Annotated in this window: 55 protein-coding genes and 1 pseudogene (1 of these 56 cut by a window edge); 34 read left to right on the top strand and 22 right to left on the bottom strand. The window is 32.4% G+C overall.

Annotation, left to right across the window (positions count from 1 at the left end; genetic code table 11):
• From pdhA to M9Q43_RS10760, 8 genes are all read left to right on the top strand, one after another.
• Positions 1 to 327, top strand: partial view of a pyruvate dehydrogenase (acetyl-transferring) E1 component subunit alpha gene (pdhA, locus tag M9Q43_RS10795; RefSeq protein WP_262318915.1) — the 3' portion only. 672 nt of this gene lie to the left of the window's left edge; only the last 327 of its 999 coding nucleotides appear in the window; its start codon lies beyond the left edge, outside the window; the stop codon is at positions 325 to 327.
• 5 nt (positions 328 to 332) lie between these two features.
• Positions 333 to 1,937: a 2-oxo acid dehydrogenase subunit E2 gene (locus M9Q43_RS10790; protein WP_262318914.1), complete on the top strand. Its 1,605-nt coding sequence runs from the start codon at positions 333 to 335 to the stop codon at positions 1,935 to 1,937.
• 71 nt (positions 1,938 to 2,008) lie between these two features.
• Positions 2,009 to 2,974 (top strand): M28 family metallopeptidase, encoded by a 966-nt coding sequence (locus M9Q43_RS10785; RefSeq protein ID WP_262318913.1) that lies wholly within the window; start codon positions 2,009 to 2,011, stop codon positions 2,972 to 2,974.
• Positions 2,964 to 3,647, top strand: coding sequence for an SDR family NAD(P)-dependent oxidoreductase (locus M9Q43_RS10780; RefSeq protein ID WP_262318912.1), 684 nt, complete (start codon positions 2,964 to 2,966; stop codon positions 3,645 to 3,647). The genes M9Q43_RS10785 and M9Q43_RS10780 overlap by 11 nt, the downstream gene beginning before the upstream one ends.
• A gap of 38 nt (positions 3,648 to 3,685) precedes the next feature.
• The gene (locus tag M9Q43_RS10775; protein ID WP_262318911.1) at positions 3,686 to 4,522 is read left to right on the top strand and encodes a BRO-N domain-containing protein; all 837 of its coding nucleotides are present in this window, start codon (positions 3,686 to 3,688) and stop codon (positions 4,520 to 4,522) included.
• On the top strand, positions 4,523 to 5,125 hold the full coding sequence (locus tag M9Q43_RS10770) for a SprT-like domain-containing protein (protein WP_262318910.1): 603 nt from the start codon (positions 4,523 to 4,525) through the stop codon (positions 5,123 to 5,125). It abuts the gene before it with no gap.
• 9 nt (positions 5,126 to 5,134) lie between these two features.
• Positions 5,135 to 5,593: a hypothetical protein gene (locus M9Q43_RS10765; protein WP_262318909.1), complete on the top strand. Its 459-nt coding sequence runs from the start codon at positions 5,135 to 5,137 to the stop codon at positions 5,591 to 5,593.
• A gap of 8 nt (positions 5,594 to 5,601) precedes the next feature.
• Complete coding sequence (locus M9Q43_RS10760) at positions 5,602 to 6,657, top strand: mannose-1-phosphate guanylyltransferase (protein ID WP_262318908.1); 1,056 nt, start codon at positions 5,602 to 5,604, stop codon at positions 6,655 to 6,657.
• 2 nt (positions 6,658 to 6,659) lie between these two features.
• Here the strand turns inward: M9Q43_RS10760 and M9Q43_RS10755 are convergent, their stop codons facing one another.
• The 7 genes from M9Q43_RS10755 to gcvP form a co-directional block, all read right to left on the bottom strand.
• Positions 6,660 to 7,430 carry an ABC transporter ATP-binding protein gene (locus tag M9Q43_RS10755; protein WP_262318907.1) on the bottom strand — a complete coding sequence of 257 codons (771 nt, stop codon included), beginning with the start codon at positions 7,428 to 7,430 and terminating at the stop codon, positions 6,660 to 6,662.
• Positions 7,430 to 8,176 carry an MlaE family ABC transporter permease gene (locus M9Q43_RS10750; RefSeq protein ID WP_262318906.1) on the bottom strand — a complete coding sequence of 249 codons (747 nt, stop codon included), beginning with the start codon at positions 8,174 to 8,176 and terminating at the stop codon, positions 7,430 to 7,432. Before M9Q43_RS10750 ends, M9Q43_RS10755 begins: the two co-directional genes overlap by 1 nt.
• Positions 8,177 to 8,232: 56 nt before the next feature.
• Entirely contained in the window at positions 8,233 to 9,081 is an 849-nt protein-coding gene (locus M9Q43_RS10745) for a glycosyltransferase (protein WP_262318905.1), read from the bottom strand.
• 15 nt (positions 9,082 to 9,096) lie between these two features.
• Positions 9,097 to 9,630, bottom strand: coding sequence for a class I SAM-dependent methyltransferase (locus M9Q43_RS10740; protein WP_262318904.1), 534 nt, complete (start codon positions 9,628 to 9,630; stop codon positions 9,097 to 9,099).
• 129 nt (positions 9,631 to 9,759) lie between these two features.
• Complete coding sequence (locus M9Q43_RS10735) at positions 9,760 to 10,818, bottom strand: 3-oxoacyl-ACP synthase III family protein (RefSeq protein WP_262318903.1); 1,059 nt, start codon at positions 10,816 to 10,818, stop codon at positions 9,760 to 9,762.
• A 134-nt stretch (positions 10,819 to 10,952) separates the two neighbouring features.
• Entirely contained in the window at positions 10,953 to 11,324 is a 372-nt protein-coding gene (locus M9Q43_RS10730; protein WP_262318902.1) for a group III truncated hemoglobin, read from the bottom strand.
• 127 nt (positions 11,325 to 11,451) lie between these two features.
• The gene (gene gcvP / locus M9Q43_RS10725; RefSeq protein ID WP_262318901.1) at positions 11,452 to 14,295 is read right to left on the bottom strand and encodes an aminomethyl-transferring glycine dehydrogenase; all 2,844 of its coding nucleotides are present in this window, start codon (positions 14,293 to 14,295) and stop codon (positions 11,452 to 11,454) included.
• Between the two features lie 150 nt (positions 14,296 to 14,445).
• On the opposite strand from gcvP, the gene M9Q43_RS10720 reads away from it, so the two are divergent.
• On the top strand, positions 14,446 to 15,285 hold the full coding sequence (locus tag M9Q43_RS10720; RefSeq protein ID WP_262318900.1) for a UbiA prenyltransferase family protein: 840 nt from the start codon (positions 14,446 to 14,448) through the stop codon (positions 15,283 to 15,285).
• 2 nt (positions 15,286 to 15,287) lie between these two features.
• On the opposite strand, the gene M9Q43_RS10715 is transcribed toward M9Q43_RS10720, so the two are convergent.
• The 4 genes from M9Q43_RS10715 to M9Q43_RS10700 all read right to left on the bottom strand — a co-directional run bounded on the left by M9Q43_RS10715 (position 15,288) and on the right by M9Q43_RS10700 (position 17,839).
• Positions 15,288 to 15,674 carry a hypothetical protein gene (locus M9Q43_RS10715; protein ID WP_262318899.1) on the bottom strand — a complete coding sequence of 129 codons (387 nt, stop codon included), beginning with the start codon at positions 15,672 to 15,674 and terminating at the stop codon, positions 15,288 to 15,290.
• An 11-nt stretch (positions 15,675 to 15,685) separates the two neighbouring features.
• A complete protein-coding gene (locus tag M9Q43_RS10710; RefSeq protein ID WP_262318898.1) occupies positions 15,686 to 16,030 on the bottom strand; it encodes a hypothetical protein in 345 nt (114 codons plus the stop codon).
• Positions 16,027 to 16,938, bottom strand: a complete 912-nt coding sequence (locus M9Q43_RS10705) for a TIGR01777 family oxidoreductase (protein WP_262318897.1) — start codon at positions 16,936 to 16,938, stop codon at positions 16,027 to 16,029. The genes M9Q43_RS10710 and M9Q43_RS10705 overlap by 4 nt, the downstream gene beginning before the upstream one ends.
• Positions 16,939 to 17,335: 397 nt before the next feature.
• Positions 17,336 to 17,839 carry a GbsR/MarR family transcriptional regulator gene (locus M9Q43_RS10700; RefSeq protein WP_008254547.1) on the bottom strand — a complete coding sequence of 168 codons (504 nt, stop codon included), beginning with the start codon at positions 17,837 to 17,839 and terminating at the stop codon, positions 17,336 to 17,338.
• A gap of 73 nt (positions 17,840 to 17,912) precedes the next feature.
• On the opposite strand from M9Q43_RS10700, the gene M9Q43_RS10695 reads away from it, so the two are divergent.
• On the top strand, positions 17,913 to 18,560 hold the full coding sequence (locus tag M9Q43_RS10695) for a hypothetical protein (protein WP_262318896.1): 648 nt from the start codon (positions 17,913 to 17,915) through the stop codon (positions 18,558 to 18,560).
• Between the two features lie 51 nt (positions 18,561 to 18,611).
• Here the strand turns inward: M9Q43_RS10695 and M9Q43_RS10690 are convergent, their stop codons facing one another.
• From M9Q43_RS10690 to M9Q43_RS10675, 4 genes are all read right to left on the bottom strand, one after another.
• Complete coding sequence (locus M9Q43_RS10690) at positions 18,612 to 20,636, bottom strand: M3 family metallopeptidase (RefSeq protein WP_262318895.1); 2,025 nt, start codon at positions 20,634 to 20,636, stop codon at positions 18,612 to 18,614.
• Between the two features lie 159 nt (positions 20,637 to 20,795).
• Positions 20,796 to 21,278: a 5-(carboxyamino)imidazole ribonucleotide mutase gene (purE, locus tag M9Q43_RS10685; protein ID WP_262318894.1), complete on the bottom strand. Its 483-nt coding sequence runs from the start codon at positions 21,276 to 21,278 to the stop codon at positions 20,796 to 20,798.
• Between the two features lie 79 nt (positions 21,279 to 21,357).
• On the bottom strand, positions 21,358 to 22,521 hold the full coding sequence (locus tag M9Q43_RS10680) for a 5-(carboxyamino)imidazole ribonucleotide synthase (RefSeq protein WP_262318893.1): 1,164 nt from the start codon (positions 22,519 to 22,521) through the stop codon (positions 21,358 to 21,360).
• 73 nt (positions 22,522 to 22,594) lie between these two features.
• Positions 22,595 to 23,143: a hypothetical protein gene (locus tag M9Q43_RS10675; RefSeq protein ID WP_262318892.1), complete on the bottom strand. Its 549-nt coding sequence runs from the start codon at positions 23,141 to 23,143 to the stop codon at positions 22,595 to 22,597.
• Positions 23,144 to 23,239: 96 nt separating this feature from the next.
• Between M9Q43_RS10675 and hpt the strand changes: the two genes are divergently transcribed.
• The 5 genes from hpt (at position 23,240) to M9Q43_RS10650 (ending at position 29,178) form a co-directional block, all read left to right on the top strand.
• Positions 23,240 to 23,770, top strand: a complete 531-nt coding sequence (hpt, locus tag M9Q43_RS10670; RefSeq protein ID WP_262318891.1) for a hypoxanthine phosphoribosyltransferase — start codon at positions 23,240 to 23,242, stop codon at positions 23,768 to 23,770.
• A 30-nt stretch (positions 23,771 to 23,800) separates the two neighbouring features.
• Positions 23,801 to 24,373 (top strand): adenylate kinase, encoded by a 573-nt coding sequence (locus M9Q43_RS10665; protein WP_262318890.1) that lies wholly within the window; start codon positions 23,801 to 23,803, stop codon positions 24,371 to 24,373.
• Positions 24,374 to 24,493: 120 nt separating this feature from the next.
• A complete protein-coding gene (locus M9Q43_RS10660) occupies positions 24,494 to 25,768 on the top strand; it encodes a hemolysin family protein (RefSeq protein WP_262318889.1) in 1,275 nt (424 codons plus the stop codon).
• A 71-nt stretch (positions 25,769 to 25,839) separates the two neighbouring features.
• Positions 25,840 to 26,850, top strand: coding sequence for a GTPase ObgE (gene obgE, locus M9Q43_RS10655; RefSeq protein WP_262318888.1), 1,011 nt, complete (start codon positions 25,840 to 25,842; stop codon positions 26,848 to 26,850).
• A gap of 180 nt (positions 26,851 to 27,030) precedes the next feature.
• Positions 27,031 to 29,178 carry a S46 family peptidase gene (locus tag M9Q43_RS10650; protein ID WP_262318887.1) on the top strand — a complete coding sequence of 716 codons (2,148 nt, stop codon included), beginning with the start codon at positions 27,031 to 27,033 and terminating at the stop codon, positions 29,176 to 29,178.
• A 49-nt stretch (positions 29,179 to 29,227) separates the two neighbouring features.
• Here M9Q43_RS10650 and M9Q43_RS10645 read toward each other — a convergent pair whose 3' ends face one another.
• On the bottom strand, positions 29,228 to 30,394 hold the full coding sequence (locus tag M9Q43_RS10645; RefSeq protein WP_262318886.1) for a carboxypeptidase-like regulatory domain-containing protein: 1,167 nt from the start codon (positions 30,392 to 30,394) through the stop codon (positions 29,228 to 29,230).
• A gap of 3 nt (positions 30,395 to 30,397) precedes the next feature.
• Entirely contained in the window at positions 30,398 to 36,901 is a 6,504-nt protein-coding gene (locus M9Q43_RS10640) for an alpha-2-macroglobulin family protein (RefSeq protein WP_262318885.1), read from the bottom strand.
• A 109-nt stretch (positions 36,902 to 37,010) separates the two neighbouring features.
• Here M9Q43_RS10640 and M9Q43_RS10635 point away from each other — a divergent pair, with 109 nt between their 5' ends.
• Together M9Q43_RS10635 and M9Q43_RS10630 are read left to right on the top strand one after the other, a co-directional pair.
• Entirely contained in the window at positions 37,011 to 37,697 is a 687-nt protein-coding gene (locus M9Q43_RS10635) for a tetratricopeptide repeat protein (RefSeq protein WP_262318884.1), read from the top strand.
• Between the two features lie 87 nt (positions 37,698 to 37,784).
• Entirely contained in the window at positions 37,785 to 39,140 is a 1,356-nt protein-coding gene (locus M9Q43_RS10630) for a UDP-N-acetylmuramate--L-alanine ligase (RefSeq protein ID WP_262318883.1), read from the top strand.
• 66 nt (positions 39,141 to 39,206) lie between these two features.
• On the opposite strand, the gene M9Q43_RS10625 is transcribed toward M9Q43_RS10630, so the two are convergent.
• Complete coding sequence (locus M9Q43_RS10625; RefSeq protein WP_262318882.1) at positions 39,207 to 39,854, bottom strand: DUF1287 domain-containing protein; 648 nt, start codon at positions 39,852 to 39,854, stop codon at positions 39,207 to 39,209.
• Positions 39,855 to 40,010: 156 nt separating this feature from the next.
• Between M9Q43_RS10625 and radC the strand changes: the two genes are divergently transcribed.
• The 7 genes and pseudogenes from radC (at position 40,011) to M9Q43_RS10590 (ending at position 45,928) form a co-directional block, all read left to right on the top strand.
• Entirely contained in the window at positions 40,011 to 40,694 is a 684-nt protein-coding gene (gene radC / locus M9Q43_RS10620) for a RadC family protein (RefSeq protein WP_262318881.1), read from the top strand.
• Positions 40,695 to 40,974: 280 nt separating this feature from the next.
• A pseudogene (locus tag M9Q43_RS10615) lies at positions 40,975 to 41,634 on the top strand (superoxide dismutase); the annotation flags it as partial.
• Positions 41,635 to 42,098: 464 nt separating this feature from the next.
• Positions 42,099 to 42,728, top strand: coding sequence for an ABC transporter ATP-binding protein (locus M9Q43_RS10610; RefSeq protein ID WP_262318880.1), 630 nt, complete (start codon positions 42,099 to 42,101; stop codon positions 42,726 to 42,728).
• Positions 42,725 to 43,984, top strand: a complete 1,260-nt coding sequence (locus M9Q43_RS10605) for an ABC transporter permease (RefSeq protein WP_262318879.1) — start codon at positions 42,725 to 42,727, stop codon at positions 43,982 to 43,984. The genes M9Q43_RS10610 and M9Q43_RS10605 overlap by 4 nt, the downstream gene beginning before the upstream one ends.
• Entirely contained in the window at positions 43,977 to 44,468 is a 492-nt protein-coding gene (locus tag M9Q43_RS10600) for a hypothetical protein (protein ID WP_262318878.1), read from the top strand. Before M9Q43_RS10605 ends, M9Q43_RS10600 begins: the two co-directional genes overlap by 8 nt.
• A gap of 50 nt (positions 44,469 to 44,518) precedes the next feature.
• A complete protein-coding gene (locus tag M9Q43_RS10595) occupies positions 44,519 to 45,211 on the top strand; it encodes a YjjG family noncanonical pyrimidine nucleotidase (RefSeq protein ID WP_262318877.1) in 693 nt (230 codons plus the stop codon).
• A gap of 3 nt (positions 45,212 to 45,214) precedes the next feature.
• A complete protein-coding gene (locus M9Q43_RS10590; protein ID WP_262318876.1) occupies positions 45,215 to 45,928 on the top strand; it encodes a hypothetical protein in 714 nt (237 codons plus the stop codon).
• A gap of 3 nt (positions 45,929 to 45,931) precedes the next feature.
• On the opposite strand, the gene M9Q43_RS10585 is transcribed toward M9Q43_RS10590, so the two are convergent.
• Positions 45,932 to 47,209 (bottom strand): replication-associated recombination protein A, encoded by a 1,278-nt coding sequence (locus M9Q43_RS10585; protein WP_262318875.1) that lies wholly within the window; start codon positions 47,207 to 47,209, stop codon positions 45,932 to 45,934.
• A 72-nt stretch (positions 47,210 to 47,281) separates the two neighbouring features.
• Here M9Q43_RS10585 and M9Q43_RS10580 point away from each other — a divergent pair, with 72 nt between their 5' ends.
• On the top strand, positions 47,282 to 48,034 hold the full coding sequence (locus M9Q43_RS10580; RefSeq protein ID WP_262318874.1) for a rhomboid family intramembrane serine protease: 753 nt from the start codon (positions 47,282 to 47,284) through the stop codon (positions 48,032 to 48,034).
• Between the two features lies 1 nt (position 48,035).
• Here M9Q43_RS10580 and M9Q43_RS10575 read toward each other — a convergent pair whose 3' ends face one another.
• The 3 genes from M9Q43_RS10575 to M9Q43_RS10565 all read right to left on the bottom strand — a co-directional run bounded on the left by M9Q43_RS10575 (position 48,036) and on the right by M9Q43_RS10565 (position 51,046).
• Positions 48,036 to 48,305, bottom strand: coding sequence for a hypothetical protein (locus M9Q43_RS10575; protein ID WP_262318873.1), 270 nt, complete (start codon positions 48,303 to 48,305; stop codon positions 48,036 to 48,038).
• Positions 48,306 to 48,601: 296 nt separating this feature from the next.
• On the bottom strand, positions 48,602 to 49,336 hold the full coding sequence (gene rlmB, locus M9Q43_RS10570; RefSeq protein ID WP_262318872.1) for a 23S rRNA (guanosine(2251)-2'-O)-methyltransferase RlmB: 735 nt from the start codon (positions 49,334 to 49,336) through the stop codon (positions 48,602 to 48,604).
• Between the two features lie 120 nt (positions 49,337 to 49,456).
• Complete coding sequence (locus M9Q43_RS10565) at positions 49,457 to 51,046, bottom strand: BamA/TamA family outer membrane protein (protein WP_262318871.1); 1,590 nt, start codon at positions 51,044 to 51,046, stop codon at positions 49,457 to 49,459.
• Between the two features lie 330 nt (positions 51,047 to 51,376).
• On the opposite strand from M9Q43_RS10565, the gene rpsL reads away from it, so the two are divergent.
• The 9 genes from rpsL (at position 51,377) to rpsS (ending at position 57,669) form a co-directional block, all read left to right on the top strand.
• Positions 51,377 to 51,784: a 30S ribosomal protein S12 gene (gene rpsL / locus M9Q43_RS10560; RefSeq protein ID WP_026725646.1), complete on the top strand. Its 408-nt coding sequence runs from the start codon at positions 51,377 to 51,379 to the stop codon at positions 51,782 to 51,784.
• Positions 51,785 to 51,808: 24 nt separating this feature from the next.
• On the top strand, positions 51,809 to 52,285 hold the full coding sequence (gene rpsG / locus M9Q43_RS10555) for a 30S ribosomal protein S7 (protein WP_073583337.1): 477 nt from the start codon (positions 51,809 to 51,811) through the stop codon (positions 52,283 to 52,285).
• 11 nt (positions 52,286 to 52,296) lie between these two features.
• Positions 52,297 to 54,453, top strand: a complete 2,157-nt coding sequence (gene fusA / locus M9Q43_RS10550) for an elongation factor G (RefSeq protein ID WP_262318870.1) — start codon at positions 52,297 to 52,299, stop codon at positions 54,451 to 54,453.
• A gap of 11 nt (positions 54,454 to 54,464) precedes the next feature.
• Positions 54,465 to 54,770 carry a 30S ribosomal protein S10 gene (gene rpsJ, locus M9Q43_RS10545; RefSeq protein ID WP_008254495.1) on the top strand — a complete coding sequence of 102 codons (306 nt, stop codon included), beginning with the start codon at positions 54,465 to 54,467 and terminating at the stop codon, positions 54,768 to 54,770.
• Positions 54,771 to 55,004: 234 nt separating this feature from the next.
• Positions 55,005 to 55,622: a 50S ribosomal protein L3 gene (rplC, locus tag M9Q43_RS10540; protein WP_133609591.1), complete on the top strand. Its 618-nt coding sequence runs from the start codon at positions 55,005 to 55,007 to the stop codon at positions 55,620 to 55,622.
• Positions 55,622 to 56,251: a 50S ribosomal protein L4 gene (rplD, locus tag M9Q43_RS10535; protein WP_008254492.1), complete on the top strand. Its 630-nt coding sequence runs from the start codon at positions 55,622 to 55,624 to the stop codon at positions 56,249 to 56,251. Before rplC ends, rplD begins: the two co-directional genes overlap by 1 nt.
• A gap of 7 nt (positions 56,252 to 56,258) precedes the next feature.
• Complete coding sequence (gene rplW, locus M9Q43_RS10530; RefSeq protein ID WP_133609593.1) at positions 56,259 to 56,549, top strand: 50S ribosomal protein L23; 291 nt, start codon at positions 56,259 to 56,261, stop codon at positions 56,547 to 56,549.
• 6 nt (positions 56,550 to 56,555) lie between these two features.
• Complete coding sequence (gene rplB / locus M9Q43_RS10525) at positions 56,556 to 57,380, top strand: 50S ribosomal protein L2 (protein ID WP_133609595.1); 825 nt, start codon at positions 56,556 to 56,558, stop codon at positions 57,378 to 57,380.
• 10 nt (positions 57,381 to 57,390) lie between these two features.
• On the top strand, positions 57,391 to 57,669 hold the full coding sequence (rpsS, locus tag M9Q43_RS10520) for a 30S ribosomal protein S19 (RefSeq protein WP_008254487.1): 279 nt from the start codon (positions 57,391 to 57,393) through the stop codon (positions 57,667 to 57,669).
• Positions 57,670 to 57,671: the final 2 nt, after the last annotated feature.

Here is a 57,671-nt window from a genome sequence, read left to right as displayed (position 1 = left end):
AGAGCACGTCGTGGTGATGGACCAACTTTCTTAGAAATGAAAACATACCGTTACAGAGGACACTCAATGTCTGATGCACAATTATACAGAACAAAAGAGGAAGTGGAAGAATACAAAAAAATCGACCCAATTACTCAAGTTCTTGATATTATTAAAGAAAATAACTACGCTACAGAAGTTGAAATAGAAGCAATCGATCAAAGAGTAGCTGATTTAGTGGCTGAATGTGAGAAATTCGCTGAAGAATCTCCATTCCCAGAAGCACAACAGTTATATGATGTAGTGTATGAACAAGAAAATTATCCTTTCATTCCACATAAATTATAAGAACTATGGCACAAATTATAACAATGCCCCGTTTGAGTGATACGATGACCGAAGGAGTTGTAGCAACTTGGTTAAAAAAAGTGGGTGATACAATCAAAACAGGTGATATTTTAGCCGAAATTGAAACGGATAAAGCTACAATGGAATTCGAATCTTTCTATGATGGTGTTTTATTACACATCGGAATTCAAGAAGGACAATCGGCTCCAGTAGATTCTTTATTAGCTATTATTGGTGCAGCAGGCGAAGATATTTCAGCTTTATTAAGTGGAGGAAATGCTACTGAAACTAAAGAAGAAAAAGTAGTTGAAGAAGCAAAACCAACTTCTGTTGCAGTTGAAATTCCAGCTGGTGTAAAAGTAGTAACAATGCCTCGTTTGTCTGACACGATGACAACAGGAACAGTAGCAACTTGGTTGAAAAAAGTGGGTGATGCTGTAAAAGAAGGTGACATTTTAGCTGAAATCGAAACGGATAAAGCTACTATGGAATTCGAATCTTTTAATGCAGGAACTTTGTTATATATCGGAGTGCAAGAAGGTGATTCTGCTCCAGTTGATACTATTTTAGCCATTTTAGGACCAGCAGGAACTGATGTTTCAGGAATTGCGGCTAATTACAAAGTTGGTGCAGTTGTTGAAACTTCAAAATCTGAAGTAAAAGCAGTTACACAAACGGAAGCTACTTCCAACTCCCAACTTCCAACTTCTAACTCTGAAGGTAGAGTTTTTGCTTCTCCATTAGCTAAAAAAATTGCTCAAGATAAAGGAATCAACTTGTCTCAAGTAAAAGGTTCAGGTGAAAATGGAAGAATTGTAAAATCTGATGTAGAGAATTTCTCTCCATCAGCAGTTGCAACTCCAACTCAAGCCGTTGCAGAAGCTACAAGTGCAGTTGCAGCTGTGAAACCATTTGTTCCAGCAGGAGAAGTTTTCCAAGAAGAAATCAAAAATTCGCAAATGCGTAAAACCATTGCGAGAAGATTATCAGAATCTAAATTTACAGCACCGCATTATTATTTAACTATCGAGTTGGATATGGACAATGCAATTGCTTCAAGAAATATGATCAATGGATTACCAGATACAAAAGTTTCTTTCAATGATATGGTAATCAAAGCGAGTGCGATGGCATTAAAAAAACATCCACAAGTAAATTCACAATGGAGAGAAGATGCAATGGTAATCAATCACCACGTGAATATTGGTGTTGCAGTTGCTGTTGAAGACGGTTTAATGGTTCCAGTATTGAAATTTACAGACCAAATGAGCTTAACTCAAATTGGTGCAAACGTAAAAGACTTGGCTGGAAAAGCAAAATCTAAAAAAATTCAACCAGCTGAAATGGAAGGAAGTACATTCACAATTTCTAATTTAGGAATGTTCGGAATTCAATCATTTACATCGATTATCAATCAACCAAATTCAGCTATTTTATCTGTTGGTGCTATTGTTGAAAAACCAGTAGTTAAAAACGGTCAAATCGTAGTTGGAAACACAATGACAGTTACTTTGGCTTGCGATCACAGAACAGTGGACGGAGCAACAGGAGCTCAATTCTTACAAACGTTTAAAGCGTTTATGGAAAATCCAGTAACGATGTTAGCATAATAAGTGTTAAATTTATCATACAAAATCCCGATTTACTCGGGATTTTTTTATTTTTACTTAAAACTAAATTTATGCGCTATTATATCTTTTTATTAGTATTTGTATTGTTTTCATGTGCAACAAAGCCACAACCGGAAAAAACGAATCAAACCAATTCTGTTTCCTATAAAGTTTCTGAAGAAAATGTTATTAAAACACTGTCTTATTTAGCTTCCGATGAACTAGAAGGAAGAGATTCAGGTAGTGAAGGAATTGAAAAAGCTTCAGTTTATCTTGAAAATTTATTGAAAGAAAACGGAATCAAACCATATTTTAAAACCTATCGTGATACGTTATCAAATTTTGACAAACCTGCTTTCAATATTGTAGGTTACATTGAAGGAACAGATAAAAAATTAAAAAATGAATTTGTAATCATTGGAGCGCATTATGATCATATTGGAAAAATTGCAGCCGTAAATGGCGATGATATTGGAAACGGAGCAAACGACAATGCTTCCGGAACCACTGCGGTAACCGAAGTAGCTAAATATTTCGCAAAATTCAAAAATAACAAACGAAGTATTCTTTTTGTGTTCTTCTCTGCTGAGGAAAAAGGTCTTTTAGGTTCGAAACATTTAGCAGCTAAATTGAAAGAACAAAAAATGGATTTGTATTTCATGTTCAATTTTGAAATGATTGGAGTTCCAATGAAAGACAAAGGAATGGATTTTTATTTAACTGGTTTTGGAAAATCGAACATGGCGACGACAATGAACGAATATGCAGGAGAAAAATTAGTTGGGTATTTGCCAATTGAAACCAAATATATGTTGTTTAGAGCATCTGATAATTATCCATTTTTTACCGAATTTAATGTTCCAGCTCAAACCGTTTCTACATTTGATTTTGAAAATTTCGAATTTTATCACCAACCTGATGATGAGTTTGAATTGATGGATACGAAACACATGACTAATGTAATTTCTAAGACAATTCCAGTTTTAGAAAAAATGATAAATGCTCCTAAAAAAGAAATCAAGTTAAATGAAAAATAAAAACATCATCATAACGGGAACTTCTCGCGGAATTGGTTACGAATTAGCCTTGCAATTTGCAAATGAGGGTCATCAGGTTCTTGCCATTTCTCGTAAAACTCCTCAGGCTTTAATTGAAAATCCAAATATTACGTGTTTGTCAATTGATATTTCAAATCCAGATGAATTACTTCAAGTGGAGAATTTCATCAATCAAACTTGGAAAAAAGTTGATATTTTAATTCATAATGCAGGAAGTTTGTTGCATAAACAATTCACGCAAATTACTTCAGAAGAATTTCAAGATATTTATAAAGTCAATGTTTTTGCGGTTGCTGAATTAACAAAAATCTGTATTCCTTTCATGGAAAAAGGAAGTCATGTCGTGACGATTAGTTCTATGGGCGGCATACAAGGAAGCATGAAATTCGCTGGTTTAGCTGCATATTCGTCAAGCAAAGGAGCCGTGATTACGTTGTCTGAATTATTAGCTGAAGAATATAAAGAAGAAGGAATTGCCTTCAATGTTTTAGCACTTGGAGCTGTAAATACCGAAATGTTACAAGAAGCTTTTCCAGGTTACGAAGCGCCACTTTCAGCAAAAGAAATGGCAGATTACATCTTCAATTTCGCATTAACTGGAAACAAATTTTATAATGGAAAAGTATTGCAAGTTTCATCAACTACACCATAATTTTTGTAAATTGTAATTTCATTTAAATTTATATAACCATGACAAAAGTAAACGCCATTCAATTATTTGAAAACAAAAAAGTAAGAACCACTTGGGATTCCAATCAAGAGAAGTGGTATGTTTCAATTATAGATGTAATTGAAGTTTTAATCGATAGTGATCGTCCAAGAAAGTATTGGAGTGATTTAAAATCAAAGTTGATTAAAGAAGGAAGTGAAGTGTCCGATAAAATCGGACAGTTGAAAATGCAAGCTCCTGATGGTAAAATGCGACTAACCGATGTTGCGGATACTGAACAACTTTTTCGATTAATTCAATCCATTCCTTCACCAAAAGCGGAACCTTTTAAATTGTGGTTAGCTCAAATTGCTGCAGAACGTTTAGACGAATTACAAGATCCTGAAATTTCAATCGATAGAGCTCTGAACCAATATATGCAATTAGGATATTCCGAAAGTTGGATTAATCAAAGATTAAAAAGCATAGAAATTCGTAAAGAATTAACAGACGAATGGAAAAATAGAGGATTAAAAGAAGGACAACAGTTTGCCACTTTAACCGATATTATTTCAAAGTCTTGGTCAGGAAAAACAACGAAAGAATATAAAATTATAAAAGGGTTGAAAAAAGAAAATCTTCGAGACAATATGACTAATACCGAATTGATTTTGAATATGTTAGCCGAAGCTTCAACCAAAGATATTTCACAAGCTGTAAACCCTGAATCGTTTGAAGAAAGCAAAAAAGTTGCAAAACAAGGCGGAAATGTTGCTAAAGTAGCACTCAAAGAATTAGAAGCTAAAACAGGAAAAAAAGTAGTCAGTTCGCTAAATGCAAAATCTTTGCGTGATGCTAATAAAAAGATTGATAAATAATTGAGCGAAGTTTTACAAAAATATCTTCCTGAACACGCAGTTCATCATTGTTTTGAGTTAATCAAAGCCAATCATGTGCATCTTAAAATCGTTAATGAACGTCAAACCCGTCATGGCGATTATCGAAAAGATGCGCAAGGTTATCATTTGATTACGGTAAATGCTAGTTTGAATAAATACCGATTTTTAATTACACTAATTCACGAAATTGCTCATTTGGTAGCTTTCGAAAAGTATGGACGATACATAAAACCTCATGGCGATGAATGGAAACTCACTTTTCAAAGAATGATGGTGCCGTTTATTCGTCCTGAAATATTTCCCCATCAATTGTTGCCATTGCTTGCCAAACATTTTAGAAATCCGAAAGCCAGTAGTGATACAGATGCAAAATTAGCTATCGCATTAAAACAATTTGACCAAAAAGAAACCGATAAAAATTATATCTTTGAAATTCCAATGGGAAGTCATTTTAGAATTCACAATGGGAAAATTTTTAAGAAAATAGCATTAAGAGTTAAGCGATATGAATGTTTAGAAATAAGTTCTGGACGATTATATCTGTTTCAACCCAATGCTGAAGTGGAATTGTTGCCGAATTAAATAAGTACAATGATTTTTAAAGTTTTAAAAGAAAAACCTCATTTTTTATTAGCAATTTTTGCTGTATTATTCTTGTTGTTTGGGATTTTAACAACAAGTAATGAAAATAATACTTTAGATATTAATGTTCACGATACTTATTTTGTTATTCATCATGTACATGTTTATTGGTTTTTCTCTTTACTTTTTTTGTTGTTTTATTTTTTCTATTTGATATTTATTTGGATAAAATTTCCAACAAATTCATTTTTTAAAAATTCACATATTTATACATTGATTATTTCAGTTTTGGGAATTGTATTTCCATACATGATTTTTTATGATGAAAATGAATTGTATCAAGATTCATTTGATGTAAATTTGATTATTACAATTTTTGGAATACTTTTCGTTTTTTCATTTATTATTTTTGTTACCCATTTTATTATAGGATTTTTTATAAAAATTAAAAATATAGTTACTCAGTAACACACATTATGAACAAAAATTATTACGCAATATTGATGGCTGGTGGAGTTGGTTCACGTTTTTGGCCAGTGAGTACAGCCGAGTTTCCTAAGCAATTTCACGACATGTTAGGAACTGGTGAAACACTAATTCAAAAAACGTTTACTCGCTTGTCTCAAATTATTCCTAAAGAAAATATCTTAATTCTAACACATGAGGATTACAATAGTATTGTTTTAGAGCAATTACCAATGGTAAAACAAGAGCAAATTATTCTTGAACCTGTAATGAGAAACACTGCGCCTTGTATTTTGTATGCTTCTTTAAAAATTAAAAAACAAAATCCGAATGCTATAATGGTTGTAGCGCCTTCTGACCACTGGATTGAAGATGAAATGCAGTTTTGTTCTAATTTGCAACACGCTTTCGATTTCTGTGAGTGTGATGAAAATTTAATGACATTAGGAATTTTACCAACATTTGCCAACACAGGTTACGGCTATATCGAATTTGATAAATTAGATTCTCGTCCAATTAAAAAAGTGAAGCAGTTTCGTGAAAAACCAGATTATGCTACTGCAAGAAAGTTTATTCAAAGCAGGAATTATCTCTGGAATGCTGGGATTTTCGTATGGAGTGCCAAAACCGTTTTAAAAGCCTATGAAGAGTTTCAGCCAGTGATGTATGACCATTTTATGAGTGGTTACGAAGCTTTAAATACAGAGAAAGAAGCGGCATTTATCAAAGATAATTATCCGTTAGCACAAAATATTTCTGTCGATTATGCCATTTTAGAAAAAGCGCAAAACGTTTTTGTATTACCTGCAACTTTCGATTGGAACGATTTAGGAACTTGGGGTTCATTATATGATAAATTGCCAAAAGACGAACAAGAAAATGCAGTTGTAAATGCTACTGTTTATTTGGAAAATGCAACTAATAACATCATTAGAACCGAAGGTAAAAAATTGGTTGTAATTGATGGTTTAACCGACTATATAATTGTAGACAAAGACGATGTGTTGTTGATTTATCCAAAAAATAAAGAACAAGACATTAAGCAAATAGTTTCTAAATTAAAATAGGACTATTTTACATCATCTTCCAAGTACATTTTTCGTACACGCTTGAATAATTCTGAAGAATATACAAAATCGGTAACCGCTGCGTTATCGGTTTTGAAAATTTCTTTGTTTGAACCTTCCCATTCTAATAAACCATTTTTTAAGAAGACAATTTTCTCTCCAATTTCCATTACCGAGTTCATGTCGTGCGTATTAATCACAGTGGTAATGTTGTATTCTTGCGTAATTTCTTGAATCAAATTATCAATTACAATGGCTGTTTTTGGGTCTAAACCCGAATTTGGTTCATCACAAAAAAGGTATTTTGGATTATTTACGATGGCACGAGCAATGGCAACACGCTTTTGCATTCCTCCTGAAATCTCAGAAGGACGTTTGTGATGCGCATTTACCAAATGGACTCTGTCAATAACAAAATCAACACGTTCTTTAATTTCTGCAGGCGTTTTATTGGTAAACATTTTCAGCGGAAAACCAATATTTTCTTCCACAGTCATACTATCAAACAAAGCGCTTCCTTGAAAAACCATTCCAATTTCTGTTCGTAAAGCTCTTTTTTCGTCATTTGAAAGTTCAGAGTAAATTCTGCCGTCAAATGAAATAGTTCCGCTATCTGGTGTGTGAATTCCTAATAATGATTTTAAAAAAACTGTTTTACCCGAACCACTTTGTCCAATAATTAAATTGGTCATTCCTGCTTCAAAACGAGTAGAAACGCCTTTTAAAACGGTTTGTTCTCCAAATTGTTTTACGATGTTTTTTACTTCAATCATTAGCTTAAGAGGAGTTGGGTTAATATAAAGTTCATTAAAATAATTACAACTGATGTCCAAACGAAGGAAACTGTACTCGCTTGACCCACTTCAAGTGCGCCACCTTTCATATAATAACCATGAAATGATGGGATAGTTGCCAATAACAAAGCAAAAGTGAATGTTTTTATAAATGCATACGCAATGTGAAATGGAATGAATTCTGTTTGTAAACCTGTAATAAATTCTGGACTGCTGGTAAAACCACCATAAACCGCAGCCATCCAACCGCCAAAAATGCCTAAAAACATACTCAATCCAATTACGAAAGGATATAAAAGTAATGCAATGATTTTCGGAAAAACCAAATAGTTTAAAGAATTAACACCCATAACTTCCAAAGCATCAATTTGTTCGGTAACACGCATGGTTCCAATACTTGATGTAATGAATGAACCCATTTTTCCAGCCATAATGATGGAAATAAACGTAGGTGCAAATTCTAATACAACCGATTGACGGGTTGCAAATCCAATTAAATATTTTGGAATTAAAGGATTTGTCAAGTTTAATGCGGTTTGAATTGCCACAACACCACCAACGAAAAAAGAAATAAATGCCACAATTCCAAGTGAACCAATGATTAAATCATCAACTTCTTTAAGGATTAATTGTTTCATTACCGACCATTTAGTAGGCTTGTTGAAAATTTCTTTCAACATAATAAAGTATTTTCCTATTTGCGATAAGTAGCGAATGAGCATCATTTTATTAAGTGTTCAATTTTGTATTCAGTAAAAATACTATATTTTATTGTAAAAGATTAAAACAATTTCTCTCTCATTTTTTTCCAACGGTAGTTTCTGAAAAATTTGGCTTGTTCAGCAGTTACAAACAAAGGTTTTCCAGATGATTTTGCTTTCCAAAATCCCATTAAATAATCGATGAATAAAAGAGGTTTGCCTTTTCGAATTACCAATTTCAATGATGAAATAGCGGTGATGATAAATCCGTAACCCAAGCTGTAAAAAGCTTCTCCTTGTTTGTATCGAGCTGCTTTGTTGTAGCTTGCGCCAGTTGGTTTTAAGTGTTTTACATGTAGGCTTTCATCGGTTACGACTTTCCAATTGTAGAATTTACATAGTAATTCGTCAACTGTGTCCCAACCCATTGCAGGTTTTAACCCACCAATTTGTTTGTATGTCTCTTTTCGGTAGGCTTTTAATGCTCCGCGTATGTGATCTTTATCGGTTAGATTTTCTAAAACCCAATCTCCATTTTTTTCTACATAGCAAAATCCGCCCACCATTCCAATTTTGTCATCCGATTGAAAATGTTTGATAATCGTTTCAAAATAGTTGTTTGGAAAAATTAAATCGGCATCTACTTTTACAATGATGTCGTAATTGTCATCGATGTTTTTTTCTCCTTCATGAAAAGCCTGAATCACTTTACTTCCAGGTAAATGCATTGCATCGGATTTTTTATTCACTAAAGTAATAAATGGATATTTAGAAGCAAATTCAGAAACAATTTCCGGAGTTTTATCGGTAGAATTATCATTCACAACTACAATTTTTGTTGGTAAAACGGTTTGTTCTACTAACGATTGCAAAGTCAAGCTCATAAAAGCCTCTTCGTTGTAAGCGGGAATGATAATGTAATATTTCATTTGGTTTGTTGCTTTTTACTTATCACTTTTCACTCTTTCGGCATAAACCAAATAATATCTTGGAGTAAACCATCTTAATAAAGGTCTAAAACCAAGTTTTTTAACTGGATGCGTAAACTTCACTCGGTCAACAATTTTAAAACCTGCCTTTTCAAGAAGCCAATCCAATTGCCAATCTTCAAATTCGTGATAATGTCTGTCCCACATGTCGGTTTTACTTCTATAAGCTGGAGAAAACCACAAACGTAATGGAATCGAAATTAAAATTTTATCCGCTTTTACGTTTTGTAAAACCGTGTAAGGATTTAGTAAATGTTCGAAAATTTCAAACGCCGTAAACACATCATAGTTCTCATTTTGAAGCGCCGATTGATCATTGTCAATATCTTCTCCTTTAGTATTGATAACAGTATAACCATTATCAACCATAATTTTTGAAAAAGGGTTTGGAACGCCTAAATCAAAAATGGTTTCAGAAGTTTTTATATGTTTTTTTAGAAAATCTAAAGTGATATTGAATCGTTTACTCGGATATGTTTTTTCGTACATTATAAAGTTTGTTTAGCTTCGCTCAGTTCGGCATTGCCTTGAGTCAAGTTTCAGGTTTCAAGTTGGAAACAGTTGGTAAAATTAGCAATTTAACTTGAAACTTGAAACCTGAAACTTGAAACAAAAAAATTACATTTGATATACAATTGCATTAATATTCATTCCGGCACCTACAGATGCAAAAATAATAACATCACCTTTGTTTAAACTTTGTCCTTCTAATTCTCCGTTTACAATTAAATCATATAAGGTTGGAACCGTTGCAACACTAGAATTTCCTAATTTATGAATACTCATAGGCATAATTCCAGCTGGTGTTTCCATCTTGAATAATTTGTAAAAGCGATTAATGATGGCTTCGTCCATTTTTTCATTTGCCTGATGAATTAAAATTTTCTTTACATCGGTAATGGCAATTCCACTTTTCTCTAAGCAAGAAGCCATTGCTTTTGGAACATTGGATAAAGCAAATTCGTAAATTTTTCTGCCATACATTTTGATGTAGCGAATGTTAGGGTCTTCATTTTTATTGAATGAATTTCCAAAATATAAAAACTTAGCTTCGTCAAAAGAAAAAGTAGCGGATTCATGAGCTAAAATTCCGCCTTCCTCATCTGTAGCTTCAATAATTGTTGCTCCTGCACCATCAGAGTAAATCATGCTATCGCGGTCGTGTTTGTCTACTACTCTTGATAAAGTTTCAGAACCAATAACCAAACATTTTTTAGCCATTCCTGCTTTAATATAGGCTTGTGCTTGAATAACAGCTTCTATCCAACCTGGGCAACCAAAAAGAATATCATAAGCGACACATTTTGGATTTTTAATTTGTAGTAAATATTTAACTCGCGTGGCTAAACTAGGAACGGTGTCAGACTGAATTGTGTTCGCTTTAATATCTCCATAATTGTGAGCAAGTATTATGTAGTCGATAGTTTCAGGGTCAACACCTGATTTTTCAATTGCTTTTTTTGCAGCCATGAAAGCCATGTCAGAATTAACCATATTGTCATCTGCATAACGTCTTTCTAGAATTCCGGTAATTTCAACAAATTTTTCTGCAATAATATCATTCGTCATATTAAAAGCAGTGCCGTCTTCATTCAAAAAATCATGTTGAGCAAAATCAGAATTCGTAACTTTTTTAGTTGGAATATAGCTTCCTGAACCTGTTATTTTAATATTCATAATAGTTATTGTTAATGTAACGAAATTATCAATTATTTTTTAACATAAAATAAAAACGTGTGTTTTTTTGCGCTAATTATCGAATTGTCAATTTAAGCTCAAAATAATATGAAATTGACTTTTTTTAGGGGTATTTACGAAAATTTTATCTGCATGATTGTCGCCATGCTTAACGCTTGTGTTTTCATTTGTTCGGCATATTTGCCTTCAAAATGTTCATCAATCGTTGAATTAAAATGATGCAACCAAGTATCAAAATGTTCTTTTGTAAATGCATGTTTTTCATGAACCTCTTTATGAATGGAAAACATATTGTTGTAATAACCACCTTTTAAAAACAACGATTGTTCCCAAAAAGTTGCCAAAATCTCAAAATGCGCTTCCAAATGTTGGTCTACCGATGTAACTTTGGTGAAGAAAAAATTGATTGATTCATCAACTAATAGCTTGTCATAGAACTTTCGCATGATGAATAGAATGTCTTCTCGAGTTTCAATGTCTTTCATTTCCAAATTTTATAATCGTACAAATTTACAACAATACTTCTTGAAGCAAGTAACTTTTGTCATGTTTAAAAAAAATCCCAAAAACCTGAATTGGAATTTGGGATTTTAAATGTTCGAAATTTACTTTTTACATATATGCTTCAATTGGAGCACATGAACAAACTAAATTTCTATCTCCATACGCTTCATCAACACGACGAACCGTTGGCCAGAATTTATTCTCAGCAATATAATCTAAAGCAAACGCCGCTTGTTCTCTTGTGTAAGGAAAAACCCATTCGTTAGCCGTAACCATTGCTAAAGTATGAGGTGCATTTCTTAAAATATTATTCGCATCATCTTTTGAAGAAGCCTCAATTTCTTTACGAATTGAAATCATGGCATCACAAAAACGATCTAATTCCGCTAAATCTTCAGATTCTGTAGGTTCAATCATTAAAGTTCCAGCTACTGGGAAAGAAACCGTTGGCGCGTGGAAACCATAATCCATTAAACGTTTTGCAATATCGGTTACTTTGATTCCTTTTTCTTCGAAAGCTCTACAATCTAAAATCATTTCGTGAGCCGCTCTTCCCATTTCTCCAGAATATAAAACTGGATAATGTTCGTCTAAACGTGCTTTCATGTAATTTGCATTTAAGATAGCATATTTAGTAGCATTGGTTAAGCCTTCAGCACCTAACATGGTAATGTAGCCGTAAGAAATTAAACAAACTAAAGCCGAACCATAAGGTGCAGACGAAATAGCAGTAATTGCTTGACTTCCTCCTGTTGGAATAACTGGATTCGTTGGTAAGAATGGAACTAATTTTTCGTTCACACAAATTGGTCCAACACCTGGTCCACCACCACCGTGAGGAATAGCGAAGGTTTTGTGTAGGTTTAAGTGACAAACATCAGCGCCAATAGTTGCAGGATTTGTTAATCCAACTTGTGCATTCATGTTTGCACCATCCATATAAACTAATCCACCATTATCGTGAATAATTTTAGTAATTTCTATAATAGCGCTTTCAAAAACACCATGTGTTGATGGATAGGTTACCATCAAAGCTGATAAGTTGTCTTTGTGTAAGATTGCTTTTGCTCTCAAATCTTCTACATCGATATTTCCATTCTCCATAGTTTTGGTTACGATGATTTCCATTCCTGCCATAGCAGCAGAAGCTGGATTCGTTCCGTGAGCAGAAGCTGGAATCAAACACACATTTCTGTGGTTGTCGCCTCTTGATAAATGGTAAGCACGAATAGCCATTAAACCTGCGTATTCACCTTGAGCACCCGAATTTGGTTGTAACGTTGTTCCTTGGAAACCAGTTACTACATTCAATTGTTGCTCTAATTTTTTCAACATGATTTGGTAACCTTCTGCTTGTTCAACAGGAGCAAAAGGGTGAATGCTGTTCCAATTTGCCATTGATAAAGGCAACATTTCTGCAGCAGCATTTAATTTCATCGTACAAGAACCTAACGAAATCATTGAGTGATTCAACGATAAATCTTTACGTTCTAATTTTTTGATATAACGCATCAATTGCGATTCTGAATGATGGTTGTTGAACACTTCGTGTTGTAAGAAAGTTGATGTTCTTTCTAATCCATCTGCAATTCTACCTGAAGGTAAAAGAATTTTTACAGGAACATACTCTTTTCCAGTCGCTTCAGCGAAAATCGCAATGATTTGATTAATGTCCGCAATTGAAGTTGTTTCGTTGAATGAAATCGAAATCGATTCAGCATCAGGATAGAAGAAATTTACTTCGTTTTTCTCAGCTATAGTTTTTACTTTAGCAGCATCAGCTTTTACTAAAATTGTATCGAAGAAAGCAGTATTCGTTTGGTAAACACCTAATTTATTTAAAGCGTCCGCAGTGGTAACCGCAGAAGCGTGTACTTTGTTAGCAATATATTGTAAACCTTTTGGTCCGTGATAAACCGCATACATTCCGGCCATAACAGCTAATAAAACTTGTGCTGTACAAATGTTTGAAGTTGCTTTTTCACGTTTGATATGTTGTTCACGAGTACCTAAAGCCATACGTAATGCGCGGTTTCCGTTTACATCGATAGAAACACCAATGATTCTTCCTGGCATTGAACGTTTGTATTCTTCTTTCGTTGCGAAATATCCAGCGTGTGGTCCACCGTAACCCATTGGAATACCAAAACGTTGAGTAGTTCCTACAACAACTGCAGCTCCCATTTCACCTGGAGAAGTTAATTTAGCTAATGATAAAATATCAGCAGCAACTGCTACTTTGATTTCGTTTTCTGCTGCTTTTGCGATGAATCCTGCATAGTCATAAACTTGACCATATTTTCCTGGATATTGTAAAATCGCACCAAAAAATTCTGTTGAAAAATCGAAAGTTTCATGATTTCCAACTACTAATTCAATGTTTAGTGGAGTTGAACGTGTTTGTAAAACTGATAAGGTTTGTGGTAAAATTTCTTCCGAAACGAAGAATTTCTTCACATTATTTTTCTTTTGGTCGCGAGTTCTTACATCAAACAATAACGCCATTGCTTCTGCAGCAGCTGTTCCTTCGTCTAGTAAAGATGCATTTGCGATTTCCATTCCTGTTAATTCGATAACCGTAGTTTGGAAATTTAAAATTGCTTCTAAACGACCTTGAGCAATTTCTGCTTGATAAGGTGTGTAAGCCGTGTACCATCCTGGGTTTTCAAAAATATTTCTTTGAATAACCGCCGGAACGATTGCTGGGTGATATCCTAAACCAATGTATGATTTGAATACTTTATTTTTCTTTCCTAATTCTTGAATGTGAGTTAAATACTCATACTCAGTCATGGGAGCATCTAAATTTAAGTCGTTTTTTAAACGAATATCATCTGGAATTGTTTCGAAAATTAATTGGTCTAAAGATTCTACACCAACCGTTTTAAACATGTGATTTAAGTCACTTTCACGTGGCCCTAAATGTCTCAAAGCGAATGCATCTGTTCTCATTTATTAAAAATGTGTATGTATGTTATTATGTGTTGTTTTGGACAACAAAAGTAATTATTAATCTTGTAATAATTTGTTTTTAAAATGTGAAATTTTGTGATTTTATCAACTAAAATCGAGTCTTATTAACAGATTGATTATTTTTGTTGAATGGTGGTTTTAAAGAAAATTCTCGATTTTTACATCAATAGTAGTTTGCATGTCGCATTATCAGCTTTTGCTTTAGTGTCTATGACGCACTATTTCTTCGGTGTTGAAAGTGATTCATCGGTAGCTTTCTTTGCTTTTTTTGGAACAGTAGTTGGCTATAATTTTGTGAAGTATGATGCTATAGCAAGGTTAAACAAAACCGAAATCAAAAAAGAACTCAAAGCCATCGTTTTTTTGAGTTTTATTTCGTTGTTGGCTTGTTTTTATTTTTTCTTGCAATTGAGTTGGGAATCAAAACTAAGTGCTGTTGCTTTTTTTGGACTAACACTTTTATACACATTACCTTTTTTCCCAAACAAACTAAACGCTCGAAATTGGAAAGGCGTAAAAATCTACATCGTTGGAATTACTTGGGTTGGAGTAACTGTGATTTTGCCTTTGGTAGAAGCTGAAATTCCGTTTTCAATAGATGTTTTTTTAATGGCTTTTCAACGATTTTTATTAGTGTTTTCGATTGTTTTGGTTTTTGATATTGTGGATGTAAAACTCGATGATATTCACTTACAAACTGTTCCGCAGAAAATAGGAGTAAAGATGACGAAAAGGCTTGGTTATTTATTATTACTTTTATTATTGCTTTTAGAATTTTTCTATACTAATAATCATCATTTTTTACCGTTCTTTTTCAAACTTTTGGTCTGTGGAACTATTGCTGTTTTTCTCTTTTTTGCCAATGAGAACCGTTCGAGATATTACGCTTCATTTTGGTTAGAAAGTGTGCCGATTTTGTGGTGGTTGGTGTTAATCCTGACAGTTTTCAAAAACCTGTCAGGATTGTGAATTTATCCATTAATCACAATTCGTTGTTCTACTTGTGCTTGACTTGCTTTTCGTTTTCCTCTAAAGAAGAAATATAAGTTTAAGAACAACATTAATCCCAAATAAATTGAAAATCCGCCAATTTTGTAACTCAGTTTTTCAATTAAAACTTGATAACTATTGTCATACATATTCATTTCTAATATCATAAGCGCAAAACCAAAATTCAGTAAATAAAATCCGGTTTCGAATAGTTTGTTGGTGGCGTTGGCAATTTCTTCTCGACCTTTAAAAATATCCAACATATAAATTTTACTGTTTTTAAAAAGCGTTTTTGAAACATAGTAGGTTAAAAATAAAGCAATGGGAAGATAAATTGCATAACCGATTAAAATTTTTGTAGTTTCCATAATACGAGTGTTTAAATTAATTTTTTGATGTAATTCGTTAATAAAATGATGTTGATGTAATGCATCACGGCAATCGCAATAATAATGAAAGCCGATTTTGAGGTAATCACTTCGATGAGTTGTGTGATACTTTCAATTTGTTCCCAAGAAATTATTGTCATCGCACAATAGCCAATGTTTAGTAGATAATATCCCACCAAAAGCACTTGATTTATTTTATGACACAAGTCTTCATGATTTGGAATTAATTGCGAAATGAAGATGTTTCCGTTGTTGTAGCATATTCTTCCAACTTTTACAATGATAATGCCTGTGATGCTAAAATAAATTAGGTAGGCGATGATGTTGAGGTTCATGATAATAAGTTTTTAAACGTTTTATCTAAATCACCAAATTCAAACTCAAAGCCGTTTTCTGTTAATCGTTTTGGGATGACATTTCTACTTTTTAAAACCAATTCAGTTTCAGTTTTGATGATTTTTGCCCCAAATTCAAGTAGTGATTTTGAGATAGGTAATCCAAACGGAATTCCAATTGCTTTTTGAAGTTTTTTCATAAATTCATAATTTCGAATCGGTTTTGGAGAAACAACATTGATGCTTCCAGAAAGTTTTTTTTCGATTATAAATTCGATAGCTCTTGCAAAATCTTTTTCATGAATCCAACTAACAAATTGACTTCCATTTCCGTTTTTTCCACCTAAACCAAATTGTGTTAGTTTTTTTAAAGGAATAAAAGCTCCTCCATTTTTACCTAATACAATTGAAGTCCTTATTGCAGTTTTCAATGTTTTTGGTGTTTCAACTTCGTAAAATGTTTTTTCCCAAGTTTTGGCAACGTTCATAGAAAAATCATTGCCAATTTCTCCTGTATATTCATCCATTTCTGTATCTTCTGAATGACGATAAATAGTTGCAGTTGATGAGTTGATAAAATGTTTTGGTGGATTTTCACATTGTAAAATGGCATCGTTTAAAATTTTGGTACTATCAATTCTGGAAGCTAAAATTTCGGCTTTATTTTTTTTGTTATATCTACAATCAACTGATTTTCCAGCTAAGTTTATAACTACATCTGCGTTTTCCACTTCTTTTTCCCAACCTGAAAATGATTTAGCATCCCAATTTACATATTTGATTTTGCTCTTAATTTCAGATTTTCCTCGAGTTAAGATTACAATTTCTTCAAATTTATTATTGAAATGTTGGATTAAAACGTTTCCTAAGAACCCGGTTCCTGCTGCGATGATTAGTTTATTTTTCATTTTGTTTTGCTATTTTATTTAATGTGATTGTAAAATATATTGCAATTGTCATTGGTATGATCATTATAGTTGTAATCAATATTGTGTAATTGTCTAAAATACTTTTCTCTTCTAAAAACAGGTAAGTGGAAAAGGAAAAATATAAGAAGACATAAATCCAATAATTTATAATTTGATATTTGAGTTTTTTCTCAAGTCTTTTAAAGTTGAATAAAATATATAGAGCAATACACAGTTGAGTGAACCCAAGTAAAATCTGCACATATAAACCAAATAGAATTGTAAAGTCTAATATTATTGTTATTATTAATAGAGCTTTATTGATTTTATTAATTATTCTCATATTATCTATTATTTTAAACTTTCAGAAATAATTGAAAGTTTTGATTAAATTTTTTTATTTCATGATTTTAACAACCAATTTAGCTAACCAATTGTCTTTGTATTCTGTAATTTTATCCAAAACGTTATCGGCTTTTAAAACGAAGTCGTACAATTTGGTGGTTTGATCTACGAAATGTTTTTCGGCTTCTGTGTTGTCTGATTGAATAGAAGAAACTTCTTTTAAAACTTTCAAGGCTGGTTTGATTTCACGTTTGCTTCGTTCTCTTGAAATTTTTACGGCTAATTCGTCTAAATCTTTTTCGGCTGTAAAAAATTCACGTCTTTCGCCCGCTTTGTATTCTTTGTACACAATTCCCCAATCCATTAATGCTCTTAAATTCATAGAAGCATTACCGCGTGAAATTTGTAATTCTTCCATAATGTCTTCCATAGAAACAGGTTCGTGCGAAACCATCAACAACGCATGAATCTGTGCCATGGTTTTGTTAATGCCCCATTGTGAACCTAAAGCTCCCCAGGTTTGTACGAATTTATTTTTTGCTTCTTTGAATTCCATGAGACAAATGTACAACAAAGTTTTTAAAGTTTCAAAAAAAAATGAAAGTTTATTTTTTTAAATAATTGTACATTTGAAAAAAATAATTATGAGTGATGTTTTAAATCAAAAATTTCAAAATATTTTGTCAACTCAGTATACGATATTGACTGTTATTGAAAAAAGATTTTCAGTTTTGAAGTTTATATATGATGAATATCAAAACGATAATAAAGGAACATTTAATAGTTTTATAATTGAAACAATGCATGTTTATAGGAAATCCATAATTATTGATTTATGTAAACTATACATTACTCCAAATTTAAATCCGAAAGCAAAGGATATTTATAAAGGGAATTCTCAAAATAATAATTTCTATTTTACAATTTATACATATAAAAATGAGTTAGATGTTTTTTTTTATGTAATCGACGATATTCTTTCATCATTGGTTAATGAGGTTAAATTAATAAGTCAAGAAAGGGATAAAGAGTTAGCTCATAAAGACTCATCAACAGGTACTAGTGTTAGAATGTATTTGAAGAATATTGCGGAAATTGAAATATTGGTTTATAAAGCTAGAGAAATTGTTGAAATTTTGTATAAATCTAAAGGTGCAGGGATTGATAAAATTGATTTTCAAAATAATTCTTTAAAAAAAATTATTAATTTCTTAAAAGTTGACAAAGAAACCGAATATGAAAGTTTGATAAGTAAATTTAAGAATAAAGATAATTAAAAAACCGAAGCATTTGTGCTTCGGTTTCTAAATATCTAAAATTCTGACAATCTAAATCAACCCAGCCCTTTTCAACAACGCCTCTACTTTCGGTTCCTGACCTCTGAATTTTTTATACAATTCCATTGGTAATTCGGTACCTCCTTTTGAAAGTACGTTTTCTTTGAATTTGGTTGCGACTTCTGTATTGAAAATACCTTTTTCTTGGAAATACGCAAACGCATCAGCATCTAAAACTTCCGCCCATTTGTAACTGTAATATCCCGAAGAATATCCGCCTTGAAAAATATGCGAAAACGAAGTACTCATACAATTTTCTGCTACGTCTGGATATAAACTTGTGCCTTCCATAGCTTGTTTTTCAAAAGCTTTTACATCGTCAATAGTTTGCGATTTTCCATGATACGTCATGTCTAAAATCCCGAAACTTAATTGACGTAATGTCGCCATTCCTTCTAAGAAACTCGCACTTTCTTTGATTTTTTCAACGTATTGTTGCGGAATAATTTCACCTGTTTCGTAATGTTTGGCGAATAATGCCAACGCTTCGGGTTCGTAACACCAGTTTTCCATCACTTGACTTGGTAATTCCACAAAATCCCAGTAAACAGAAGTCCCTGATAAACTTGGATAAGTCGTATTAGCTAACATGCCGTGTAATGCGTGCCCAAATTCGTGAAACAATGTCGTTACTTCGTTAAAAGTTAATAACGATGGTTTCGTTTCGGTTGGTGGTGTGAAATTACAAACGATAGAAACATGTGGTCTTTCGTTGATTCCGTCCTTAATATATTGTGGTTTGTAGGATGTCATCCAAGCGCCGTTTCGTTTTCCTTTTCTCGGAAAGAAATCGGAATAGAAAACAGCTACTAATTGTCCATCGAAATCTAAAACTTCAAAAGTTTGAACGTCTTCGTGGTATTTATCAATATCAAAAACTTCTTTGAACGTGATTCCGAATAACTTTTCAGCGATAGTGAAAGCGCCGTTCAATACATTTTCCAATTTGAAATAGGGTTTCAACAACTCATCATCTAAACTGAATAATTTTTGTTTCAATTTTTCTGAATAATATGCGCCATCCCATTTTTCTAATTGGTCAATTCCGTCAAGTTCTTTAGCGAAAGCTGTTAATTCAGCAAATTCTTTTTGAGCTGCGGGTTTTGCTTTTTCCAACAAATCATTCAAAAACGATTGTACTTTTTCTGGATTTTGCGCCATTCGTTCTTCCAAAACAAAATGCGAATGCGATTGATAACCCAATAAATTAGCACGTTTATGACGTAATTCGACAATTCGTTTTACATTTTCTTTGTTATCTAATTCATCATCCTGAAACGATTTTTTTCCAGCAGCGATGGCGATTTCTTTTCGCAATTCACGATTTTCAACATACGTTACAAAAGGCAAATAGCTTGGGAAATCTAAAGTAAAAACCCAACCTTCCAAATTTTTCGATTTTGCCAAACTTGCCGCCATTTCTTTAGCGCCATCAGGCAAACCTTTTAAATCGGCTTCGTTGGTAATATGTAATTGATAATTATTGGTTTCTGCTAAAACATTTTCTCCGAAAGTTAGTTTTAGTTTGGCTAATTCGGTATCAATTTCGCGTAGTTTTAATTTATCTTCTTCATTAAGTAATGCACCATTTCTAGAAAAACCTTTGAATTTTTTATCCAATAAAGTCGCTTGTTCGGTAGTTAATGTCAAAGTATCTTTTTGATCATAAACAGCTTTTACGCGTTTGAATAAGTCTTCATTCAAAGCAATATCATTACTAAAAGCCGTAAGTAAAGGAGAAACTTCTTGTGCAATTTTTTGCATTTCATCACAAGTTTCGGCCGAATTCAGATTGAAGAAAATATTAGATAATCTATCTAATTGCTCACCCGAATAATCCAAAGCTTCAATTGTATTTGAAAAAGTAGGTGCTTCTGTGTTTTTTACGATGTTATCGATTTCAGCACGAGCAAGTTCAATAGTTTTTTCAAAAGCTTCCTTATAGTCTGAAAGATTAATCTTACTAAAAGGTGCTGTATTGTACTTTGTTGTAAATTTTTTTAAAAAAAGTGTCATAAAAATTTGTTTTTATCGATAAAGTGTATAATTTTGTCGATGAAATGATGTAGAAACATCCTTTTTGCCCCAAACAGAGAGAGAGTAGAATTTTTTTATAGTTGTCACTTAATTGTGAGTAGAAATCCCGAATTAGCAATAACTCGGGATTTTCTATTTTTATTTCAATCCTTCAGAAGCTTTTAAAACGGCTTGTTTCAATCCTTCTTTGTAAGCGATCATTTTATCTAAAACGGATTTATCAGAACTTCCGATAATTTGTGCAGCTAAGATTCCCGCATTTTTTGCTCCATTTAATGCAACAGTTGCTACAGGAACTCCACCTGGCATTTGCAAAATCGATAAAACCGAATCCCATCCATCAATAGAATTGCTTGATTTTACAGGAACTCCAATTACAGGAAGTGGCGACATAGAAGCAACCATTCCAGGTAAATGAGCCGCGCCACCAGCACCAGCAATAATTACTGAAATACCTCTTTCGTGTGCGTTTTTACTGAAATCAAATAATTTTTCAGGTGTTCTGTGTGCTGAAACAATATCTACTTCGGTTTGAATATCAAATCCTTTTAATATGTCGATGGCTTCTTGCATTACTGGCATATCCGAAATGCTTCCCATTATGATGGCTACTTTGCTCATAAATTTTATTTAAAGATTGAAAAATTTAAAGATTGAAAATTCGTTTTGACAAAAATCTTTCAATCATTAAATCTTTTAATTATTCAATTGTTGTACTAATCACTCTAATACTATTTTTTACTTCTTCCGCAATTCTTCTAGCTTCTGTCATATCTTCATTTACAATCGTAACGTGACCCATTTTTCGGAAAGGTCGTGTTTCTCTTTTTCCGTAAATGTGTGGCGTTACTCCGTCGATTGCCATGATTTTTTCTATGTTTTCGTAAACTACTTGTCCAGAATAACCTTCTTCACCAACCAAATTTACCATAATTCCGGCAACTTTGCTGTCGGTATTTCCTAAAGGGAAGTTTAAAATCGCACGTAAATGGTTTTCAAATTGAGAAGTATAACTCGCTTCAATCGAATAATGTCCAGAGTTATGTGGGCGAGGAGCGACTTCGTTTACCAAAATTTCATCATCTGCTGTTTGGAACATTTCAACTGCCAACAAACCAACATGATTGAAAGCTTCCGAAACTTTTAAGGCAACTTCAGTAGCTTTTTGCGCTACTTTTTCATCAATCCGCGCCGGGCAAATTACGTATTCTACTTGATTGGCTTCGGGATGAAATTCCATTTCTACTACAGGATAGGTTTTCACTTCACCAGAAACCGAACGCGCTACAATTACTGCTAATTCGTTTTTAAACGGAACCATTTCTTCAGCAATGCATTCTACATCAGGTAATTTTACCAAGTCTAATGCAGAACGACAAATTTTAACGCCATTTCCGTCGTAACCAAATTGCGCACATTTCCATACAAAAGGAAATTCTAATTCGTCTTTCGCTAAAGCGTTTCTCAAATCGTTTAAGTCAACAAATCGTTGATGTGGTGATGTTGGAATATCGTTTGAAACGTAATAATCTTTTTGTTTTCCTTTGTTTTGAATCAAACGTAAGGTTTTTGGCGAAGGGTAAATGGGTAATCCTTCTTCTTCCAATTTATCTAAAGCGTCTAAATTTACATTCTCAATTTCGATGGTTAACAAATCGACCATTTTACCAAATTGGTAAACCGTATCAAAATCCATTAAACTGCCTTTGTAAAATCCGTTGCAACTGTATCGTGCTGGAGCTTCTTCGCTTGGTTCTAAAACTAAAGTTTGGATATCGAATTTTCGAGTTTCGGTCAAAAGCATTTTTCCTAATTGACCTCCTCCTAAAATTCCTAATTTAAAATCAGAAGAAAAATAATTCATTTTGTAGTGTTGTTGTTTGTGTCGCAAAGATACTCAGACAATTGATAATTAACAATTGATAATTAACAATTTGTTACTTGTTGAGTTTTTTCAAAAGATTTCGAGTTGCCGCTTGGTAAGCTGCGGAATGATTGGAATAATCTTGCTCGATGATGGTTTTTAATTCTTCGTGAACCCAATCGTATTTCTTTCCCAAGACAAAAAGGGCTTTCATAGCATACACTTTTGCTGCTACTTTTTCGTCTTGAATCAATCGGTCAATTAAGGCTTCTATTAAATTGTGTTCTTGTTGTTGTGTGAGAGAAATTCCGTTTTTTCTGTGATTGCTTTTCACTAAAAAGAAAGCGATTTTAGTCACTGGTCGTAATGCAGAATCATCGTTTATTTTTGGAAGAACGCTACAAAAATCTTCAATATAAGGAACAAATTGTTTCAGTTTCTTTTCGCAAACCAAATCCAAACTCCAAAATGCTTTTACATGTAATTCATCTTTTGTATCAAAAGCAAGTTGTATCATTTCTTTTAGATGATTTTCATCTTTCATAGCAAAATTACTAACCATTTTCCGGCTGGCAACATGGCAAGTGCTTTCTTCGATTTTCTGATACATTTGACTTTTCATTCGGTAAATATATCAAATTTGCAAAAAAGTTGAAATACTTTGTAGCTATTCATTTGACTTTCTTAAATTTGTTGTTTATTTCTAAATCTAACCAAAGTGATACAACTACACGATAAGAAATTTGAAGTTTTTATTTCGGGAGAGGAAATTAACTTCGCCATTGAAAACATGGCAAAACAAATTGAAGACGATTTTTGCGATGACGTCCCTGTTTTTATTGGAGTTTTGAATGGCGCTTTCATGGTCGTGGCCGATTTATTGAAAAAATACAGTCACAATTGCGAAGTTTCATTTGTAAAAATGACATCATACGAAGGAACACAAACCACAAACGAAGTAAAAGAACTAATTGGTTTGAACCAAAGTTTAGAAGGTCGTTCTGTAATTATCGTGGAAGATATTGTAGATACTGGAAATACGATTGAGGAATTAAAAGCTATTATGAAACAACACAATGTGAAACATTTCAAAATTGCTACTTTATTCTTAAAACCAGAAGCCTATACAAAAGACATTAAACTAGATTATGTAGGCATTCGAATTCCAAATAAATTTATAGTAGGATATGGTTTAGACTACGATGGTTTAGGAAGAAATTTAAAAGACATTTATCAATTATCAGAATAACTAACTATTACAACTTAACATAACAAAACAATGATCAATATCGTATTATTTGGTAAACCAGGAGCAGGAAAAGGAACACAAGCCGATTTTTTAAAGCACAAATACAATTTAGTTCATTTATCTACAGGAGATATTTTTAGATTCAACATTAAAAATGATACTGAATTAGGAAGATTAGCTAAAACTTTTATGGATAAAGGCGATTTGGTTCCGGATGAAGTAACTATTAAAATGTTGCAAAGTGAAGTAGATAAAAATCCACAAGCGGCAGGATTTTTATTTGATGGTTTTCCAAGAACAATTGCTCAAGCTGAAGCTTTAGATAAGTTTTTAGAAGGTAAAAATCAAGAAATTACAGCTACAGTAGCTTTGGAAGCGAATGATGAAATCTTAGTGCAACGTTTGTTAGAAAGAGGAAAAACTTCAGGTAGACCAGACGATCAAGACGAAGAAAAAATCAGAAATCGTTACCAAGAATACAATGAAAAAACTGCGCCATTAATGGATTATTACAAAGCGCAAAACAAGTTTTATGCAGTTGATGGTATTGGATCTATTCAAGAAGTTACTGAAAGATTAAGCTTGGTTTTAGATCAATTGTAGATTAAAAATCAATACACTAAGATAAATTTCGAGCATTCAATTTTTTTTTAGATATTTGCACACAGAAAAGGAGCTATTTCCGAGATTTGGAATTCTAGCTCCTTTTTTATAATTTTAACTATGGAAATTTTAATAATACTTTTTTTAATTCTGTTAAATGGTATCTTCTCAATGTCTGAAATCGCATTGATTTCTGCCAGAAAAAATCGTTTAGAAACCGCTGCAAAAAAAGGAAATAAAAATGCAAAAGCAGCTTTAGATTTAGCCAATTCTCCAAATGAATTTCTATCTACAGTTCAAATCGGAATTACGTTAATTGGAATTCTTACAGGTATTTACTCTGGAGACAAAATCACTACCGATGTTCAAAATTTTGTAGCAACATTTGAAGCATTAAGTCCTTATGCAAATTCAATTGCTGTTGGAATTGTAGTTGTAACATTAACTTTTTTCTCTTTAGTTTTAGGAGAGTTATTGCCAAAGCGTATTGGCCTAAATTACCCAGAAAGTATTGCAAAAGCGGTGGCTTTACCAATGAAAATTGTCTCTACTGTTACCATGCCGTTTATTTGGTTACTTACAACTTCAACAGATTTTTTATTGAAGATGTTACAAATTAAACCAACAGCAGATGGTAAAGTAACTGAAGAAGAAATTAAAGCTATTATTAAAGAAGGAACAGAAGTAGGTGAAGTTCAAGAAATTGAGCAAGATATAGTAGAACGTGTTTTTCACATTGGAGATCGAAAAGTTAATTCGTTAATGACACATCGAAGTGATATTGTTTATTTATCACTTGAAGATACAAAAGAAGAAATCAAGGCAAAAGTTATAGATGAATTACACTCTGTTTATCCAGTTTGTGAAGATAATTTAGATAATGTAATTGGTTTAGTCTTGCTTAAAGATTTATTTGTAAGCTTTGAATCGGGTACTTTTGATTTAAAATCTATCACTAGAGATGCTGTATATTTAATTGAGCAGACTTCTGCCTATAAAGCATTAGAAAACTTTAAAACTTCAAAGATGCATTATGCCTTTGTGGTAGATGAACATGCTATTTTTCAAGGTGTAATTACATTAAATGACATTTTAGAAGCTCTGGTAGGCGATGCTTCAGATTTTGACGAAGATGAGTACAAATTAGTAGCAAATGAAGATGGAACGTGGTTAGTTGATGGACAATATTCATTGCATGATTTCTTAACTTTTTTCGATTTAGACGAATTGATTAATGATTATGAAGTAACTACAGTAAGTGGATTTTTTATCACAGAACTTGGAAATATTCCAAATCAAGGCGATAAGATAATTTGGAATAAATTAGATTTAGAAGCCTTAACAATGGACGGCGCCAAAATAGATAAGGTGCTTATCAAACAATATAAAGAATAAAAATAGTTTATAGTCAAAGCTTCAGTTTTAAATAATTGATGACTGAAAACTGAAAACTGAAAATTGAAACAATGACAGAAGGAAATTTTGTAGACTACGTAAAAATATACGTTTCTTCCGGAAAAGGAGGGAAAGGTTCGTCGCATTTACACAGAGAAAAATTTATTGAAAAAGGTGGGCCAGATGGTGGTGATGGTGGTCGCGGTGGACACGTATACATAAAAGGAAACAAAAATCTTTGGACATTATTTCACTTGAAATTTTTGAAACACATGCGTGCTGGTCACGGAGGCGATGGAGGAAGTTCAAGAAGTACAGGTCATGATGGAGAAGACAAATACATTGAAGTACCATTAGGAACAGTTGTAAAAGACCAAGAAACAGGTGACGTTTTGTTCGAAATTACAGAACACGATGAGGTGAGAATCTTAGCAGAAGGAGGAAAAGGTGGTTTAGGAAACTGGCATTTTAGGAGTTCAACAAATCAAACGCCTCGTTATGCACAACCAGGAATGCCTGTAAAGGAAGTAGATGTAACTTTAGAATTAAAAGTATTGGCAGATGTAGGTTTAGTAGGTTTCCCAAATGCAGGAAAATCAACGTTACTTTCTGTGTTAACTTCGGCTAAGCCAAAAATTGCAGATTATCCGTTTACAACTTTAAAACCTAATTTAGGAATTGTAGCTTACAGAGATTTTCAATCGTTTGTAATGGCTGATATTCCTGGAATTATTGAAGGTGCAGCGGAAGGAAAAGGATTAGGACATTACTTTTTGCGTCATATTGAACGTAATTCAACTTTGTTGTTTTTAGTTCCAGCTGATGCAGATGATATTAAGAAAGAATACGAAATTCTGTTAGATGAATTACGTCGTTACAACCCAGAAATGTTAGACAAAGATCGTTTGATTGTGATTTCAAAATGCGATATGTTAGACGATGAATTAAAAGCAGAATTGAAAAAACAATTGGACAAAGAATTTAAAGGAACTCCTTATTTGTTTATTTCTTCGGTTGCCCAACAAGGTTTACAAGAGTTGAAAGACAAATTGTGGCAAATGTTAAACGTAGAAGAAAAATAAAATAGTATAAAAAGTAAGAAAAAGCATCTTCAATTTGGAGATGCTTTTTTGTTTTTAATCCAGTTTTTATAATAAAAAGTTAAAATTGCTTCAATCTAATCTGATTTTGAAGTGATAATTTTAACGAAATCGTATTTTTAAGTATATTCGCCACACAAATCAAAAGAACACAGATTTATTATGAAAAAATTATTATTATTTGTCGTTTCTGCTATAATGCTTGTGCCAGCTTCGGTAAAAGCAGATGAGGGAATGTGGTTTTTAATGTTCATTGAGCGTTTAAATCACCGCGACATGCAAAAAATGGGCTTGCAATTAACAGCCGAAGAAATTTACAGTATCAACAACCACAGTTTAAAAGATGCTATCGTTCAATTTAACGGTGGATGTACTGCTGAAATGATTTCAAAAGACGGATTAGTTTTAACCAATCACCACTGTGGATATGATGCTATTGCAGAATTATCATCAGCAGAAAAAAATTATTTAAAAAATGGGTATTGGGCAAAAAACAGAGCAGATGAATTAAAACCTTCAAGTTTATATGTACGTTTCTTTGTTCGTATGGACGATTGTACAAAAAGAATTTTGTCTGTTGTAAATCCAACAATGAGCGAAGCAGATAGAGAAAAAGCTATCAATGCTGAAATCGCTAAAATTGAAAAAGAAAACAACGAAGGCGGAAAATATACCGTTTCTGTTCGTCCATTTTTTCAAGGAAATGAATATTACTATTTCGTTTACCAAGATTATAAAGACGTTCGTTTAGTAGGAACTCCTCCAGAAAGTTTAGGAAAATTTGGTGGTGATACAGACAACTGGGAATGGCCACGTCATACAGCAGATTTCTCTATGTTTAGAGTGTATGCTGATGCAAACGGTAATCCAGCTGAATACTCTACAAATAACGTTCCTTTAAAACCAAAACATTATTTACCAGTAAACATTGGTGGAGTTAAAGAAAATGACTTCGCAATGATTTTAGGTTATCCAGGTAGAACTAACCGTTGGATGCCAGCAGGTGGAATTGAGCAAAACGTAAAATTTGCTTATCCAGCTTGGGTGGAAGGTTCTAAAACCGGAATGGACAACATGAAAAAATACATGGTTCAGTCTGATGCTTTAAACCTTATTTATGCTTCTAAATTTGCAGGAGTTGCTAACTACTGGAAAAACCGTCAAGGAATGATTGATGCGTTATCAAAATTTGGTACGGCAAAAACAAAAGCAGCTCAAGAAGCTAAATTCCACAAGTGGGCAAATAAACCTGAGAATAAAGCAAAATACGGTAATGTTGTTCCTACAATCAACAAATATTATGCTTTAACAAATGAAAAATCGCGTCATGATAACTATATGATGCAATTGTTCAGAACTTCTGCTTTTGGAACAGTGAGCAGAGGTTTAGGAAGACAATTAGAAAATTATGCTAAAGCAGATGCAACTAAGAGAGCGCAAATGGCTCCAGCTATTTTAGAAATGGCTCAAGGAATGCACAGTGAATTACATATTCCTGCAGAAAAAGACATTTTAGCGGCTCAATTAAACTTATACGCTAAAAAAGCAGGTTATACTTTAGCTCCAATGGTTGAAAAACTAGCTAAAGAAAACAATGGAGATTTTACAAAATATGTAAATGCAGCATTCGATTTAAGTATTTTTACTTCTGTTGATAGAGTAAAAGCTTTCTTAGATTTACCATCTGAAGAATTACTTAAAAACGATCCACTTTATGTGTTAACAAATGACTTATTGACTCATTACAGCTTTAGAAGTGAAGAATTAATCAAATCTCAAAATGATTTTGGTGCTTCTTTCCGTTTATTAGTGGAAGGTTTAAGAGAATCTAAAATTGGAGAAATCAAATATCCAGATGCAAATTCAACTTTACGTTTAACTTATGGAAAAGTTCGTTCTTTACCAGCAGACAAGCGTAATGATGCTACAATTAACAACTATACTACGTTAGCAGGTCAAGTTAAAAAATACAAAAAAGGTGATTTAGAATTTGATTTACCAGAAAGAGTATTACAAATGAACGCAGCTAAAGATTTCGGTCGTTATGCAGATAAAGACGGTTCTTTACACGTAAATTTCTTAACAGATAACGATATTACAGGAGGAAACTCAGGTTCGCCAGTATTAAATGGAAAAGGAGAATTAATCGGTTTAGCATTCGACGGAAACATCGAAGCTATGGCAGGTGACGTAATCTTTGACAAAAAATTACAAAGAACAATCAACGTTGATATTCGTTACGTGTTATGGGTAATCGAGAATTTCTCAGGAGCTAAACATATAGTTGACGAAATGACAATTGTGAAGTAATTTTCAAATCAATATAAATAGAAACGTCCCGATTTATCGGGACGTTTTTTTATGGTTGATAGTCAAACGGTAGCATGTCACCAACTTTTTTCCAACCCATATAGCCATAAATGAATAAGTTATTTGGGCTATAATAATTTCCGTCTGCAAAAATTTCTACGGGTTCATTTTCGATTTTTAATTGAGAAATTTGAAATTCGGATTCAGTATTATTTCCGTAGAGTAAATATTTTTTATCAGGTTTGGATTTAGTATAAGTTACATTCAAATAGTTTTCAAATTTCAATATTTTTTTGTTTGACTCATTTATCATAAATTTAGAGGAAGGGATTATAGTTTCACTAAGTTTAATTGTTTCGTGTTTTGGTATTTTGCGTACTTCAGAATAATCATTGGTTTCTTTTGCTAATCGATATATGTTTTTTATTGTTTTTTCATCTGGAAATTCTGGATTTTTCATTCTAGTTAGCTCTCTAACACTAAAACCCTCATCAAATAATTTATTTTGATATAATGCTCTAATAAAATGCATTGACGAACCCGAATATGCCTCTAATCTTTTTTTTGCTACTTTTTCAGAATTTAATTTTTCTTCACTTGTTATGTCTTTAAAAAATGCATAACCTAAATAAAATGTGTATAGTTGGCGGTGTCCATAATTTATATAGTTAAATTGTATTAATTCATAAGTTATAATATAACCTGTAGTTTTATTTTTAATCAGTAAAGGTTTATAGGCATTAGCTGTTAATTTGTATCGTATTGAATCTTTTTCCTCAATTAAAATTAAATCTTCAGGATTTAAGATTTCTGCATTTTTTGCTATTTCGCTATCGCCTATAAAATGACTTTTAAATATTTCATACTTTTTATACCATTCTTTATCTTGTTTTTGTTTAATAACAACTACTTCATTTAATTGACTATTGTTTTCTCTTAAATAAATTGTTTTATTAATATTCTTTCCATCAGAAATATTGAGTTGAGCATTTATTGGATGATATCCTATAAAACTTATAACAATTTCTTTTGTGGATAATGGTAATTGTATGCTAAATTTTCCATTTTCATCACTATATGTTCCATAGGTTGAATTTGGAATGTATATAGCTGCACCCGCTAAACTTTCTTTAGTGTTGGCGCTTTTTACCACGCCTTCAAAAAGTACTTGTGCAAAACCATTAATTGAAAAAAATATAAGAATAAGATATTTCATAAATTAGTTAATTTTCAATTTTGTACTTGTTGAATGTGCTGTGAATTCTGGAGCATACATGCTTTGCAATGTTGCAATTCCATCATTAAAACTTCCCGAATTATTAATACGAACATCATATTCTAATACATAAGTTCCGGTTTTAATTGTATCAAAAAAGAAATGTGTAGCAATGTCTTTTGTACTTTGGTAGTAGCCCAAGCCATTTTTCCATTTATATTCTGAAATTACATCTACAGGTTCAAAACACGATGCGCGTAAATCTTTTAAATGTACAAATTCTAAATCGTTTTCAGTTTTTATGATTAACTGAATGGTTACTAAATCGCCAGGTTTTAGATTTTCTTTTAATAATTCTACTAATTCATTTCTTGATGTAGTTTTAATTTTTTTGTAAACATTTTTAGTAATTGACAAAACTTTAGTACTATCCGATTTTATGTTTTCTAAATTCTCAAAATATTGCCAATATACACTACCATAATTAGGAATATCGGTTTTGTTTTCTACTGAAATTGTTCCCATTTCTTTAGAAATTTCTGCTGCAGACCAATTTATTTTAATATAACCTGTTGTTGCTTCTTTGTCTTTTTCAGAAAGTTTTTTTGTCAATACTTTTTCATTTCCAATTTTAAATTTGGTGTTGTCTTTTATACTTGTCCAGTCAGTTCCTTGTAATAATAAGGCATAAATTGCTTCAGAAGTTGCCTTTGTAGTTGACCATCGATTGACTTGTTTGTTCTTTAATAACCAAACTTTCATTTCATCAACATATTTTTTATCTTTTTCAATTTCGGCAAAAGCTTCTATTAATAATGCTTGCGTTTCAATTGGCGATTGATACCAATAATACCCGTTTTTGTTTTCAATCCAATACATTCCATATTCATCATTTCGAGCGGCAGTTTCTTTTAGACTTGATATGATTTTTTGAGCAAATGCTACATCGCCAAATCGATACATGGTTAATGCTAAAAGTCCTTTTTTGTATAACGAATAGTTTAACCAATTGGCTTTGTATTCCTTTTTTTGAATGTTTATAATTGAATCCATTTTTTTAGATATGGGCATTTTATCTAAATGAAAACTTCTTGCATATAAAAAGTGCAGATTAGAGTAATAAAAATAACTTACACGTTCATTTTTAGAAGAGTTAGTTTTTATAAAATTGGCATCTAAATACGGAATTGCCTTTGAAATAATTCCCTTAAATTTTGAACTATCTTGAGGGAACATTTTTTCTAAATGTCCTAAACCAGCAACGATGTGTTGCGTGATGTAATTATTTTCGTTTCCGCCATCAAACCAAGCAAATCCACCAGAAGATTTTTGTTTTTCTTCTAATTTTTTTAGTGTTTTTTCTTGCGATTCTTTCATGGTATTCAAATCCATCAGTAATGCCAAACGCTTGTTTTTTAGGTCATCGTTTTCGGCATCAAGTAACCATGGTGTTTCATTTAATACAATTGATTTTAGTTCATCATTTTGTGTAAGTTTTGAAACTGCTTTTGGATTATTTTTCCAAGATTCAAATAACGAAGCAACTTTTGGATTAATGTTGATTATTTCGGTGGCAATAAAATTGGCATAATATCTTGAAAAAGTTTGTTCTGCACACTCATGTTCATATTCCATCAAATACGGAAGTGATTGCAACGCAAACCAAATCGGATTAGAGGTGTATTCTAACGTGAATAAATGATTTTTCAAGGTTTTAGAATCGTTATTTTTAAGATTTTCAAATGCATATTCTTTTTTAGAATTTCCTTTTACCCAAATTGGAATACTTTCTGTTATTAGAATTTTATTGCTCAAAACAGGCAGAATATTTTCTTCGCCATCACTAAAATTACCAGATTTTGCTACAATTTTATATTGCAATCCTTGTAATCCTTCAGGAATGGTAATTTTCCAATTTACCGGAACACTTTCTTTTGGTTTACAACTGAAATTTCTGGCGTTGTTTGTGTTTAATGTAATATTATCAACTGGTTTCATTGTTGAAGCATCATAAAGCAGTAGCATAGCAATTCCAGATTTAGTTTCGTTAGTCATGTTTACCACTTTTGCCGAGATGTTTATGGTGTCGTTTTCTCTTACAAATCGTGGCATATTGGTTTGTATCATTACATCCTTTTGCGAAATAACACTCGATTCAAAGTAACCCGTTTCTGCTTTTTTGTTATGTGCATATAATCGCAATTTCCATTGTGTTAATGATTCTGGTGTTGTAAAATTAAAAGAAACTTTTCCATTGTTATCTGTTTTTAAATTCGGATAAAAGAAAGCAGTTTCATTAAAATTGGTTCTGGTTTTTACTTGAGTTAGTTCTTTTAAGGCGTTTTTGGTCGTAACTATAATTACTCCGTTTACACCTTGTTCACCATAAAGTGCAGCACCTTGAGCTCCTTTTAAAATTTGAATATCTTGAATAAGTTCAGCTTGCATACTTTGAAGTGTATTAGCGTTAGAAATTACGCCATCAATAACTACTAATGCTTCGTTTTTTCCAGAAACTGATCTATTTCCTCTTAAAACAATTTTTGTAGAAGCGTTAATACCATTATTGTTAGTTTCAATTTGTAAACCAGAAACTTTTCCTGCTAATGACTGCAATACGTTTTGATTTCCAGATTGTGTTAGCTCTGCACTATTAACAATTTGATTAGAAGAAGTTACTGCATCTACTTTTCTTCTTATTCCCATTGCACCAATAACAATTGACTCATCAAGCATAACTGCTTTTAGAGTAATTGTATAATCTTTTCTATTATCAACTAAAACCATTTCACTGCTTCCCGCGTAAGAAACTAACAGTGTTTCACCTTTAGCGGCTTCAATTTCAAATTCTCCATCAAAATTGGTAACCGTTCCTCTATCTGTTCCATGTACATTAACATTTGCTCCAGCGACTGGTCCAAGATCATCAACTACAATTCCAATTATAAATTTTGCGTCTTTTGGAATGCGTGTTTTTGTTTTAATGTTATTGTAATAATTATTAATTACATACTCATTTTTAGGATTTGTAAAGTCAAACCCAAACCAATTTAGATCGGTATTTGTTCTGGTATTAAAATAACGTTTTTTTACATCGATAAAGTTATTTAATTTTACAGATGTGTATGGATATTCATTTTCAGTAGTTGGTGTTATTGTATAATAATTTTTATCGTTAAAGAGAATATTTTTCCAACCCTCTGTTACAAATTGATCTAATGATTGGTCATACATACTGGCTAAAACTTCTGCTTCCAGTTTTTGATTTAATATTTTGAAAGACCAATTTTCAACACTTCCTGGTTCAATTTTATTTCGATAACTTTCAATTTCAATATTTAGTTTGTTTTCAGCTGTTTCTTGTTTTATTCTATGAAATTCTTGATGCATTAAATTTTCCCAAACCGATACAAAGTAAAAAGTGAGTTTGTCTTTATAATCGTTTGTTTTAGGGAATTTGAAAATTGCTTTTCCATTATTAAGTTGGATGGTTTGAACGTTATTTGCTAATTTTTCATCAATATAAAATCGCGAAGTAATATGTAAATCTGGGATAATAGATTGAACTTCAATGGTATAAAAATTTGAATTTTGTTCTGAAATATCTTTTATTGTAAAAAGTTTTTCATCTGAAAAAGGTTCTTTTTTTGATATTACATTAAGTTCATTCTCAATAGTAATTAAATTATTTTTTGCATCATAAGCTTCTGTTATTATTTTAAATTTTGAAGTTTTATAATTTCTTAAAAAGTCTAAGTTAATTTCTTTGCTGTTTTTTGTGTCGAATAAAATTGTTTTAACTAATACATCATTAGTTTTATAATCTGATTCATCGTAGGCTTCGTGCGGAAATAAGCGCTCAAATTCTTCACGAGTAAACGCTCTAATTTCAGGAAAATTAAATGCTATATTTTTTAAAAACTTTTTTTGCTGAATTTCATAGATTTTTATAGTTCCTTTAGTATCAATTGGATAATTATTTAACGTTGTAGCATTAATTTTTAAAACGTTATTTTCTTCAACAACTAAGTAATTTTTAAATTTTAAATTTAATTGCAGCATTTTTTTTCCAACAATAACTTCTTGAAAAGCTGAACGAGTTTCTCCATTTGTATCAGTAACCACTGCTTCAATATTGAAATTTAAAGCATTTATTTCTTCGATTGATAAAATAGAATCTGTTGCGGTAAATTCTATTAAAAAATTCCCATTTTCATCGGTTGTAATTTCTTTATTGATATAATTTTTTTGATAGGGTACATGTTTATTTGATGAAATATGTTTTGTAATCGAATAAGATACTTTTGCATTAGTAAGATTATTTCCTGCCAACGCTTTTGCATTTCCTTTAATTTTTAATGTATCGCCAATTGTGTAATTTTCTTTTATTTCATCAAAGCTCACTTCAAATGTTGGTCGTTTATATTCTTCAACTTTAAAACGAAAACTTTCATAAGAATTAAAATCTACATTGTCCCAAAATCTATGTTCCTCTTCATCTTTGTCATAATATTTTTCATCTATTTTATAATTTTCTGGTTCATCAATTTCAATACCAAATTCTCCTGTTAATACATTTTTTGGAATGTCAAATTCGCCCGAGAAGCTTCCAAACTCGTTGGTTTGTACATCAAATTCTTTTAAAACCGAATTATTTTCATCTTCTATTGTTACACGAACACTTACAAAAGGAACAACACTTTTTTCATCGTTTATATTTTGAATAATGATGCCTTTGTAATACATTTTTTGTCCAGGACGATAAATAGCTCGATCAAAATAAACCATAGCTTTTGCTTCAAAATTTTCATTTTTTGTATCATTACTATATATAAAATTTCGATTGTAGCTTTTTAAAATAGTGTCTTTTTGATGCGTTATCTCTACATTATAGTTATACGATACATCTTTTTCATGTTTTGTTGGATTTAAAGACGCTTTTCCAATGGAGTTGCTTAAAGTACTTTCAACTTCATTTTTGAATTTTATATTTTCAATGGGTTTGCCTGTTTTTCTGTTGTAGGTATAAAAAACATCCTTGTTTTCTTCATCGTCTTCAAAAACAAATAGATCAGTTACTTGTAATTTTTGGTAAGCAAATGCATTTTTTTCTAAATTACTATGATTTGATGCTTCAACATATACCAAATAATTTCCAACTTCTAATTTGTCTAATAAAAACTCGGTTGAAGTTTCATAATAATCATTTCTATTAGGTAGTTTAACGATTTGTTTTTTTAAGGCTTTGTTTTTATTTATCAAATCATTTACGATAGAATCTTTATAAAACATGTTATTTCTATAATAATTTTCTTCAAAAAGATGATTTAATTTATGAGGTAATGGATAATATGAAATAGAGATTGTGTCAACATTTTTATATCTTATATATACTCTGTTGTTTTGATTTGGATAAGTGATTTTTGGCAATTCTAAATAAATCGATTTTTTATGGATTTCAATTTTTATATTTTCTGCTGTAGCCAAAGCATCTAAGTTTACTTTAGTTTCAAGAATCGTGTCAATTAACTTCAGTGCTTTTTCGTTTAAATTTTTATCATCATTTTTAAACGAACGACTTTGATAGTGTTTTACGCGATCAAGTCTTAAATATTGTTTTAAAAACAAGTTGTTTGTCTCTTTTTCTAATTCGTTTATTTTACCATAAAAAAGATTATAATCAGCAAAAACACCATTGAATATTTTTAAACGTTCATAATGTTTTTCGTCAATTTTGTCTTGGTTTGTAGCATAGTACTTTTCGTTTTTTTGTAAAATTCTTACTAAATTTTTTAGTTCTTTTTCATTAATTGCATCTGCATTTTGAAGTAAAAAAACATCTGATTCTTCATAAAAAGGAGTAATATTTGTTGGGTAAACTAGTGTTTTATTCCAATACTTATTGTTTAATTTTGTTTTATAATAAGCAATACATTTTTGAGAAATAAAATCATACATACTAAAATTTTTAGCATCAACTGCATGACTAATTTCAAAGATGTCTCTATAAGAATTTAAAAAAGTAGCTCGTAATATTTCTTCATCTTCTAAACATAAAAAATATGTTTTTTCAATTTCTTTTTCAAAATCTGAAGATGACCAAATTAGAAAATCTTTACTTTTTTGATTTTTTAGAGGAGTTAATTTGCTAATTTGATATGAAAATTTTTGATAGTATTTTTCTAAAATAGTTGCATAGATATAATTCAGCAATGCTTTTGAAACGGGTTTAACGGTTCTAATTTCATCTTGAAGATTTGTGATGATTGTAGTTTGTGCTTTTTCATCAAAAACTTGTTCAAATTTTGATAAATAAAAAAAACATTTTACAATTTGCACTTCGTCTTTCTTGCGCTTAGCTTTTTTGTATATTTCCTGCACTTTTTCTTCTGCAGATTTAATTTTTCCATCTAATTCATAATTATAAACTTCTTTCCATTTGTCATCATATTGGCTAAATGAACTGAAAGAACTAACAAATAACAATAAGAATAATATTTTACGCATAATAGTCTGTTTCTTTATAATGAGTGTAAAAAGTATAAAAAGGTTGGGACGATTAAAATTAAATTATTTGTAGTAAAATTAACTAAAATCATTTCACTATTTTTGGGAAATGAAAAACATTCAAATCTTTTTTCTATTACTTTCGTTTTCAGTCTTCTCACAATCTACTTTGGAAAAGGCCGAGAAATTGTACGCTCAAAAAAAATACAACGAAGCCGAAAAACTATTTTCAGAACATTTGAAATCGCATCCCAATCACACCAAAACTATTGAATATCTTGGCGATATTGCCGGACATCAAAAAAAATGGGATGCTGCGATTACTAATTATAAAAAACTAAAAGTTAGCTATCCGAAAAATGCTAATTATTGGTACAAATATGGTGGTGCACTCGGAATGAAAGCCAAAGAATCCAATAAATTCAAAGCTTTAGGAATGATTGACGAAGTAGAAGAATCATTTTTAACCGCTGCAAAATTAGATAGTAAACATATAGAAACTCGTTGGGCATTAGTTATGTTATACATCGAATTACCCGCTATGATAGGTGGAAGTGAAAAAAAGGCACAAAAATATGCCGATGAATTAATAGCACTTTCAAAAGTCGATGGTTATTTAGCAAAAGGTTATATCGATGTGTATTTCAGTCGCTATTCAAAAGCCGAAATAAATTATAAAAAAGCACACGAAATTGGTAATTCAAAAACCACTTTCGAAAAATTATATGACTTATATTTGAACAAGTTGAAAGACAAAGCAAAAGCTAATAAATTAAAAGAACAATTTGAAAAATAGGTTAAAAGGGTATAGGTTTAATAGTTTAAAAGGCAATGTGTCCAAACTCTTAAACTCATATACCTTTTTAACTCATAAACTATAAAAATGAGAACACATTTCATAGCCATCGGCGGAGCAGCCATGCACAATTTAGCATTAGCATTACATAACAAAGGATATCACGTAACCGGTAGCGATGACGCTATTTTCGAACCTTCCAAATCGCGTTTGGAGAAAAAAGGTTTGTTGCCAGCCGAAGAAGGTTGGTATGCAGAAAAAATCACAACGGATATTGAAGCGATTATTTTGGGAATGCACGCTAAAGCTGATAATCCTGAATTGTTGAAAGCACAAGAATTAGGCTTGAAAATTTATTCGTATCCAGAATTTTTATACGAACAATCAAAAAACAAAACTCGAGTAGTTATTGGTGGTTCACACGGAAAAACTACAATTACTTCGATGATTTTACATGTGATGCATTATCACAATATCGAAGTGGATTACATGGTAGGAGCGCAGTTGGAAGGTTTCGACACAATGGTACATTTAACTGAAAACAACGATTTTATTGTTCTGGAAGGCGATGAATATTTGACTTCTCCAATTGATTTGCGACCAAAATTCCATTTGTACCAACCTAATATTGCGTTGTTATCAGGAATTGCTTGGGATCATATTAATGTGTTTCCAACCTTTGATAATTATGTAGAACAATTTAGAATTTTTGCCAACCAAATCACGCGTGGTGGAATTTTAGTGTACAACGAAGAAGACGAAGCAGTAAAATCAGTAGCTGAAGGAACCGAAAATCCAATCCGAAAAATTGCTTATCAAACACCAAGTTACACAGTTGAAAACGGAACCACTTTGTTAGACACACCAGAAGGACCAATGCCAATTGAGGTTTTCGGTGCACACAATTTAAGCAATTTAGCAGGAGCCAAGTGGATTTGCCAATGCATGGGCGTTGATGAAGCCGAATTTTACGAAGCAATTGCCAGTTTCAAAGGAGCTTCAAAACGTTTAGAAAAAATTGCTGAAAGTGCTAATAAAGTCGCGTACAAAGATTTTGCACATTCTCCAAGTAAAGTTTCAGCTACTACAAAAGCGGTGAAAGCACAATATCCAGATAGAAAAGTAGTCGCTTGTTTAGAATTGCACACCTACAGCAGTTTGAATGCCGAGTTCTTAAAAGAATACCAAGGTGCTTTAGATGCAGCCGATGTTGCGGTTGTGTTCTACTCGCCAGATGCGGTAAAAATCAAACGTTTGGAAGAAGTAACGTATGACCAAATAGCACAATCGTTCCAAAGAGAAGATTTAATTATTTACACCAATCCAACAGAATTCAAAGACTTTTTGTTCAACCAAAATTTAGAAAATTCCGCTTTATTATTAATGAGCTCAGGAAATTATGGTGGATTGAATTTTGATGAGGTGAAAGGGTTGATAAATTAATTTGAGAATTTGAAGATTTGAAAATGTTATTGAATTTTCAAATCTTCAAATTAAATACTCTACAAATCATTTTTCATACCTAAAATGCCCCACAATTTTCCAACTCAATAAACAATCTTCTAAAACTTGTCCGCTTCCTACGTTGTGAACAATCATTGGGTTTCCATTGCTTGATTTTATGTGCGTTACAATACCAATATGTGGTAATTTATCGCCTATCATCCAAGTGACTAAATCACCGGCTTTGTAATCTTTAGGATTTTGCGTTATCGGTAAAGTTGCTCCTTTACGAGAAAAGAAAACTTCTAAATTCGGAACTCTTCTGTGGTCGATGTTTTTATCTGTAGTTTTCAAACCCCATTTTTCTAAATTCGGATACAAAGAAAAGTTAGCTTTCATGTCTTCATGAACTTCTTTTTGCAAATCAATTCCCAATTTTCGATAGGCACGAATCACCACATCAGTACAAACCCCAGTTTTTGCAGGAACATCACCATTTGGATATTTTATCCCAACATAATCCGGAGTATAAACCACTTCAGGATCAATTATCGAAATCGCAGCATTGGAAAGTTTTTGATAGAAATCAGTTGGTTTTTCAATTGCTTTGATTTCTGTTTTTGATTCAATCTGTTGCGTAACTTCAGTTTTAAGTGTTTCTTTTTTACAATTCAGAAATAAAAAAGACAATAAAATAATTCCAGTAAATTTCATATGATATTTTTTTAAGAAAACGGAATTTCAGTTGAATTTAGTATTAATTATTCTAAAGTTTGTATAAATTCTTCCATCATCCATCTTCCATCAATAATTTTGACATTTAGATTTTTTCAATTATTTTTGTCCTTATAAACGCCAAAATAAATTTTTATGTACACGCCAATCAACCAATGGGCTGAAGACGATCGCCCACGTGAAAAATTTCTTCTAAAAGGTAAATCTGCCTTATCAGACTCCGAATTACTTGCTATTTTAATTGGTTCTGGTTCTCGAAATGAGAGCGCGGTGCAGTTGTGTCAACGCATTTTAGCTTCTTCAGAAAATAATCTGAATACGTTAGGAAAAATGTCGGTTTCACAACTCATGCAATTCAAAGGAATAGGAGAAGCCAAAGCTATTTCCATCGCCGCAGCATTAGAATTAGGAAGAAGACGAAGAGCAGAAGACGCTATTGAACTCAAAAAAATCACTTCCAGCAAAGCAGTTTTTGATATCATGCAACCCGTTATTGGAGAATTACCTCATGAGGAATTTTGGGTATTGTATCTTAATAATTCAAATAAAGTCATCTACAAAGCCCAACTCTCAAAAGGCGGAATCACCGGAACAGTTGTTGATATTCGTTTAATTTTTAAAATGGCATTCGAACAAAATGCAACAGGATTAATTCTTTCTCATAATCACCCTTCAGGAAAATTAATTGCCAGTGAAGCCGATTTAAAAATCACAAAGCGCATAAAAGAAGCAGGACTAACTTTAGAAATCCAAGTTTTAGATCATCTTATCATTACCGAAAATGGATATTTGAGTTTTCAGGATGAAGGGATTTTTTGATTTTTTACTAAACACATAGTCACATAGTTTTTCATTGAATAGAGTTACACAGAGATTCACTGAGTTTTTTTTGAATAACTTTATGTTGAAAGAGATCCACAGAGACGCTTTGCTTTTTTGGAACACAGATTGAAGAAATTCTAAAAATTAATTTCATTACGAACTTTGCAAAAAAAACTCTGCGCTCTTTGTTTTTAAACCCAACAATTATAGAAATTTTAAGAATTCTTAATTTTTTATCTAATCAATAAGCCGTATTTTTATCAAAAATTATTAAACCATGAAAAACATAAAACTTTTAGTTGCAACTCTTTTGGTAACTATAACAGCTTCGGCACAGTTTACTCAAAAAGCATTGCCTTATGCTTATAATGCTTTGGAGCCATTTGTAGATGCTCAAACAATGGAAATACATTACAGCAAACACCACGCAGCTTATGTTAAAAATCTAAATACGGCTTTAGCGGGAACTGCTGATGAAAAATTAAGTTTAAACGAAATTTTTGCAAAAGTTTCTACAATGACTCCAGCTGTTCGTAATAACGCGGGAGGACATTATAATCACGAATTGTTTTGGTCGGTTTTAACACCCGAGAAAAACACTAAAATGTCTGCTGAATTAGAAAAAGCAGTCAATGAAACTTTTGGAAGTTTTGATGTGTTGAAAGAAAAATTAAATGCGGCTGGAGCGAGTCGTTTTGGTTCAGGTTGGGCTTGGTTGGTTGTGACGAAAGAAGGAAAATTAGTTGTTAGTTCAACACCAAATCAAGATAATCCATTAATGGATATTGCAGAAGTAAAAGGAACACCAATCTTCGGAATCGATGTTTGGGAACACGCTTATTACTTAAAATATCAGAACAAAAGAGCTGACTATTTATCCGCTTTATGGAGTGTTGTAAACTGGACAGAAGTAAGCAAAAGATACAAAGCAGCAATGCCAAAACCAGATACATTTGCAGCTTGGCCAGAAATCAAAACCTTTCACAAAGTGATGTCGCAAACGTTCCATCCAAGTGAGGAAGGAAACTTACAACCTATCAAAGAAAGAAGCGCTGAAATGGCTGAAAAAGCAAATGCTTTAAAAATGGCAAAAATTCCAGCTCAATTCAATAAAAAAGAAATTGTAGCTTCGGTTAATAAATTAGCTAAAGACAGTAAAGCATTAGATAAATTAGTAAAATCAAAAGCGTCAGATGCAAAAATCACTAAAGCTTTAAATGGTTTACACGATACTTTTCATACTATTGTAGGATTGTGTACACATGATGAAGAATAGTATTTTAATTAAAACAGAAAAACCTTGTGCTTACTCTATGCGCAAGGTTTTTTATTAGAAAATATTTAAGAAATTTTTTAAACGAATTTGTTATCTTGCAACATTAAATTAATGCTGAAACACTAATGATAAGCACTAAAAACATACGATTTTCTTATAGTAAAGAGCAAGAATTTATCTTTCCTGATTTGTATTGCGAAGCTGGGAACACGCTTTTAATTACAGGAGATTCAGGTAAAGGAAAAACTACCTATTTACATATTCTGGCGGGATTATTAAAACCAGCTAAAGGCGAAATCGAAATCGATAAAACCGATATTGTAGCACTTTCTGAAAAAGCAACTGATAAATTTCGCGGAAAGCATATTGGTGTGGTTTTTCAAAAATCGCATTTCATTGGTGCGTTGACCGTTTTGGAAAATTTAGAAATGGCAAGTTGGTTAGCAACGGGTAAAAAACATACCAAACGTGCTAAGAAATTATTAGAACAATTAGGCATCGAAAATCAAGCGTCTAAATTGCCTTCGCATTTGAGTATTGGACAACAACAACGTGTTTCAATTGCACGTGCGTTAATGAACGAACCAAAAGTGTTATTAGCAGATGAACCGACATCAAGTTTAGATGATAAAAATGCGGAAAAAGTAATCGAATTGCTTACTTCTTTATCGAAAGAATATAAAGCCGCTTTGTTAATCGTTACGCATGATAACCGAATTAAAGAAAGATTTATCAATAAAATTACCTTGATATGATAGCAAAATTAGCATGGAAAAATATATGGTTCAAACCATTAAATACCATCTTGAGTGTTGTTTTGCTAACCTCAAGTGTTGCGATTATTACGACTTTGGTTTTGGTCGAAAAGCAATTTGAAGAAAAATTTTCAAGCAATATCGACGGAGTTGATTTAGTAATGGGAGCGCAAGGAAGTCCATTACAATTGATTTTATCTTCAGTTTACCAAGTGGATTCTCCTACAGGAAATATTAGTTACGATTCGGCAAAAGTTTGGATGCAACATCCGTTTGTTCAAAAAGCCATTCCATTAGCTTTTGGAGATAATTATCGCGGTTATAAAATTTTAGGAACAACACCCGATTATTTAGAAAAATATGGAGCAAAAATTTCTGAAGGAAAACTATTCGAAAAGAATTTTGAAGTTGTAATCGGAAGTGATATCGCTCAAAAATTAAGTTTAAAAATAGGAGATGAGTTCTTCGGTTCACACGGTGATGCAGCTGAAGGGGAAGTGCACGATCATTACGGATACAAAGTTGTCGGAATTGCAAAACCAACAGGAAAAGTAGTCGATAATTTGATTTTGTGTACGATTCCAAGTGTTTGGCAAATGCACGGCGGACATGAAGAAGCAGAAAATCCAGCACATGGTGAAGAAGGTCACGTTCATGTAGAAGGTGAAGAACATCACGAAGAAACTGATATGACTTTAAATGAACCTGGAATGGAAATCACAGCCGTTTTACTAAAATTCCGTAACAAAATGGGAATTGTAACTTGGCCAAGAATCATCGCACAAAATACTAAAATGCAAGTCGCTTCACCAGCTATCGAAGTGAATCGTTTGTTCTCTTTATTTGGAATTGGAATTTCAGCTTTACAATATTTGGCATACGGAATCATGTTGATTTCAGGAATTTCGATTTTCATCGCACTTTACAACACATTGAAAGAACGCGAAAACGAATTTGCCTTAATGCGTGTCAACGGAGCCAAAAGACTACAGCTTCTAAAAGTCGTGATGATTGAAAGTTTGCTTTTATGTGTGGTCGGATTTATCTTTGGTACGATTTTGGGAAGAGTAGGGTTAAGTATGTTATCCAACTCAGCTGAAGAAGATTTCAAAATGAGTTTTAATCCATACGAATTTATTTGGGAGAAAGAAGGAACTTTATTTTTACTAACTATATTTGTGGGCTTTATTGCAGCTTTAATTCCTGCCGTAAAAGCATACAATTTAAATATTTCAAAAACATTAGCAAATGCGTAATTATATTAAATTAAGTTTGGCTTTAGTCGTTTTTATTTCGATGATGAGCTTTTCAGATAGTACAACTTCAACTGTAAAAGCTTCTACTAAAACATCAGTAGCAGCGGATACCTTAACATGGAAACTATTGGGTGATATCAAATACGTTCGTAAAAAACACGCAACGTATGGAGAAGTAGAATTTCCACAAGTGAATATGAAATTGAAAATGATGCAAAAGAAAACCGTTTTCATGAGCGGTTTCATAGTGCCAATCGACAATAAGAATTATGCTTTGAGTAAAAACGTTTTTGCCGCTTGTTTCTTCTGTGGAAAATCAGGACCAGAAACAATTGCAGGTATCAAGTTTAAAGGTGGCGCTTTTCCAAAGTTAAAAACCGATACGTATGTAACCTTAAAAGGAACTTTTAGATATAACGAAACCGACGTAGAAGATTGGATTTACCATATCGAAGACGCTGTAATTATCTCGCAAAGTAAATAATTTAGAAGTCCATTCGTTTGGGCTTTTTTTAATCATTCAAATACATAGCATTGCAATCATTCCAACATAAAAAACACATTTTCTTTGATTTAGATCATACGCTTTGGGATTTTGATAAAAATTCAGGATTTGCGTTTGATACGATTTTCAAACAACAAGGATTTGATATTGAATTATCGGATTTTTTAAATATTTACATTCCAAGAAACCAACATTATTGGAAATTGTATCAAGTGAATCAAATCACACACGAAGATTTACGTTATTATCGTTTGAAAGACGTTTTTGATGCTTTAAAATTTGAAGTTTCAGACGAAATGATTCATCACTTATCAGAAGAATACATCAAATACTTACCCGAATATAATCACTTGTTTGATGGCGCAATCGAGTTATTGGATTATCTAAAACCTAAGTATCAATTGCATATTATAACCAATGGTTTTGCATCGGTTCAAACCAAAAAAATGAAAAATTCCAATATTGACCATTATTTTGAAACGATTACCAATTCAGAAATGGCTGGAGTTAAAAAACCACATAAAAACATATTTGATTTTGCCTTATCTTTGGCAAATGCTTCTAAAGAAGAAAGCCTCATGATAGGCGATAGTTACGAAGCGGATATCATTGGAGCACAAGAAGCTGGCATTGAAGCGGTGTTTTTCAATGAACAAAACATAGAAGTAGAAAATCCTGTATTTCAGGTGAATCATTTATTAGAATTAAAAAAAATATTATAGATCATGAAAAAAATAGCATTATTATTACTTTTAGTGAGTTACACTTTTTCATTTGCGCAAGAAAAGTATAAATATATTATTGTTCCTAAAAAATTTGAATTTTTTAAAGAAGAGAACAAATATAACACGAGTTATATTACGAAGTCTTTCTTTGAGAAAGAAGGGTTTCAAGTGTTTTATGATACCGATTATTTTCCTGATGAGTTGGCTAAAAATAGATGTTTAGGTCTGTTTGTTGACGCTGTAAAAAATAACACTATGTTTTCTGTGAAAATCAATATTGAAATTAAAGATTGTTATAATAAAGTAATTTACACTAGCGATCAAGGTTCAACAAGAGAAAAAGATTATGATAAAGCATATCCAATTGCTTTCAGATCTGCACTAAATAGTTTAAAAGGTGTAATAAACTTCAAAAATAATTTGGTTGAATCATCTATTATAACTGACAAAATAGTTGAAGAAAAGCCATTGCTTAAATCAAATTCTATAATTAACACTAGTGAACTTCGAGCTGAAGTTACTGAAACAGGATATAATTTAGTTGATTATTCGGGATTCAAAGTTTTTTATTTGTATGCTACTTCGTTAGATACTGTTTTTCTTGCTAGTAAGGATATATACAAGGGTGTTCTTTTTAAGAAAAATAATGGATGGTTTTTTGAATATGACTTTGATGGAAAAGTGTATTCTGAAAAAGTTGAGGTTAAGTTTTAAGACTTAATATCCATACTTATCTTTCCAACGATTTTTTAAAAACTGACGTAATTCTTTTTCGCGAGCATTTTCTCCAGGTTCAAAAAATTTAGTTTCCGAAATTTCGGTAGGTAAAAATTCTTGTTCGGCAAAGTTGTTTGGGAAATCGTGTGAGTATTTGTATTCTTCTCCGTAACCTAATTCCTTCATCAATTTGGTAGGTGCATTTCGTAAATGAATAGGAACAGGTAAATCGCCAGTTTGTTTTACCATTTGTTGGGCTTTCCCAATAGCCATATAACTTGCATTACTTTTTGCTGAAGTTGCCAAATAAATTGCACATTGACTCAAAATAATGCGACTTTCGGGATAACCAATAGTTGCCACCGCTTGAAAAGCATTATTTGCCATGATAAACGCTGTTGGGTTGGCATTTCCAATATCTTCACTTGCTAAAATTAGCATTCTTCGGGCGATGAATTTTACATCTTCGCCACCTTCAATCATTCGAGCTAACCAATAAACCGCGCCATTTGGGTCGCTTCCACGAATCGATTTTATGAATGCGGAAACAATATCATAATGTTGTTCGCCAGTTTTGTCATACAATACCGTATTTTTTTGTACCAATTGCATTACTTTTTCATTCGTAATTTCAATAGTGTCGTTTTCGGTAGCATTAATAACCAATTCGAAAATGTTCAACAATTTTCTACCATCGCCACCCGAAAGTCTTAACAATGCTTCGGTTTCTATTAATTGGATGTTTTTCTTTTGAAGTTCCACATCGGTTTTCATTGCACGATGCAATAAAGCTTCTAAATCGTCTTTGGTAAACGCATTCAAAACATAAACCTGACATCTTGACAATAAAGCAGGAATAACTTCAAAACTCGGATTTTCAGTGGTAGCGCCAATCAAAGTTACCCAACCTTTTTCAACTGCAGCCAGTAAAGAATCTTGTTGTGATTTTGAAAAACGATGAATCTCATCAATAAATAAAATCGGATTTTTTGCTGTGAATAAACCACTACTTTGTTTTGCCTTTTCAATGACTTCACGAATGTCTTTAACGCCAGAATGTATCGCACTCAGTTGGTAAAACGGACGTTTACTTTCTTGTGCCATAATTTGCGCCAAGGTAGTTTTTCCAGTTCCAGGTGGTCCCCATAAAATCAAACTCGGAATTAATCCTTTGGTAATTTGTTGTGTTAACGAACCCTCAGGTCCAACTAAATGCAATTGGCTGATGTAATCCGATAATTGTTGTGGGCGAATGCGTTCGGCTAATGGTTGATTCATGATGTAAAATTACAATTTTATGACAAATGTGCATAGAAATATTTTTGGCTTTATCTTTGAGTTCGATTCAGTATGGAAAAACATCACGATAATCCTTTTCAGTTTACAAAAGCGGTCATTTATTTGCCGTTATTTTTTGTGTTGACTTTATGGTCGGTTTTTTGGTACGAATTGCATTTTCATCATAGTTTGTCGCATTTTGGTGTTTATCCAAGGGAAGTTTTCGGTTTAAAAGGAATTCTTTTTAGCCCTTTTTTGCATGGCGATATTGAACATTTAGCGAATAATTCCATTGCACTATTGGTCTTGTTGCCTATTTTGAGATATTTTTACAAAGAACAATCGTTTGTGGTTTTATTTTTAGGAATTCTCTTCTCAGGATTAGGAACGTGGTTATTGGGAAGACCAAGTTATCATATCGGTGCCAGCGGATTAATTTATGCTTTGGTGAGTTTTATCTTCTTCAAAGGTATTTTTACCAAATATTACCGATTAGTAGCTTTATCATTCACCATCGTAATTTTGTATGGCGGAAGCGTTTGGTATATGTTCCCAAATGTAAAAGAAGGTGTTTCGTGGGAAGGACATTTAGCCGGATTTCTCGTTGGATTGGCTTTAGCATTGGTTTTGAAAACGCCACAATTTGGAAAAACAATTTTCTACGAATGGCAAAAACCTGATTTCAATCCAGAACTCGACCCCTTTATGAAAAACTTCGACGAAAAAGGAAATTTCAATCCGCCACCAAAACCAGAAGAAGTGATTAAAGAATACTTTAATTCTTCAATGAAAGTGGTGTATGAGTTTTTGGGAGGGAAGAAGTGAATTAATATACAAGATTTAATTCGTTTACTTCTTTGTTAATTATATCCCATTTGCTTGGTTCGTAATTTTCTTTTCTAGGTTTGAATGTGTAAAACCAATCTGTGAAATAATGAATTTCTACTTCTCTTTTGTCGTATCCTGCAAATCCAATATCAAGCATTTGAAACTCGACTTTTAAATTTTTATTTTCTTTATTTTGATACAAAATTGTTTGAGTTTTCCATGTTGAAATTGAAAAGATAAAATTCAATATTCCGATTTTTAGTATCATAAGAATACTTGCTATAGGAATTAAAGAAAATAATACTTTTGAACTTTTGGAATACGATGAGGTGTGAAGTAATAAAAAAGAAAACAAGCTTGAAATTAAAAAACCAAAATATATGAGCGATTTGAATTTTTCATGCTTAATTAATAAAACTTCAAAATAATCTAAGAAGAAAAAGGCAAAACAAAAAAGTAATATTCCCCAAAGAAAATTAAAAAATTTGTTTGCTACTCCCATTCAACTATTATTAATTTTGAACACTGAACACTGAACACTGAACACTGAACACTGAACACTGATTATATTCTCTGTCTCAAAGCTTCATACAAAAAAGCACCACAAGCCACTGAAACATTTAATGATTCGATTGTGCCAAACATAGGTAATTTTGCTTTTTCATCTACAATTTTTAGTACAGAAGGGTTCACACCTCTATCTTCGCTACCCATAATAATGGCAACGCCTTCGTTGAAGTTGATATCGTAAATGTGTTGGTCAGTTTTTTCAGTTGCAGCAACAGTTTTAATTCCAGAACCTTGTAAATAGAAAATAGCATCTTTAATATGGTCTACTTTACAAATAGGTACATTAAAAACTGCTCCAGCAGAAGTTTTAACCGTATCACCATTAACAGGAGCCGAACCTTGTTTTTGGATAATGATTCCGTCAACACCCGTGCATTCTGCTGTTCTGATGATAGCACCAAAGTTACGTGCATCAGACAATTGGTCTAAAATTAGGAATAAAGGTTTTTTACCACTTTCGATAACACCTTCTACTAAAGTTTCTAATGAAACAAAAGAAATAGGAGCAATGGTTGCCACCGCACCTTGGTGATTATTTGGAGTTAATCGGTTTAGTTTTTCAACAGGAACGTATGAAAAGTTGATGTTGTTTCTTTTCATTGTTTTCATCAAATCTTGCATCAAGTCACCCTGCGCATCTTTTTGAACGAATACTTTATCAATTTCCTTTTTAGCGTTAATTGCTTCAATTATTGCTCTAATCCCGAATATTTGGTTGTCTTTTTCCATGGTGCAAAGATAGGATTTTAGTTTGAATTTTAATTATTATGTTTTAATCACAGATTCGTGGATTTTTCATTGTTATTTTAATTTTTTTTACAATCTGCGAATCTGCGGTCGAATTACATCTTAAAAATTCGTTTTAAAACTAATATGCACAATCGAATTGGAAAGTTTTATCGCTTGGTCGCTTGTGCTTCCGTTGGCGTAAACTAAATTTAATAATCCGTTTTTGGTAAACAATCCAAATCCAAATCCTAAACCTAATAATTGATCTTTTGTATTGGAAGTTTTATCTTGAAAATAACCAAAATCGGTAATCGAATGTAGATATAAATTAGAAGCAACTAAATAACGATATTCGGCAATAATTCCAGTGTAAGCATTCGCTTGTAAGCTATTTTCATTAAAACCTCTAATCGAATTAATACCACCAAATCGAAACAATTCGTTAATTACATAATCGTCACTCTGTAAATAAAAAGTCTGATTTCTTAAATAAATACTGTTTTTTTGATTCAGATTAAAGTTGTAATTCAAATCCAATTGAGTGAAAAACTGACTTGTTTTTTTGGATGTAATGGTTCGATTACCTGTTCCTGCTTTTATGAAGACTTTTGCTTTTTCTGGGAAGATGAAATTTTCGTTGTCAAAATCGGTATATTCAAAACTCGATGTTAAAAAAGTATTCGTAAAATCATTCAAACTAAATGAATTTGTATTTTGAATATCAACCGAAGTAGTTTTTTGATACCCAATATAAGCTTTGGTGTTGTACGAAAAATAGTAGCCCAAATTTAAATCGGTAATCGTGTTTTGAAATGTAGAATCTTGTTTAAAAATTCTCAAATTTGCTTTAATTCCAACCGGAGTTTTAAAAATATAAGGTAATTCGGTTCCAATATTAAACGAAGTTTGCCTGTTGCCATCGTTTTTCCAATACAAATTAAATTTTTCGCCCGAATTCAAAATGTTTTGTAATTGCAAATCTAAATATCCGTTAAAGGTCAATTTGCTTTGGTCATCGTTTGAAAACCCTATAAAACCATCAAATTTATTAGGTTTCGATTTTTCTAAATACACAAAAATTTTAGTGGAATCGGTTGTAAATAAAATTTCAGGATATTTCAGCTGACTCACAAATTGCAATTTATCAAACTCATCATTAATCTGCTTTAAATTATCCTGATTAAAAGTCGCTTTTTTGGCTTTTTTCGTAATTGCTTTTTTAATTCCTGCAGGGAATTTATCGTAACCTACGATTACAATATCAGTAATATTTCTTTTCGAATTGAGTTTCACTTGCAATTCAGAAAATAAATTGTTGTCAACTTTTCGCTGATTAGTCAATTGCAAATTCGCTAGAGAATATCCTTTCTTTTCTAACAAAGCAATTTTACTTTTCATAAAATTCTCAACTTCATTTGTAGCGATAATCAAAGAATCATTTTCTAATTGTAAAAGCGATTTTTCTTCAGCAGAAAGTTTACCTATATATATGGTGTTGTTTTTTATCGAATTCCCTAAACTGTATCTAAAAACAAAACTACTGTCATTTACCTTTTTTTGTTCCAACAGCAACCAGTCAAAAAAACCTTGATTTATCAATTTGTTTTCAAAACGTTTTTGCTCTTCTAAAATCAAGGCAACGGAAGCGTGTTTGGATTCATATTGCAAACTATCAATGGTTTTGTTTTCAGCTTCAGAAGTTCCTTCCATCTTTAAATAGAAATTTTGTCCCAATGAAAATTGGAAGCAAAAAAACAGAATAAAACCCAAGAGTAATTTCATAGCAGTAAAGAAACGAAAAAAAGTAAAATAAATTTTATATCTATTTTGTCATTCTGTGCTTGTTTAAGAATCTAAAGAAACAATTCATGTGATTTTTTGTCTTTCTTTTTTGTAACTCAATACCAATCAAAACACTACAAAAATCAAATCACATTGAAAATTAATAAATTATGATTTGGAAAGTAAAAAATAATTCCTACATTTGCAACCCCGTAAAAAGCGGGAATTTTAAACAGTAAAAATTTTTAGTATTTAATTATGCCAACAATTCAACAATTAGTAAGAACAGGGAGAACCCAAATAACTAAGAAGAGTAAATCGGCTGCTTTAGATTCTTGTCCTCAAAGAAGAGGTGTGTGTACTCGTGTTTACACAACAACTCCTAAAAAACCAAACTCAGCAATGAGAAAGGTAGCTAGGGTTCGTTTAACAAACGGTAACGAGGTGAATGCATACATTCCTGGAGAAGGTCACAATCTACAAGAGCACTCGATAGTATTAGTTAGAGGTGGAAGAGTAAAAGATTTACCAGGTGTACGTTACCACATCGTACGTGGAGCATTAGATACTGCGGGTGTTGCAGGAAGAACACAACGTAGATCTAAGTATGGAGCAAAACGTCCAAAACCAGGACAAGCACCTGCACCAACTGGAAAGAAAAAGTAATTTAAAATCTTTTAAAGAAAAGACATGAGAAAAAGAGCGGCCAAAAAAAGACCACTTTTACCAGATCCAAAATTTAACGATCAGTTAGTAACACGTTTTGTAAACAACTTAATGTGGGATGGTAAAAAATCAACAGCTTTTAAAGTTTTCTATGATGCATTAGAAATCGTTGAAACTAAAAAGCAAGATGCAGAAAAATCTGCTTTAGAGATTTGGAAAGATGCATTGACAAATGTTATGCCTCACGTAGAAGTTCGTTCACGTAGAGTGGGTGGAGCTACATTCCAAATTCCAATGCAAATTCGTCCAGATAGAAAGATTTCTTACGCTATCAAATGGATGATTCTTTATGCAAGAAGAAGAAACGAAAAATCAATGGCAGGAAAATTAGCTTCTGAAATTTTAGCTGCGGCTAAAGAAGAAGGTGCTGCTGTTAAGAAAAGAATGGATACTCACAAAATGGCAGATGCTAATAAAGCATTCTCTCACTTTAGATTTTAATTCGTACAGAAATGGCTAGAGATTTAAAATATACAAGAAATATTGGAATTGCTGCTCACATTGATGCTGGTAAAACAACAACAACTGAGCGTATCTTATTCTATACAGGAAAATCACACAAAATTGGTGAAGTACACGATGGTGCTGCAACAATGGACTGGATGGCGCAAGAGCAAGAAAGAGGTATTACAATTACTTCAGCTGCTACAACTTGTGAATGGAATTTCCCAACAGAGCAAGGAAAAGTATTGCCAGAATCAAAATCGTACCACTTTAATATTATCGATACACCGGGACACGTTGACTTTACAGTTGAGGTAAACCGTTCGTTACGTGTATTAGATGGTTTAGTATTTTTATTTAGTGCAGTTGATGGTGTTGAGCCTCAATCTGAAACTAACTGGAGATTAGCTGATCAATATAGAGTTCCTCGTATGGGATTCGTAAACAAAATGGACCGTCAAGGTTCTAACTTCTTAGCAGTTTGCCAACAAGTAAGAGAGATGTTAAAATCTAATGCTGTTGCAATTACTTTACCAATTGGTGAAGAAAATGACTTCAAAGGAGTTGTTGACTTAGTAAAAAACCAAGCTATTATTTGGCATGACGAAACTCAAGGGGCAACTTTTGATATCGTGCCTATTCCAGCTGATATGGTTGACGAAGTAAAAGAGTATCGTTCAATTTTAATTGAAGAGATTGCTACTTACGACGAAAACTTGTTGGAGAAATACATGGAAGATGAAAACTCTATTACTGAGGAAGAAATCAATACAGCTTTAAGAGCTGCTACAATTGATATGGCTATCATTCCTATGATTGCTGGTTCTTCTTTCAAAAATAAAGGTGTTCAGTTCATGTTAGATGCAGTATGTAAATACTTGCCATCTCCATTAGATAAAGAAGGTATCGAAGGAATTCACCCTGATGATGCTGATTTATTAGAAGAAGATCAAAAGAAAATTTTACGTCGTCCTGACACTAAAGAGCCGTTCGCAGCTTTAGCATTTAAAATTGCTACTGACCCTTATGTTGGTCGTTTAGCTTTCTTCCGTGCTTACTCAGGTCGTTTAGATGCTGGTTCTTATATCTTGAACACTCGTTCTGGAAACAAAGAGCGTATATCTCGTATTTACCAAATGCACGCTAACAAACAAAATCCAATCGAATATATTGAGGCTGGAGATATTGGAGCTGCTGTAGGATTTAAAGATATCAAGACTGGAGATACAATGTGTGATGAAAAACACCCAATTATTCTTGAGTCAATGAAATTCCCTGATCCTGTAATTGGTATCGCAATTGAGCCAAAAACAAAAGCTGACGTAGACAAAATGGGTATGGCTTTAGCTAAATTAGCTGAGGAAGATCCAACGTTTACAGTTAGAACTGATGAGGCTTCAGGTCAAACGATTATTTCAGGTATGGGTGAGTTACACTTAGACATCCTTGTAGATCGTATGAAACGTGAGTTTAAAGTTGAGGTAAACCAAGGTGAGCCACAAGTAGAATATAAAGAAGCGTTCACAAAAGCAGCACAACACAGAGAAACTTACAAAAAGCAATCTGGTGGTCGTGGTAAATTTGGTGATATCGTATTCCGTTTAGAACCTGCTGATTTAGTAGACGGTAAAGCTCCTATGGGATTACAGTTTGTTAATGAAGTTAAAGGTGGTAACGTACCAAAAGAATATATTCCAGCTGTTGAAAAAGGTTTCAGAGAAGCTATGAAAGCAGGTCCTTTAGCAGGATATGCAGTAGATAGTTTAAAAGTAACTTTATTAGACGGATCTTTTCACCCTGTGGATTCTGATGCTCTTTCTTTTGAATTAGCAGCTAAAATGGGATATAAAGAAGTTGGTCGTGCTGCTGGTGCAGTTATTCTTGAGCCAATCATGAAAATCGAAGTTATTACTCCAGAAGAAAACATGGGTGATATCGTAGGTGACTTGAACCGTCGTAGAGGTCAAGTAAATGATATGGGTGACAGAAATGGTGCTAAAACTATCAAAGCAGATGTGCCTTTATCAGAAATGTTTGGTTATGTAACAACATTAAGAACATTATCATCAGGTAGAGCTACATCAACAATGGAGTTTTCACATTATGCAGAAACACCTTCTAATATTTCAGAAGCTGTAATCAAAAAAGCAAAAGGTAACGCTTAATTTTTAAGAAAATGAGTCAAAAAATCAGAATAAAATTAAAATCTTACGATCATATGTTGGTTGATAAATCAGCAGAGAAGATTGTAAAAACTGTAAAAAGTACAGGTGCAGTAGTAACGGGTCCAATTCCATTACCAACTCACAAAAAGATTTTTACTGTATTACGTTCTCCACACGTTAACAAAAAATCAAGAGAGCAGTTCGAATTAAGTTCATACAAGAGACTATTAGATATCTATAGTTCTTCTTCAAAAACTATCGATGCTTTAATGAAATTAGAATTACCTAGTGGTGTTGAAGTAGAAATCAAAGTATAATTGATTTAGATTGCAATCGCAATAACCATAAAAAAACCGTCAATGTTAATAGCATTACGGTTTTTTTCTTACCATATTTAGTGAGTGAAATTGCCTTTTTTGAAGGAAATTTCACTTAACTATTTATTTTTGCGATAATTAAAAAATAATTTATATATTTGCACCCTCAAAATGAGTAGTGTGCAAATACTATTTATTGTATAAATAAGAGTTTAATTAATTAATTAGTTTAATATGTCTGGGTTAATCGGAAGAAAAATTGGCATGACTAGCATCTTTGATGAGAACGGGAAAAATATTCCTTGTACTGTAATCGAGTGTGGTCCATGCGTTGTTACCCAAGTCAGAACCAATGAAGTAGACGGATATTCTGCTATTCAGTTAGGTTTCGATGACAAAGCTGAAAAACGTTCTATTAAAGCTGAGTTAGGTCACTTTAAGAAAGCGGGAACAGCTGCAAAGAAAAAAGTCGTTGAATTCAAAGGTTTTGAACAGGAGTACAAATTAGGCGATGTAATCGCCGTTGACTTATTCGCTGAAGGTGAATTTGTTGATGTATTAGGAGTTTCTAAAGGAAAAGGATTCCAAGGGGTTGTTAAACGTCATGGTTTTGGCGGTGTTGGACAAGCGACACACGGTCAACACAACCGTTTAAGAGCACCGGGATCTGTAGGAGCGTCATCTTATCCATCTAGAGTATTCAAAGGAATGCGTATGGCTGGAAGAATGGGAGGAGATAATGTAACAGTACAAAACCTTAGAGTTTTAAAAGTGGTAGGTGAGAAAAATCTTTTAGTAATAAAAGGTTGTGTTCCAGGTCACAAAAACTCTTATGTAATCATTCAGAAGTAATGGAAGTAAAAGTTTTAGATATCAACGGAAAAGAAACTGGAAGAAAAGTTCAACTTTCTGATTCAGTTTTCGCAATCGAGCCAAACAAACATGCTGTATATTTAGATGTAAAGCAATATTTGGCTAATCAAAGACAAGGAAACCACAAAGCTAAAGAAAGAGCTGAAGTTGCAGGAAGTACTCGTAAAATTAAAAAACAAAAAGGAACTGGTACTGCTCGTGCAGGATCTGCAAAAAATCCTTTGTTTAAAGGTGGAGGTACAGTTTTTGGACCAAGACCAAGAAGCTACTCATTCAAATTGAACAAAAACTTAAAAAGATTAGCTCGTAAATCAGCTTTATCTTTAAAAGTAAATGAGTCAAATTTAGTAGTAGTTGAAGATTTTACATTTGACACACCAAGCACTAAAAATTTCATTAACGTATTGAAGTCTTTAGGGTTAGATAATAAAAAATCTTTATTTGTGTTGGGCGATTCAAATAAAAATGTATATTTGTCGTCACGCAATTTAAAAGCGTCTAGCGTTGTAACTACTTCAGAATTAAGTACTTATGCAATTTTAAATGCAAAAAGTTTAGTTCTTTTAGAAGGTGCTGTAGACGGAATTGAAGCTAATTTAAGTAAATAATAAGATTATGAGTATCATAATTAAGCCTATTATAACTGAGAAAATAACTAAAGATGGTGAAATTTTTAACCGTTTTGGTTTTGTAGTTGCAAAAACTGCTAACAAAATTCAGATCAAAAATGCTATTGAAGCAGCTTTTGGTGTAAATGTAGTTGCAGTTAATACAATGAACTATAGAGCTGATAGAAGTGTTAAATATACTAAAAGTGGTTTAATCAGTGGGAAAACAAATGCTTACAAAAAAGCAATTGTACAAGTTCAAGAGGGAGAAACAATAGATTTTTATACTAATATCTAATAGAAAATGTCAGTTAGAAAATTAAAACCTATTACCCCGGGTCAGCGATTTAGAGTTGTTAATAGCTTTGACACTATTACAACTGATAAGCCGGAGCGTTCATTGATCGCACCGAAAAAAAACTCTGGAGGTAGAAATAGTCAAGGAAAAATGACCATGCGTTACACAGGCGGTGGTCACAAACAAAAGTATCGTATTATCGATTTTAAAAGAACTAAAGTTGGAATTCCGGCTACAGTTAAAACTATCGAGTATGATCCAAATCGTTCAGCTTTTATTTCATTATTATTTTATGCTGATGGAGCTAAAACTTACATCATTGCACAAAATGGATTACAAGTTGGACAAACTGTAGTTTCAGGTCCAGATGCATCTCCAGAAATTGGAAATGCAATGCCTTTAAGTAAAATTCCTCTAGGAACTGTTATTTCGTGTATCGAATTAAGACCAGGTCAAGGAGCTGTAATCGCTCGTTCTGCAGGAACTTTCGCTCAGTTGATGGCAAGAGATGGAAAATATGCAACAATTAAAATGCCTTCAGGAGAAACAAGATTAATCTTGTTAACTTGTTCAGCTACTATTGGAGCAGTTTCTAACTCTGATCACCAATTAATCGTATCAGGTAAAGCTGGTAGATCAAGATGGTTAGGTAGAAGACCAAGAACAAGACCAGTAGCAATGAACCCAGTTGATCACCCTATGGGAGGTGGTGAAGGGCGTTCATCTGGAGGTCATCCGCGTTCAAGAAAAGGTTTACCTGCTAAAGGTTATAGAACTCGTTCTAAAGTTAACCCGAGTAATAAGTATATTGTAGAACGTAGAAAGAAATAATTAGATAGACATGGCACGTTCATTAAAAAAAGGACCATTTGTTCACTTTAAATTAGAGAAGAAAGTTCAAGAAAATATCGCAGGTGGTAATAAAGGTGTTGTTAAGACTTGGTCTAGAGCATCTATGATTACTCCAGATTTCGTTGGACAGACTATCGCAGTTCACAATGGTCGTCAGTTTGTACCAGTTTACGTTACAGAAAACATGGTAGGACACAAATTAGGAGAGTTTTCACCAACAAGATCTTTTAGAGGTCATGCTGGGGCTAAAAATAAAGGTAAAAAATAAGA

This window comes from Flavobacterium odoriferum (genome assembly GCF_025499515.1).
In the GTDB taxonomy this organism is placed as follows: Bacteria; Bacteroidota; Bacteroidia; order Flavobacteriales; family Flavobacteriaceae; genus Flavobacterium; species Flavobacterium odoriferum.
This window is presented reverse-complemented; position numbering and strand designations above follow the sequence as displayed.

Coding starts and splice junctions, on each gene's coding strand:
- M9Q43_RS10790 (WP_262318914.1), top strand. CDS start 333: ATGGCACAAATTATAACAATGCCCCGTTTGAGTGATACGATGACCGAA.
- M9Q43_RS10785 (WP_262318913.1), top strand. CDS start 2,009: ATGCGCTATTATATCTTTTTATTAGTATTTGTATTGTTTTCATGTGCA.
- M9Q43_RS10780 (WP_262318912.1), top strand. CDS start 2,964: ATGAAAAATAAAAACATCATCATAACGGGAACTTCTCGCGGAATTGGT.
- M9Q43_RS10775 (WP_262318911.1), top strand. CDS start 3,686: ATGACAAAAGTAAACGCCATTCAATTATTTGAAAACAAAAAAGTAAGA.
- M9Q43_RS10765 (WP_262318909.1), top strand. CDS start 5,135: ATGATTTTTAAAGTTTTAAAAGAAAAACCTCATTTTTTATTAGCAATT.
- M9Q43_RS10760 (WP_262318908.1), top strand. CDS start 5,602: ATGAACAAAAATTATTACGCAATATTGATGGCTGGTGGAGTTGGTTCA.
- M9Q43_RS10755 (WP_262318907.1), bottom strand. CDS start 7,430: ATGATTGAAGTAAAAAACATCGTAAAACAATTTGGAGAACAAACCGTT.
- M9Q43_RS10750 (WP_262318906.1), bottom strand. CDS start 8,176: ATGATGCTCATTCGCTACTTATCGCAAATAGGAAAATACTTTATTATG.
- M9Q43_RS10745 (WP_262318905.1), bottom strand. CDS start 9,081: ATGAAATATTACATTATCATTCCCGCTTACAACGAAGAGGCTTTTATG.
- M9Q43_RS10740 (WP_262318904.1), bottom strand. CDS start 9,630: ATGTACGAAAAAACATATCCGAGTAAACGATTCAATATCACTTTAGAT.
- M9Q43_RS10735 (WP_262318903.1), bottom strand. CDS start 10,818: ATGAATATTAAAATAACAGGTTCAGGAAGCTATATTCCAACTAAAAAA.
- M9Q43_RS10730 (WP_262318902.1), bottom strand. CDS start 11,324: ATGAAAGACATTGAAACTCGAGAAGACATTCTATTCATCATGCGAAAG.
- gcvP (WP_262318901.1), bottom strand. CDS start 14,295: ATGAGAACAGATGCATTCGCTTTGAGACATTTAGGGCCACGTGAAAGT.
- M9Q43_RS10720 (WP_262318900.1), top strand. CDS start 14,446: ATGGTGGTTTTAAAGAAAATTCTCGATTTTTACATCAATAGTAGTTTG.
- M9Q43_RS10715 (WP_262318899.1), bottom strand. CDS start 15,674: ATGGAAACTACAAAAATTTTAATCGGTTATGCAATTTATCTTCCCATT.
- M9Q43_RS10710 (WP_262318898.1), bottom strand. CDS start 16,030: ATGAACCTCAACATCATCGCCTACCTAATTTATTTTAGCATCACAGGC.
- M9Q43_RS10705 (WP_262318897.1), bottom strand. CDS start 16,938: ATGAAAAATAAACTAATCATCGCAGCAGGAACCGGGTTCTTAGGAAAC.
- M9Q43_RS10700 (WP_008254547.1), bottom strand. CDS start 17,839: ATGGAATTCAAAGAAGCAAAAAATAAATTCGTACAAACCTGGGGAGCT.
- M9Q43_RS10690 (WP_262318895.1), bottom strand. CDS start 20,636: ATGACACTTTTTTTAAAAAAATTTACAACAAAGTACAATACAGCACCT.
- purE (WP_262318894.1), bottom strand. CDS start 21,278: ATGAGCAAAGTAGCCATCATAATGGGAAGCATTTCGGATATGCCAGTA.
- M9Q43_RS10680 (WP_262318893.1), bottom strand. CDS start 22,521: ATGAATTATTTTTCTTCTGATTTTAAATTAGGAATTTTAGGAGGAGGT.
- M9Q43_RS10675 (WP_262318892.1), bottom strand. CDS start 23,143: ATGAAAAGTCAAATGTATCAGAAAATCGAAGAAAGCACTTGCCATGTT.
- M9Q43_RS10665 (WP_262318890.1), top strand. CDS start 23,801: ATGATCAATATCGTATTATTTGGTAAACCAGGAGCAGGAAAAGGAACA.
- M9Q43_RS10660 (WP_262318889.1), top strand. CDS start 24,494: ATGGAAATTTTAATAATACTTTTTTTAATTCTGTTAAATGGTATCTTC.
- obgE (WP_262318888.1), top strand. CDS start 25,840: ATGACAGAAGGAAATTTTGTAGACTACGTAAAAATATACGTTTCTTCC.
- M9Q43_RS10650 (WP_262318887.1), top strand. CDS start 27,031: ATGAAAAAATTATTATTATTTGTCGTTTCTGCTATAATGCTTGTGCCA.
- M9Q43_RS10645 (WP_262318886.1), bottom strand. CDS start 30,394: ATGAAATATCTTATTCTTATATTTTTTTCAATTAATGGTTTTGCACAA.
- M9Q43_RS10640 (WP_262318885.1), bottom strand. CDS start 36,901: ATGCGTAAAATATTATTCTTATTGTTATTTGTTAGTTCTTTCAGTTCA.
- M9Q43_RS10635 (WP_262318884.1), top strand. CDS start 37,011: ATGAAAAACATTCAAATCTTTTTTCTATTACTTTCGTTTTCAGTCTTC.
- M9Q43_RS10630 (WP_262318883.1), top strand. CDS start 37,785: ATGAGAACACATTTCATAGCCATCGGCGGAGCAGCCATGCACAATTTA.
- M9Q43_RS10625 (WP_262318882.1), bottom strand. CDS start 39,854: ATGAAATTTACTGGAATTATTTTATTGTCTTTTTTATTTCTGAATTGT.
- radC (WP_262318881.1), top strand. CDS start 40,011: ATGTACACGCCAATCAACCAATGGGCTGAAGACGATCGCCCACGTGAA.
- M9Q43_RS10610 (WP_262318880.1), top strand. CDS start 42,099: ATGATAAGCACTAAAAACATACGATTTTCTTATAGTAAAGAGCAAGAA.
- M9Q43_RS10605 (WP_262318879.1), top strand. CDS start 42,725: ATGATAGCAAAATTAGCATGGAAAAATATATGGTTCAAACCATTAAAT.
- M9Q43_RS10600 (WP_262318878.1), top strand. CDS start 43,977: ATGCGTAATTATATTAAATTAAGTTTGGCTTTAGTCGTTTTTATTTCG.
- M9Q43_RS10590 (WP_262318876.1), top strand. CDS start 45,215: ATGAAAAAAATAGCATTATTATTACTTTTAGTGAGTTACACTTTTTCA.
- M9Q43_RS10585 (WP_262318875.1), bottom strand. CDS start 47,209: ATGAATCAACCATTAGCCGAACGCATTCGCCCACAACAATTATCGGAT.
- M9Q43_RS10580 (WP_262318874.1), top strand. CDS start 47,282: ATGGAAAAACATCACGATAATCCTTTTCAGTTTACAAAAGCGGTCATT.
- M9Q43_RS10575 (WP_262318873.1), bottom strand. CDS start 48,305: ATGATACTAAAAATCGGAATATTGAATTTTATCTTTTCAATTTCAACA.
- rlmB (WP_262318872.1), bottom strand. CDS start 49,336: ATGGAAAAAGACAACCAAATATTCGGGATTAGAGCAATAATTGAAGCA.
- M9Q43_RS10565 (WP_262318871.1), bottom strand. CDS start 51,046: ATGGAAGGAACTTCTGAAGCTGAAAACAAAACCATTGATAGTTTGCAA.
- rpsL (WP_026725646.1), top strand. CDS start 51,377: ATGCCAACAATTCAACAATTAGTAAGAACAGGGAGAACCCAAATAACT.
- rpsG (WP_073583337.1), top strand. CDS start 51,809: ATGAGAAAAAGAGCGGCCAAAAAAAGACCACTTTTACCAGATCCAAAA.
- fusA (WP_262318870.1), top strand. CDS start 52,297: ATGGCTAGAGATTTAAAATATACAAGAAATATTGGAATTGCTGCTCAC.
- rpsJ (WP_008254495.1), top strand. CDS start 54,465: ATGAGTCAAAAAATCAGAATAAAATTAAAATCTTACGATCATATGTTG.
- rplC (WP_133609591.1), top strand. CDS start 55,005: ATGTCTGGGTTAATCGGAAGAAAAATTGGCATGACTAGCATCTTTGAT.
- rplD (WP_008254492.1), top strand. CDS start 55,622: ATGGAAGTAAAAGTTTTAGATATCAACGGAAAAGAAACTGGAAGAAAA.
- rplW (WP_133609593.1), top strand. CDS start 56,259: ATGAGTATCATAATTAAGCCTATTATAACTGAGAAAATAACTAAAGAT.
- rplB (WP_133609595.1), top strand. CDS start 56,556: ATGTCAGTTAGAAAATTAAAACCTATTACCCCGGGTCAGCGATTTAGA.
- rpsS (WP_008254487.1), top strand. CDS start 57,391: ATGGCACGTTCATTAAAAAAAGGACCATTTGTTCACTTTAAATTAGAG.